This window comes from Streptomyces sp. NPDC006430 (assembly GCF_040612395.1).
GTDB lineage: Bacteria > Actinomycetota > Actinomycetes > Streptomycetales > Streptomycetaceae > Streptomyces.
This window is the reverse complement of the sequence record NZ_JBEXQA010000005.1, coordinates 281185-338855: the sequence shown is the minus strand read 5'-3', so window position 1 is coordinate 338855 and position 57671 is coordinate 281185. Positions and strand designations below refer to the sequence as shown.

General features: G+C 72.2%; 46 protein-coding genes, 1 tRNA gene and 2 pseudogenes (1 of these 49 running past the window's edge). 21 read left to right on the top strand and 28 right to left on the bottom strand.

Annotated features, from left to right (window positions below; genetic code table 11):
* Positions 1–45: 45 nt before the first annotated feature.
* A complete protein-coding gene (locus tag ABZZ20_RS11285) occupies positions 46–1338 on the bottom strand; it encodes a hypothetical protein (protein ID WP_356869114.1) in 1293 nt (430 codons plus the stop codon).
* Positions 1335–2399, bottom strand: coding sequence for a S8 family serine peptidase (locus tag ABZZ20_RS11280; RefSeq protein ID WP_356869112.1), 1065 nt, complete (start codon positions 2397–2399; stop codon positions 1335–1337). Before ABZZ20_RS11280 ends, ABZZ20_RS11285 begins: the two co-directional genes overlap by 4 nt.
* A 289-nt stretch (positions 2400–2688) precedes the next feature.
* Between ABZZ20_RS11280 and ABZZ20_RS11275 the strand changes: the two genes are divergently transcribed.
* Together ABZZ20_RS11275 and ABZZ20_RS11270 are read left to right on the top strand one after the other, a co-directional pair.
* Positions 2689–3162: a hypothetical protein gene (locus tag ABZZ20_RS11275; RefSeq protein WP_356869111.1), complete on the top strand. Its 474-nt coding sequence runs from the start codon at positions 2689–2691 to the stop codon at positions 3160–3162.
* A gap of 56 nt (positions 3163–3218) precedes the next feature.
* Positions 3219–4150: pseudogene (locus ABZZ20_RS11270) on the top strand (IS5 family transposase).
* Between the two features lie 15 nt (positions 4151–4165).
* Here ABZZ20_RS11270 and ABZZ20_RS11265 read toward each other — a convergent pair.
* The 3 genes from ABZZ20_RS11265 to ABZZ20_RS11255 all read right to left on the bottom strand — a co-directional run bounded on the left by ABZZ20_RS11265 (position 4166) and on the right by ABZZ20_RS11255 (position 6286).
* Positions 4166–4579: a GNAT family N-acetyltransferase gene (locus tag ABZZ20_RS11265; RefSeq protein WP_356869109.1), complete on the bottom strand. Its 414-nt coding sequence runs from the start codon at positions 4577–4579 to the stop codon at positions 4166–4168.
* Positions 4580–4814: 235 nt separating this feature from the next.
* On the bottom strand, positions 4815–5513 hold the full coding sequence (locus ABZZ20_RS11260) for a 4'-phosphopantetheinyl transferase superfamily protein (RefSeq protein WP_356869107.1): 699 nt from the start codon (positions 5511–5513) through the stop codon (positions 4815–4817).
* Positions 5514–5761: 248 nt separating this feature from the next.
* On the bottom strand, positions 5762–6286 hold the full coding sequence (locus ABZZ20_RS11255; protein ID WP_356869105.1) for a hypothetical protein: 525 nt from the start codon (positions 6284–6286) through the stop codon (positions 5762–5764).
* 347 nt (positions 6287–6633) lie between these two features.
* On the opposite strand from ABZZ20_RS11255, the gene ABZZ20_RS11250 reads away from it, so the two are divergent.
* The gene (locus ABZZ20_RS11250) at positions 6634–7107 is read left to right on the top strand and encodes a phospholipase (RefSeq protein ID WP_356869104.1); all 474 of its coding nucleotides are present in this window, start codon (positions 6634–6636) and stop codon (positions 7105–7107) included.
* Positions 7108–7336: 229 nt separating this feature from the next.
* Here ABZZ20_RS11250 and ABZZ20_RS11245 read toward each other — a convergent pair.
* Positions 7337–7576: pseudogene (locus ABZZ20_RS11245) on the bottom strand (SAM-dependent methyltransferase); the annotation flags it as partial.
* 83 nt (positions 7577–7659) lie between these two features.
* Between ABZZ20_RS11245 and ABZZ20_RS11240 the strand changes: the two are divergent.
* On the top strand, positions 7660–9192 hold the full coding sequence (locus ABZZ20_RS11240; protein WP_356869102.1) for an AMP-binding protein: 1533 nt from the start codon (positions 7660–7662) through the stop codon (positions 9190–9192).
* Positions 9193–9422: 230 nt separating this feature from the next.
* On the opposite strand, the gene ABZZ20_RS11235 is transcribed toward ABZZ20_RS11240, so the two are convergent.
* Positions 9423–9495 (bottom strand) — tRNA-Arg (locus ABZZ20_RS11235).
* 332 nt (positions 9496–9827) lie between these two features.
* Here ABZZ20_RS11235 and ABZZ20_RS11230 point away from each other — a divergent pair.
* The 5 genes from ABZZ20_RS11230 to ABZZ20_RS11210 all read left to right on the top strand — a co-directional run bounded on the left by ABZZ20_RS11230 (position 9828) and on the right by ABZZ20_RS11210 (position 16759).
* Positions 9828–11441 carry a dynamin family protein gene (locus ABZZ20_RS11230; protein WP_356869100.1) on the top strand — a complete coding sequence of 538 codons (1614 nt, stop codon included), beginning with the start codon at positions 9828–9830 and terminating at the stop codon, positions 11439–11441.
* A gap of 4 nt (positions 11442–11445) precedes the next feature.
* On the top strand, positions 11446–13266 hold the full coding sequence (locus tag ABZZ20_RS11225; protein ID WP_356869099.1) for a GTPase: 1821 nt from the start codon (positions 11446–11448) through the stop codon (positions 13264–13266).
* A gap of 155 nt (positions 13267–13421) precedes the next feature.
* On the top strand, positions 13422–13829 hold the full coding sequence (locus ABZZ20_RS11220; RefSeq protein WP_356869097.1) for a single-stranded DNA-binding protein: 408 nt from the start codon (positions 13422–13424) through the stop codon (positions 13827–13829).
* A 323-nt stretch (positions 13830–14152) separates the two neighbouring features.
* A complete protein-coding gene (locus ABZZ20_RS11215; RefSeq protein WP_356869095.1) occupies positions 14153–15187 on the top strand; it encodes a thioester domain-containing protein in 1035 nt (344 codons plus the stop codon).
* Between the two features lie 81 nt (positions 15188–15268).
* Positions 15269–16759, top strand: a complete 1491-nt coding sequence (locus ABZZ20_RS11210) for a phosphatase PAP2 family protein (protein ID WP_356869093.1) — start codon at positions 15269–15271, stop codon at positions 16757–16759.
* A 149-nt stretch (positions 16760–16908) separates the two neighbouring features.
* On the opposite strand, the gene ABZZ20_RS11205 is transcribed toward ABZZ20_RS11210, so the two are convergent.
* Positions 16909–17445: a hypothetical protein gene (locus ABZZ20_RS11205; RefSeq protein ID WP_356869091.1), complete on the bottom strand. Its 537-nt coding sequence runs from the start codon at positions 17443–17445 to the stop codon at positions 16909–16911.
* A gap of 233 nt (positions 17446–17678) precedes the next feature.
* On the opposite strand from ABZZ20_RS11205, the gene ettA reads away from it, so the two are divergent.
* From ettA to ABZZ20_RS11190, 3 genes are read left to right on the top strand one after another with little or no spacing between them, the layout of a single operon-like run.
* Positions 17679–19343, top strand: coding sequence for an energy-dependent translational throttle protein EttA (gene ettA / locus ABZZ20_RS11200; RefSeq protein ID WP_356869089.1), 1665 nt, complete (start codon positions 17679–17681; stop codon positions 19341–19343).
* Positions 19344–19353: 10 nt separating this feature from the next.
* Entirely contained in the window at positions 19354–19821 is a 468-nt protein-coding gene (locus tag ABZZ20_RS11195; RefSeq protein WP_356869087.1) for a thioesterase family protein, read from the top strand.
* Positions 19818–20558: a hypothetical protein gene (locus tag ABZZ20_RS11190; RefSeq protein WP_356869086.1), complete on the top strand. Its 741-nt coding sequence runs from the start codon at positions 19818–19820 to the stop codon at positions 20556–20558. Before ABZZ20_RS11195 ends, ABZZ20_RS11190 begins: the two co-directional genes overlap by 4 nt.
* A gap of 91 nt (positions 20559–20649) precedes the next feature.
* Here the strand turns inward: ABZZ20_RS11190 and ABZZ20_RS11185 are convergent, their stop codons facing one another.
* Positions 20650–21054, bottom strand: a complete 405-nt coding sequence (locus tag ABZZ20_RS11185) for a globin (protein WP_356869084.1) — start codon at positions 21052–21054, stop codon at positions 20650–20652.
* Between the two features lie 88 nt (positions 21055–21142).
* Here ABZZ20_RS11185 and ABZZ20_RS11180 point away from each other — a divergent pair, with 88 nt between their 5' ends.
* Positions 21143–22222, top strand: coding sequence for a methyltransferase domain-containing protein (locus ABZZ20_RS11180; RefSeq protein WP_356869082.1), 1080 nt, complete (start codon positions 21143–21145; stop codon positions 22220–22222).
* Here ABZZ20_RS11180 and ABZZ20_RS11175 read toward each other — a convergent pair.
* From ABZZ20_RS11175 to ABZZ20_RS11110, 14 genes are all read right to left on the bottom strand, one after another.
* Positions 22203–23156 carry an FHA domain-containing protein gene (locus tag ABZZ20_RS11175; protein ID WP_356869080.1) on the bottom strand — a complete coding sequence of 318 codons (954 nt, stop codon included), beginning with the start codon at positions 23154–23156 and terminating at the stop codon, positions 22203–22205. The genes ABZZ20_RS11180 and ABZZ20_RS11175 overlap by 20 nt on opposite strands.
* A gap of 44 nt (positions 23157–23200) precedes the next feature.
* On the bottom strand, positions 23201–24526 hold the full coding sequence (locus tag ABZZ20_RS11170; protein WP_356869078.1) for a VWA domain-containing protein: 1326 nt from the start codon (positions 24524–24526) through the stop codon (positions 23201–23203).
* Between the two features lie 47 nt (positions 24527–24573).
* Positions 24574–26154, bottom strand: coding sequence for a protein phosphatase 2C domain-containing protein (locus tag ABZZ20_RS11165; protein WP_356869076.1), 1581 nt, complete (start codon positions 26152–26154; stop codon positions 24574–24576).
* A gap of 3 nt (positions 26155–26157) precedes the next feature.
* Positions 26158–28944: a tetratricopeptide repeat protein gene (locus tag ABZZ20_RS11160; RefSeq protein ID WP_356869074.1), complete on the bottom strand. Its 2787-nt coding sequence runs from the start codon at positions 28942–28944 to the stop codon at positions 26158–26160.
* On the bottom strand, positions 28941–30206 hold the full coding sequence (locus ABZZ20_RS11155; protein ID WP_356869072.1) for a hypothetical protein: 1266 nt from the start codon (positions 30204–30206) through the stop codon (positions 28941–28943). Before ABZZ20_RS11155 ends, ABZZ20_RS11160 begins: the two co-directional genes overlap by 4 nt.
* A gap of 71 nt (positions 30207–30277) precedes the next feature.
* A complete protein-coding gene (locus ABZZ20_RS11150) occupies positions 30278–31291 on the bottom strand; it encodes a glutamate ABC transporter substrate-binding protein (RefSeq protein WP_356869154.1) in 1014 nt (337 codons plus the stop codon).
* A gap of 95 nt (positions 31292–31386) precedes the next feature.
* Positions 31387–32784: a hypothetical protein gene (locus ABZZ20_RS11145; protein ID WP_356869071.1), complete on the bottom strand. Its 1398-nt coding sequence runs from the start codon at positions 32782–32784 to the stop codon at positions 31387–31389.
* Between the two features lie 178 nt (positions 32785–32962).
* Positions 32963–33967, bottom strand: a complete 1005-nt coding sequence (locus ABZZ20_RS11140; protein ID WP_356869069.1) for a BadF/BadG/BcrA/BcrD ATPase family protein — start codon at positions 33965–33967, stop codon at positions 32963–32965.
* Entirely contained in the window at positions 33958–35229 is a 1272-nt protein-coding gene (locus ABZZ20_RS11135) for a 6-phospho-beta-glucosidase (protein WP_356869067.1), read from the bottom strand. The genes ABZZ20_RS11140 and ABZZ20_RS11135 overlap by 10 nt, the downstream gene beginning before the upstream one ends.
* A 5-nt stretch (positions 35230–35234) precedes the next feature.
* Complete coding sequence (locus ABZZ20_RS11130) at positions 35235–36104, bottom strand: carbohydrate ABC transporter permease (RefSeq protein ID WP_356869065.1); 870 nt, start codon at positions 36102–36104, stop codon at positions 35235–35237.
* A gap of 1 nt (position 36105) precedes the next feature.
* The gene (locus ABZZ20_RS11125; RefSeq protein ID WP_356869063.1) at positions 36106–37056 is read right to left on the bottom strand and encodes a sugar ABC transporter permease; all 951 of its coding nucleotides are present in this window, start codon (positions 37054–37056) and stop codon (positions 36106–36108) included.
* Positions 37057–37062: 6 nt separating this feature from the next.
* Positions 37063–38397, bottom strand: a complete 1335-nt coding sequence (locus ABZZ20_RS11120) for an ABC transporter substrate-binding protein (RefSeq protein ID WP_356869061.1) — start codon at positions 38395–38397, stop codon at positions 37063–37065.
* 176 nt (positions 38398–38573) lie between these two features.
* The gene (locus ABZZ20_RS11115; protein ID WP_356869059.1) at positions 38574–39818 is read right to left on the bottom strand and encodes an ROK family transcriptional regulator; all 1245 of its coding nucleotides are present in this window, start codon (positions 39816–39818) and stop codon (positions 38574–38576) included.
* A gap of 165 nt (positions 39819–39983) precedes the next feature.
* The gene (locus ABZZ20_RS11110) at positions 39984–41078 is read right to left on the bottom strand and encodes a mechanosensitive ion channel family protein (protein ID WP_356869057.1); all 1095 of its coding nucleotides are present in this window, start codon (positions 41076–41078) and stop codon (positions 39984–39986) included.
* A 260-nt stretch (positions 41079–41338) separates the two neighbouring features.
* On the opposite strand from ABZZ20_RS11110, the gene ABZZ20_RS11105 reads away from it, so the two are divergent.
* The gene (locus tag ABZZ20_RS11105) at positions 41339–41875 is read left to right on the top strand and encodes an HNH endonuclease (protein WP_356869055.1); all 537 of its coding nucleotides are present in this window, start codon (positions 41339–41341) and stop codon (positions 41873–41875) included.
* Between the two features lie 143 nt (positions 41876–42018).
* Here the strand turns inward: ABZZ20_RS11105 and ABZZ20_RS11100 are convergent, their stop codons facing one another.
* Positions 42019–45045: a beta-N-acetylglucosaminidase domain-containing protein gene (locus tag ABZZ20_RS11100; protein WP_356869053.1), complete on the bottom strand. Its 3027-nt coding sequence runs from the start codon at positions 45043–45045 to the stop codon at positions 42019–42021.
* Positions 45046–45371: 326 nt separating this feature from the next.
* On the opposite strand from ABZZ20_RS11100, the gene ABZZ20_RS11095 reads away from it, so the two are divergent.
* Positions 45372–47417 carry a 4-alpha-glucanotransferase gene (locus ABZZ20_RS11095; RefSeq protein WP_356869051.1) on the top strand — a complete coding sequence of 682 codons (2046 nt, stop codon included), beginning with the start codon at positions 45372–45374 and terminating at the stop codon, positions 47415–47417.
* 20 nt (positions 47418–47437) lie between these two features.
* The gene (locus tag ABZZ20_RS11090; RefSeq protein ID WP_356869050.1) at positions 47438–47677 is read left to right on the top strand and encodes a hypothetical protein; all 240 of its coding nucleotides are present in this window, start codon (positions 47438–47440) and stop codon (positions 47675–47677) included.
* 147 nt (positions 47678–47824) lie between these two features.
* On the opposite strand, the gene ABZZ20_RS11085 is transcribed toward ABZZ20_RS11090, so the two are convergent.
* Complete coding sequence (locus ABZZ20_RS11085) at positions 47825–48319, bottom strand: MarR family transcriptional regulator (RefSeq protein WP_356869048.1); 495 nt, start codon at positions 48317–48319, stop codon at positions 47825–47827.
* A 104-nt stretch (positions 48320–48423) separates the two neighbouring features.
* Here ABZZ20_RS11085 and ABZZ20_RS11080 point away from each other — a divergent pair, with 104 nt between their 5' ends.
* The 3 genes from ABZZ20_RS11080 to ABZZ20_RS11070 all read left to right on the top strand — a co-directional run bounded on the left by ABZZ20_RS11080 (position 48424) and on the right by ABZZ20_RS11070 (position 50991).
* On the top strand, positions 48424–49761 hold the full coding sequence (locus ABZZ20_RS11080) for an MFS transporter (RefSeq protein WP_356869046.1): 1338 nt from the start codon (positions 48424–48426) through the stop codon (positions 49759–49761).
* A 79-nt stretch (positions 49762–49840) separates the two neighbouring features.
* The gene (locus tag ABZZ20_RS11075) at positions 49841–50776 is read left to right on the top strand and encodes an EamA family transporter (protein ID WP_356869045.1); all 936 of its coding nucleotides are present in this window, start codon (positions 49841–49843) and stop codon (positions 50774–50776) included.
* A gap of 62 nt (positions 50777–50838) precedes the next feature.
* Positions 50839–50991 carry a hypothetical protein gene (locus ABZZ20_RS11070; protein WP_356869043.1) on the top strand — a complete coding sequence of 51 codons (153 nt, stop codon included), beginning with the start codon at positions 50839–50841 and terminating at the stop codon, positions 50989–50991.
* A 30-nt stretch (positions 50992–51021) separates the two neighbouring features.
* On the opposite strand, the gene pepN is transcribed toward ABZZ20_RS11070, so the two are convergent.
* Positions 51022–53613: an aminopeptidase N gene (pepN, locus tag ABZZ20_RS11065; protein WP_356869041.1), complete on the bottom strand. Its 2592-nt coding sequence runs from the start codon at positions 53611–53613 to the stop codon at positions 51022–51024.
* Between the two features lie 149 nt (positions 53614–53762).
* Between pepN and ABZZ20_RS11060 the strand changes: the two genes are divergently transcribed.
* Together ABZZ20_RS11060 and ABZZ20_RS11055 are read left to right on the top strand one after the other, a co-directional pair.
* A complete protein-coding gene (locus tag ABZZ20_RS11060; RefSeq protein ID WP_356869039.1) occupies positions 53763–53993 on the top strand; it encodes a ribbon-helix-helix domain-containing protein in 231 nt (76 codons plus the stop codon).
* Entirely contained in the window at positions 53980–54327 is a 348-nt protein-coding gene (locus ABZZ20_RS11055) for a type II toxin-antitoxin system PemK/MazF family toxin (protein WP_356869038.1), read from the top strand. The genes ABZZ20_RS11060 and ABZZ20_RS11055 overlap by 14 nt, the downstream gene beginning before the upstream one ends.
* Positions 54328–54382: 55 nt before the next feature.
* On the opposite strand, the gene ABZZ20_RS11050 is transcribed toward ABZZ20_RS11055, so the two are convergent.
* Both ABZZ20_RS11050 and ABZZ20_RS11045 read right to left on the bottom strand, forming a co-directional pair.
* On the bottom strand, positions 54383–55414 hold the full coding sequence (locus ABZZ20_RS11050; protein ID WP_356869036.1) for an aspartate-semialdehyde dehydrogenase: 1032 nt from the start codon (positions 55412–55414) through the stop codon (positions 54383–54385).
* 276 nt (positions 55415–55690) lie between these two features.
* Positions 55691–57671 carry the 3' portion of a S8 family serine peptidase gene (locus tag ABZZ20_RS11045; protein WP_356869034.1) on the bottom strand. The gene runs 1349 nt beyond the window's last position, so only the last 1981 of its 3330 coding nucleotides appear in the window; its start codon lies off the right edge, out of view — the gene reads right to left on this strand; its stop codon occupies positions 55691–55693.

Sequence of the window (57671 nt, the reverse complement as noted above, 5' to 3'; positions counted from 1 at the left end):
TGGACGCACCACCCCGGGGCCGCTCCGGCCGGTCGGGTTGCCGGGTCAGGCGATCGAGAAGGTGACGACCGTCTGATAGGTGTCGGCGAACATGAACGGCGGGAGCTGGATCATCCCGGCGCCGCCGACGGCGAACTCACCGCCGGTCAGTTCCTCCCCGCCGGCGGCCTGCGAGGCCACCTTCATCGGGGTCTCGGAGATCGCCCCGGGCGTGCCCGCGGTGCAGGTGCTCGGGCTGTCCGGGTTGGTCACGGTGCAGGACGGCTGGATGCCGATCTGCGCCTTCGCCATCGAGTGGCCGGTCGTCTGGTTCAGGAACGGCGTACGGGTCGCCGTCACGTCCCAGCCGAGCGTGCCGCCGCGGAAGTCCTGGACGGTCGCGGCGTTGAAGACGCCGACCACCGACTGGGCCTTGCCGTTGATGGTGACCGAGGGGAAGGCAACGGCCGGTTGGCCGTCCTTCGGACCGAGTGCCAGCGGGCCGGGGAGCACCTCGATGTCGACCGGGTTCTTCACGCCCGCCTGGTCCTCCAGGTACACGAAGGACTTGTACGGGGTGATCGACCCGTCGATCTTGAGGGCGTCGGCCTTCTTGGTGACGGTGATGTTGCAGGTGGCGGCGCCGGAGGCGTCCGCCGTGCCGGTGCCGGTGTCGCCGGTCGCCGCGCCCGCGAGGAGGGCGGAACAGGTGACGGGACCGGCCGGGAAGTTGGCGCCGGTGACGACGACGGCGGTGCCCGCCTTGCCGCTGTTGGGCGTCAACTTGGTGGTGACCGGGTCCTTGGGCAGGGCCTCTACCGCGACCGAGCCGATCGTGGCGCTCGGCCGGGGCGCCGGGGTACAGGTCGTGGTGAAGATCGAACCGCTCAGGTCCGCGTCCGTGACCGCCAGGTCGAGCTTGATGTCGACCGTGGTCCCCTCGGTGCCGTCCGGGATCTTGATGGTTCCGGAGAACGCCTTCGGGTCGAGCGGGGTGCCCGCGACGACGCTGACGGTCTCGGGCGGACTGGTGACCACCTGGGTGGTCGCCCCCACCTTGAGGGTGATCTTGGAGGTGTTCACCGTCGTGACGGAGAAGCCGGGGACCAGTGGGCTCGCACCCGGGTCGATGGTGATCGGAACGACGTCGCCGGCCTTGGCCTGGCCGGGCACGGTGATCGTGTAGTTCTGGTTGCCCGAACCGTCCGCCTGCGGTGCAGGGGCGTCGCAGTTCTCGAAGACGGGGGTGGTCACGGTCGCCGCCTGAGCGGTGCCGGTCAGGCCCACCACACCGCCCGTCAGCGCGAGGGACAGGGCGCCCACCCCGGCCAGAACTCTTCGTCGGAACGTTGTACTCACTGGGTCGCGACTCCTTCGTCAGACGAACCCTCCCCCCACCCGCTGTGGGGAGGAGGCCGAGCCGGTGCGGTGGCCGACATTGACGCGTCGCGGTGATGAGAAGTCAATGACTTGCTTTCGCCCGAAGCACACAGAAATTGATGTCCCATCAGACCGGGTCTGCGGCGGGCCGGGGCGGGTGGGATGCGTGGGGTGCCGACGTGCGACCGACCTGGTCGTCCGGTCACAGCACTAGCCGGTGGTGGCCGGGACGTGCAGCAGCAGGGCGGCGGTGTCGGCGGGGACCCCCGTGAGGCGGTCCGGTACGGCCCCCGCACCAGCGCCTCGGAGACCTCGGCCGGGGTCTTCGCCGTACCGCCCGCCGCAAGGCCCTCTGCGAGGACCAGCGCGGCGACGCCCGCCGCGGGCGGGGCCGCCATGGAGGTGCCGGAGGCGCGGGCGAGGGTGGTGGTGGAACCCTTCCAGGCCGAGATGACGGACAGGCCCGGCGCGGAGAGGTCCACACACCTGCCGTGGTTGGAGAACGACGCCCACCCGTCGGCGGAGTCCGTCGCGCCGACCGTGACGGCCACGGGGACGGCGGCAGGGGAGCCGGCACAGGCGTCCCCGGCGGCACTGTCGGCGGCGACGGTGAAGGTGATCCCGGCGGTGACCGCCCGGGTGACCGCCGCGTCCAGGGCGTAGCTGCGGGTGCCGCCCATGCTCATGTTCGCCACGGCGGGGGTGCCCGGGGACGCGGCTGCGTCCTTCACCATCCACTGACACCGCGCGGTGGTGGCGTACGCGTACGGGCCGTCCAGCGGGAGGTCGCGCCGGTCGATGGGGTCCAGCGGCCAGGGCGCGGGCTTCTGGGTGTCGCTGGTCCGGAACTCGGCGTCCGGTTCCACGGAGGTCACCCGCGGGTCGGCGGCGAGGACAGCGGCGCGGGCAGCCGTGGTGCGCACCGCGATGCCGCTGAGGACGCTGTTGTAGACGGCCCCCACCCGGTCGCCGGAGCCTGCGGCCTCGGCGGCCAGGGCGCGGGCCGGGGTGCGGGGACTGGTGTCCTTGAGGACCACCACGTAGGGGGCGGTGGGGGTTTCGGTGCGGTCCGCAGCGGCGTGTGCCGGGGGTGGCGGCAGGGCGGTGTTGTTGCCGGCGGGGCGGCTGCCGGGAGCAACGCGGTGAGTGCGGTCAAGCGGCCGATGCTCTGCGAGGCGGGGGCCGGGCGCGCGCGGAGGGTGCGCCGAGTGGGCGCACGACACGCCGCCGGACGGATTAGGACCTGTCCGGTCGATCATTGAGGCGATGGCGTTTGACGCCTGTGTATCTCGTTGTCGAAGGTCTCGTCGAGTGAGGTAGAAGGGGGGCATGGATACCGTCGTACTTGAACAGATGCTGGACGAGACCTTCGATCAGGCTGTTGTGCATCACGGATACACCAACTACATGCGCGACTACGAGGTCATCGTCTACGCGACGGCTGCTCCTCGTACCGGCATCACGCCGTCCCACCTGCGGTATCTCTTCCGGTACTGCGTTGAGGCCCGTTGTGAGACGTCGGTGTCGGCGCAGACCTGGCGGGTCTCTTTGGACGACCGGCTCATCGACCGGGAAACCGGTGTCGACCTTGATGGATACGTCTGGGGGGTGAAGTGGCATGACCTGTACCCGGGAGCCAAGCTTCTCCCTGAGTCGGAGGCGACCCGCCGCTGGTCGAAGGCCGTCGGGATCGACTTCCATGAGGTACGCATTGAGACCAACGCACACAACCTGACCTTGGTCTTCTCTGACCTTCAGGTGAGCGAGGTCCCGGTCGGATACACACCCTTCGTCACGGAGTAGGGATCAGGGTTCGTGTGATCTTGTGACCGACGTGTGGTCGGGTCGTTCCTCACGTCATGGGGCGGGGTGATCTGAGTGATGCCGAGTGGGAACGGCTGCGGCCGTTCCTACCGGTCAGCAACAGGCGTTGTGGCCGGTGGCGGGATCACCGGCAGGTGATCGATGGGATTCTGCACCGGGTGCGGACCGGCGTTCAGTGGCGTGACCTGCCCGAACGCTTCGGGCCGTGGAAGACCGTCTACGAACGGCACCGGCTGTGGTCGGCCGACGGGACGTGGGAGCGTCTGCTGCAGCAGGTCCAGGCCGCGGCGGATATGGCTGGTGAGGTCGACTGGGACATCTCGGTCGACTCCACCATCGTGCGGGCGCATCAGCACGCGGCGGGTGCCCGCACTGACCCGCCGCCGGCCCCCACCTCAAAGGGGGCCGAAGGGCCAGAACATCAGGACGAAACGCCGTGGCAGAGCCTGCACGCCCGCCTGGTGGAGGTGGTGCGGGAGGTGAGGGCCTGGGCCGCTCGCGCGGCGGGTTCACCACCAAGCTCCACCTGAGCGCGGACGGCCGCTGCCGCCCGCTGTCCCTGATCGTCACACCAGGTCAGCGGGCGGACTGTACCCAGTTCAAACCGGTTCTGGAAAAGATCCGCGTTCCGAAGCTTGGGCCAGGCAGGCCGCGCAAGAAGCCGGACAGCGTTGCGGCCGACAAGGCCTACAGCAACGGGCCGTGCCGCGACTATCTGCGGCAACGGGGCATCCGGCACACGATTCCCGAGAAGACCGACAGCCAGGCCGCCCGCCTGCGCAAAGGTTCACGCGGCGGACGTCCACCGGGCTTCGACGAAGAGCGGTACAAGAAACGCAACACCGTCGAACGGGCCATCAACCGGCTCAAGCAGCACCGGGCGGTGGCCACCCGCTACGACAAGCGCCGTTACGTCTACCTCGGCACCGCAACCGCCGCAGCCCTCACCATCTGGCTTCGCACATGATCGGCCGGACAAGTCCTAGCCGGAGAGGGGCCAGCCGCGCATGGCGAAAACGCCCTCGTCGCGGGAGCCGGCGGCGGCGTAGGTGGCGAGGGCCGCCTCGTTGTCGGTGTCGACTCCCACCCACATGCCGTAGCAGCCGCGAGCCTTGGCCTCGTCGGCGAGGGCCTCGGTCAGTGCCCGGCCGATGCCGCGGCGGCGGTAGCCCTCGTCGACGGAGAGCTCGTACAGGCACATCTCGGTGCCCTTGTCGGGGTGGCTCATCTCGACCCCGGAGACCATGCCGGCGGGGATGTCATCGACGTAGGCGACGAGCATCACGTGTCCGGGCGCAGAGAGGAAGTGCTCGGACCAGTCGGGCCGGGTGGGACCGTCGAAGAGCCCTTCCGCGGCCTGGAGTTCGGCGACGGTACGGGCGGGGCGGATGTCCATGGCGGTCACGATAGGCGCACGACGAGCGACGGCCCGGGTTCTTCACGGCGTGGCGGCCCGCGGAACGGCCGCCACGGACCTTGCCGGGGCGGGTCGTGCGTAGCTGGCCCGCTCACCCCACGATCGGGTGGGGCAGGCGTGGCCGGGTGGATCAGGCGTGGCCGCAGGGACGGATCCGGACGGACGGGTCAGCCGCGGCCGGACGGAGGCCATGGACGGAGGTCACGGTCGGAGATCAGGTGCGGACGGCGAGGGCCGCCGCGTAGGTCGGCGGAGCCGGGAGGTCCGTCAACTGCCAGCCGGGGACGGGAGCCGGGCGGGGGCCCGAGCCCACGTACGGTTCGACCACGCCCGTGGCGATCCCGGTGCCCGTGCCCTTGAGGTAGGCCTCCTTGCGCGACCACAGACGGGCTAGCGCCTCCTGCCGCTCCGCCTCGGGAAGCGCGGAGAGTTCCGCCGTCTCCGCCGGATGCAGGTTCTTGAGTATGTCCGCCACCGCTGCCGGGCTCGGAACCCCCTCCACGTCGATGCCGACCGGCACCCCCGCGAAGGCGAAGTACGCCAACCCGTCGCTGTGCGACAGCGAGAAGTGCACCGGGGCACCCTTGACCGCGGGCCGGCCGTGCGGGCCGTCGCAGCACGGGCAGTCCTCCCGGACCAGGGCGACCTCCTGCGGCGCCAGCCCCAGATAGCCACTGAGCAGTACCCGCAAGCCCACGTGCGAGGCGAGGTACCGGTGCCGGTCGCGGGGCCGCAACAGCCGCCCGGCCCGTTCGTGTTCGTCCGCGTCCAGGATCGACAGCGCCTCGTCGATCCGGTGGCCGCCGACCACGTCGAGGGTGGTGTCCAGGGACCACACGCTCACGGCAGCCCCCGCGGGGAGCTCGCCGGTCCGCGGGGTGTCCTCGCCGAGTCGGTTCAGGTTCGTACTCACCCGACGAGGGTAGACGAGGGGCTCGCGGCGGCCCGGTTATTCTCGTGCTTTCGTCGGTCAAGGGATCTTGCGGTGCAAAGTGCCGTTGTAACGAAGGAAGATGACCGGATCCGCTGGGTCGAGCTGGCCGGGGAGGAACCGCCCTCGACGCGGCCGGCGTCACCCGCGGGCACAGCATCATGCGCGACAACCCGGAGGGTTTCGGGCGGGCCACCGCTGCCGCGCTCGCCCGTGACTAGACGCCGGACCTACCCGTGGTGACGGGTGGGGGCCGCGGCTGGGGCGCCGTCCTGTGTCTTGGCCCCCGGCGAGGGCGTCCCGTCGGTCCAGGCGTAGACCCGCTTGCCGCGCACCGAGACTTGGTACTGGTGGACATCGCGGCATTCGGGCCGCTCCTCGGCCCGCGTGCCGCGCGGCCACCACGTGGCGTCCATGTGCCGCCGACCGAGTTCCTTCGGCGTGCCGGTGGTGCACTGCGGACCGTCCATCGGGGTTGCGCCGAGTGTGAAGCGGATCAGCCTGGCCCCACCGGTGGTGCGCGCGCGTATGCGTATGTCGCTGGCGTCCTTGGGTACCCAGGAAGGCAGCGCGAAGGCGGGCTGGCCGTGGGTGGGCGCATCGGCGGCGGTCGCGAAGTGCCGGCTCTTCTCCTTGAAGAGCTGGTCGTTGATGGAGTCGGTCACGGGGTTGGGCGGGAGGTTGGGCAGCGCGAAGGCGGCGGTGGCGAGGACTCCCACGGTGGCGACGGCGATGACGAGGGGACGGCGGTTCATGTGATCCAGTCTTGCCGTTGCGGTCCTCGCGCGCGTCCCTCCGCAGGACGAATCTGCCCTCTGCCCGAAGTCTGATATCAGGTCCTACCTGAGGGTGTAGGCGACTACGCCGGTCGCCCCGGCGGTGCGCCGGGCCTTCGCGAGGGGCGAGAGGGTCCTACAGGGGTCGGCCCGGGCCCAACTGACGACAAACCCGGGGCCCCGACCCGCGGACCACCCCGACACCCGTGCCGCCACAGGGCGTTATAGCAGCGTTGAGGGGTGGCGATAGGACGCCCGCCGAGGGTGGAAATCGACGCCGTACCGGGTTACCCGGGCGGGCCCCCACCGCGTTCCGGAGGAATGTCATGCGCCGTCGTCCCGTTCCCGTCCTCGCATCGGCCGCCGCGGCCGGTGCGCTCGTCCTCGCCACCCCCGCCTCGGCGGCCCCGGCCGACAAGCCCCAGGTGCTCAGCGGTTGGACCCAGACCAGCGCCGCCAGCTACAACGCCTGGGTCACGGCGCGCGGGAGCCGGGGCACGTGGGGGTCGTACGGCTTCGACTGGTCGACGGACTACTGCTCGTCCTCGCCCGACAACCCCTTCGGTTTCCCCTTCCAGATGTCCTGCGCCCGCCACGACTTCGGCTACCGCAACTACAAGGCTGCCGGCGCCTTCCCCACCTCCAAGGCCCGGCTGGACGACGCCCTGTACGCGGACCTGAAGCGGGTCTGCTCGGCATACTCGGGTGTGAGGAGGACCTCCTGCGACGGCACTGCCTGGACCTACTACCAGGCGGTCCATACCCTCGGCGTCTCCCCGGAGGACGTGCCCGTCGCCTGAGCCGTCCGCGACCGACTCCGGACCCCCGATCCCGGATCTCCGGTTCCACCCTCCGCTCACGTCAGCTCCGCCGGTCCGGTGGAGCCGAGGCCCGCCCCCGACCGGGATCCACCCGATCGGGCGATGCTCAGGTCGACCACGTAGTGCTCCTCGATCCAGCCGGCCGGGAACAGGGCCGACAGTCGGACGCGCTCGGCGGCGAGGAAGGCGTCCGTGCCGGGCTCGCCGACTCCGCGGCCATCCCCTCGCCCGACTCGACCGCGACCACCCGCGCCCCGCGCGCGTGCAGCAGAGCGGTCGCGATCCCGGTGCCCGCACCGACGTCGGCCACACGGGCACCGGACAGTGCGAAGCCGGCGAGGTCCTCCAGGGTGTCGAGGAGCGCGGGTGGGTACGAGGGGCGGTGGGCGGCGTAGCGCTCGGCCGCCGAGTCGAACGAGCGAGCACGGGCTTGGGATCCGGTCGTCATGGCACCCATGGTCGGCGCCTGAGCCCGGGCGCACCAGGTGGCCGACCACGGAGGGTCGGCCCCGTTCACGGAAGGTGGTGGGCGTGACCGCGCGCTATGTCACGGATCTGGTGGGGGCGTTGGAGCGGTACGCGGGGCGGCCTTCGCTCGGCGCCCACGGCGCCGGGCTGACCTTCTCGGAGCTGCTGGACCTGGTGTACCGGCTGGCCGGGGCGCTGGCGGAGCACGGGGTCGGGCCCGGTACAGGGCTGGCCTGCGTCTTCGGCGGCAACCGGCTGGAGGTGCTGCCGGTCCGGTTGGCCGCGCACGTGCTGGGCGCGCGGCTGACCCAGATCGTCGCGGATCCGTACGTCCACGGCCTGGAGTTCGTCCTGCGGGACTGCCTGCCCCGGCTCGTGGTGCACGATGTGCCCGTACCGGATACGGGGGCGGCCCGGCTGGCCCTGGACGAGCTGCTCAAGGAGGCGGCCGGCCGGGAGGCGACGCCACTGCCCGTACGGGCGCGGGAGGACGACGTGGCGCGGGTGACGTACACGGGCGGTACGACTGGGGTGCCCAAGGGGGTGGCCTCCACCTTCCGCGCGCTCGGGGCCCGGACGGACGGCCGCGCAGGCCGCGATGACCACGCAGGCCGCAATGACCGCGCCGGCCGGGATCGCGGTGTGGACCGGGGCCGGCTGACGTACCTCTCCGTCACCTCACTCGCCCACCGGTCCGGCGGCCGCTGCCTGGAACAGCTGCGCTGCGGGGGCAGGGTGGAAGTGCAGGACGCCTTCGACACCCGGAAGTTCGCGGCCGACTGCGCACGGCTCGGACCCGTGTCCACGTACCTGACACCGGCGATGGTGTACCGCCTGCTGGACGATCCGGACACGGCCGCTGGGATCCCCGGACTGAGCGTCGTTTCGTACGGCGCGGCTCCTATCCTGCCCGAGCGGCTGTACGAGGCCGTGACCCGCTGGGGTGGCCACTGGCAGCAGGGCTACGGCATGAACGAGGCCGCGGTGATCTGCCGCCTCACCCCCGCCGACCACGAGGCCGCCGTCGCCGGCCGGCCCGAGTTGCTCGCGTCGGTCGGCCGCCCGGTGCCGGGGGTCGAGGTCGAGGTGCGCGACGCGCACGGCCGGGCACTGCCTCCCGGGCGGACGGGCGAGGTGTGGACGCGGTCCGCGGCGATGATGACCGGCTACTGGAATCGCCCCGACCTGACGGCCGCGGCGATCAGGGACGGATGGCTGCGCACCGGCGATCTCGGGCATGCCGACGAGGACGGGTACCTCCACCTCGACGACCGGGCCGCGGACGTGGTCATGGTCGAGGGGGACAACGTCTACTGCCTCCCGGTGGAGGCGGCGTTGACCCGCCACCCCGGGGTCGCCCAGGCCGTGGTGGTGGGCCGCCACAGCCCGCTGACGGGCGAGGAGGTCTGCGCCTTCCTGGTCCCGGCGCCCGGCCGCATCCCCGACGCCGCGACGGCGGCCGAGGCCTGCGACCTGGTCCTGGCGACCCTCGCCCCGGCCCACCGTCCGACAGCCGTGTTCTGGCGGCAGGAGATCCCCCTGACCCCCCGGGGCAAGCCGGACAAGCGCCGCCTACGCGAAGAGGCCACCCCCTGATCCCCCGGCGGCCGGGGACCGAGCGAGCCCCGAAAGGGTGAGGCCGACCACCTCACCCGAAGGCGCCGGGGCAGTGCAACGCCGTGAAAACGGAATCCGGCCGGAGGCCGGCACGAGCGCGAGCCGACTCGCCTACCCGGTCCCGCGCGCCCTGCAAAGGGCGTCGCCCGCCCGCGTCGACCTACAAGAAAGCCCTCCGCGGAGGAGGGCTTGGGGTGGGACGTGAAGAGTGCCCCCGGCAGGACTCGAACCTGCGGCCAAGTGCTTAGAAGGCACCTGCTCTATCCACTGAGCTACGGGGGCCGGAAGGTGGCCGTGGCGGCCTGGAGCCCCGGGGTGGGGGTGGGACTGTCGTCCGTGCCAGGTCAAGGATAGGGCTCCGGTTGCCTTGTCCCGGTTGCTTCACCCGCGTGCCACGATGTGGAGGTTCGGTGAAGCGGTCCCGATAATCGCAGGCAGGTGCGATTCTCGCACCGCTTTTACGCCGCGGCGCCCTGGGTGTTGTGCACTCGTTATGCCTGTGTCCCACTCGTCCTCCGTGTCCAAAAGGTCCTGCTGGAGTTGCGGTCGGCGCGCAGGGGACGTATAAGCTTCAAAAATGGCCTTAAATTGGGCATTCTTCGCATGTGGTGACCTTGGATGTTCGGCCTCAGCTGCTCGATGCCCTGTCCGCCCTGCGCGACCGGGTCGCGTCCGTGCGTCTGCCGCTGCCCCTGCCCGGCGCTCCGCGCGCCCGCCAGACCAGAGTCGAGTTGCTCGCGCAGCTCGACGACTACCTCGTACCCCGGCTGAAGGCGCCCGAGGCGCCGCTGCTCGCCGTCGTCGGCGGGTCCACCGGGGCCGGTAAGTCCACCCTCGTCAATTCCCTCGTGGGGCGCCAGGTGAGTGAGGCCGGCGTACTGCGGCCCACCACCCGCATCCCCGTTCTCGTCTGCCATCCGGACGACCATCACTGGTTCGCGGGCATGCGGGTGCTCCCCGATCTGATGCGCGTCTGGGCTCCGATGGACGAGGACGACCCGCTCCCCGAACTCGACCGAGATGCCTCCCGCAGCCGCCGGAGCACCACTGCCACCCGCGAACTGCGGATCGAGACCGTGGCCGGCCTGCCGCGCGGGCTCGCTATCCTCGACGCCCCCGACGTCGACTCCCTCGTGGTCGAGAACCGGACACTTGCTGCCCAGCTCATCTGCGCCGCCGACGTCTGGGTCATGGTCACCACTGCCTCGCGGTACGCCGACGCCGTTCCCTGGCACCTGCTGCGCGCCGCCAAGCAGTACAAGTCCACCCTGGTCATCGTTCTCGACCGGGTCCCGCACCAGGTACTGGCGGAGGTCTCGCGACAGTACGGGGCGCTGCTCACTCGGGCCGGACTGGGCGACGTACCGCGGTTCACGGTGCCCGAACTTCCCGAGTCGGCCGGCGGGGGCGGGCTGTTGCCGGCCAGTGCCGTCGCCCCGCTGTTCGCGTGGCTCGCCCACCACGCGCAGGATCCGGCCGCCCGGCAGTACGCCGTCGGGCGGACCGCGCTCGGCGCGCTGGACTCCCTCGGTCGGCGGATGCCGGAGCTGGCATCCGCCGTCGCCGCCCAGCACGCCGCCGCCGTACGGCTGACCTCGGCCGTGGAAGACGCGTACAGGAGGGAGGGGAAGCGGGTCCGCAACCGGCTCGACCAGGGCGCCGTACTGGCCGGGGACGCACTGACCCGGTGGCGCGGCTACCCCCTCGACACCAGCGCCGACGAACTGCTCGACTCGCTCGCCGAGTCGCTCGCCGCGCTGCTCCAATGCGCGGTGGCCGCCGCCGACGAGCGGATCGCCGAGGCCTGGCGGCGCGAGCCGGCCGCCAGCGCGGTGCCGATGCCCGGGCCGGACCGGGAGGCGGGGGAGCGCATCGGCATGGCCGTACGGCTTTGGCGGCGCGTGCTGGAGGAACTCGCAGAGGAAGAGGTCGCGAAGCTCGACAAGCAGCCCGCGCCCGACCCCGACGGGGTCGCCGCCCTGCTGGTCGCCGCCCTACTCGGTGGCAAGCGCGCCCGGCCCGCCGGGGAGAAACTCGCCGAACGGATCGGCGTACAGGCCGCCGTGTGGCTGCGCGACCGGGGCGGCGAACTGGTCACGCAGCACCTGGAGCAGGTGCTGCGCGCCGAACGGGACCGGCGGTTGGCCCCGCTGGAGGCGCTCGACGTGACCCCCGAACCACAGGCCGAGCTGATTGCCGCACTGTCCGTACTGCAGAAGGAGAGGTGACGCGGTGAACGCCTTGACCGACCGCACCGACGACCGCTGGGACGACGGACTCATCGCACGCTCGCGCCGGGTCGGGGAGATCGACGACGAGGACCGGGACGAGGGCGACGACGCGCTGGTCCGGGCGGTCTCCGGCGCAGGGAGCGACGGAGGCAAGGCCCCCTCGCCCCCGCTGAGCCCCGAGGGGCAGGCGCTGCGCACGCGCCTGGAAGCGCTGCGTCAGCTGGTCGGACTGTCGCGGACCCGACTGGACGGCAAGACCCTTGCCGAAGCCGGCCGAGTGCTGGACGAGGCCGCCGCACGGCGCGGGCTGTCGCCGCAGCACACGGTCGTCGCGATCGCCGGAGCCACCGGAAGTGGCAAGTCCACGCTCTTCAATGCACTCGCCGGGGTGCAGATTTCCGAGACCGGCCTGCGCAGGCCGACCACTGCCGCGCCCATCGCGTGCAGCTGGTCGGACGGCGCGGCCGGACTGCTCGACCGTCTTGAGATCCCGGGCCGGCTGCGGCGCCGGCCGCGAGAGACCTCGGAAGCCGGGGCGCTGCGCGGGCTGGTCCTCGTGGACCTGCCGGACCTGGACTCCGCGGTCGGCGCCCACCGGGACCACGTGGACCGGGTGCTCGCCCTGGTCGACGCCGTGGTGTGGGTGGTGGACCCGGAGAAGTACGCCGACGCGGTGCTGCACGAGCGGTACCTGCGACCGCTGGCCGGACACGCCGAGGTGACGTTCGTCGTGCTGAACCAGGTGGACCGGCTGCCCGGCGAGTCGGTTGACCTCGTACTGGACGACCTGCGGCGACTGTTGGACGACGACGGCATCGCGCTCGGCGAGTACGACGAACCCGGCGCCACCGTCCTCGGACTGTCGGCGCTGACCGGCGAGGGCGTCGGGGAACTCCGCGAACTGCTCGCCCAGTTCACCCAGGAGAGGGGGGCCGCGACCCGGCGCATCTCCGCCGACGTCGACCGCGCCGCGGTGCGCCTGCGCCCGCTGTACGTGTCCGACGGTCACCCGGGGCCGGAGATCGGCGAGGCGGCGCGCGCCGAGTTCGAGGACCGGCTGGCGGAGGCGGTCGGGGCGTACGCGGCCGGGCTCGCCGCCGAGCGCGCCTGGCGGCGCAATGCCGGAAAGGCGTGCGGTACCCCGTGGCTGCGGCTGTGGCGGTGGTACGAGAGCAGGCGAGCCCCGCGCACACTGGCCGGGCTGGCAGCCCTGGCAGCGATCGGCGGCCGGGGAGGCCCCGCGGGCGCGCAGGCGCCGGCCGAGGAGGAGGTGACCGCGCGTCAGCGGGTGGAACAGGCCGTACGGACGGTCGCCGACGCGGCGGCGGAAGGGCTGCCCGACGCGTGGGCGCAGGCCGTGCGGGAAACAGCGGTGCGCGGCGCGGAGGAGCTCCCGGAGGCGCTGGACGAGATCGCGGTGACGCTGGGGTCGGCGGTGGCGGTGCCCAGCGTCAAGCCACCGCGGCCGAGGTGGTGGCCGGCGGCGGTACTGGTACAGGCGGCCATGACGCTGCTGCAGATCTACGGCGGGCTGTGGCTGGTCGGGCAGATCGTCGGGGTCCTGGAGCCGAGGTTGATGCCGCCGGTGCTGCTGATGGTGGCGGGCATCGTCGGCGGCCCGCTGGTGGAATGGGCCTGCTCGATCGCGGCCCGCGGCCCGGCACGGCGGTACGGGCAGGATGCGGAGCGGCGGCTGCGACAGGCGGCGGCCGGCTGCGGGCGCGCCCGGGTGCTGGAGCCGGTGGCAGCGGAGCTGCTGCGCTACCGGGAGGTGCGCGAGCAGTACGCGGCGGTGGCGAAGTTGTCCACAACCCGCCAGTAATCCACAGGCCGGAGCGAGAATCGGGCGGCTGCGCCAGCATGGTCGTACCCCGTGCGGAGGGTCCGCGCGGGGACGGATGCCAATGCGAATGCGGGTGTGGACGCGGATGTGGATGTGGACGCGGCTGCGTGAGCGTGCGGGGGAGGGCTGCCGGGATGAACGACACCTTGGTGACGCTGGTCGGTTGTGTGGCAACGCAGATCGACTACAAGGAGACGGTGAACGGGCCGTCGGCGAGGTTTCGGTTCGCCGTGACGCCGCGGTACTTCGACCGGCGCAAGGACACCTGGACCGATGGCTCCACCAGCTTCTACACGGTGTGGGCGCGGCGCGCGCTCGCCTTGAACCTTGCGGGTTCCGTCTCGGTCGGAGAACCGTTGGTGGTGCACGGGCGACTGCGGGTGCGGGACGATCCGCCCGACGGTGAGGGCAACCGGTGGTTCTCGGCGGAAATCGACGCCACTGCCATCGGCCACGACCTGAGCCGGGGGACGGCGGCGTTCCGCCGGGTCGTCAGGGTGGATCCACCGCTGATGGACACTCAGAAGGCGGCGGTGGTCTGAGTGTTCGAGACGGTTAGGATTCCCCGGTACTCACGGGCACCTGGGTCATTGGCCCGAAGGGGAAGACTGTGTCGATTGCCGTTCCCGCATCCTCCGCTCCTGATTCCGTTCCTTCTTCGCTCACTACTGCCGTCACTCCCGCCGTTCCTGTCGCTCCTGCCGTTCCCGGCACACCTGTTATGCCGGTGGCGCCGGTACGGGGATCCGCACGAAGGCCGTTGGCCGCGGCGCTGCTCGCCGCAGCCCTGGCTGCTGCGCCCGGCGCTCGGGCAGCTGCCGACTCCGGGCCGCCTGCACCCCGGACACCCGAGGGTGCGAGCGCCGTGCTGGACGGGCTGAAGACCTACGGGCAGGCGGTCCTGCACGCCACGGACGGTTCGGTCCGGCAGATCCCGGCCGGGCTGTACGAGATGCGGGTCGACGGCGGTGGAATGCTGCAGACCTACGGGGTCGGCGTGGCGGGCAACGCGCAGCCGCAGGCCCGGTTCACGGAAAGCGGCTGGGCCGGAACCCCGCTCGGCGGGAACGGGGAGGCGGGACGGATCCGCTGGGTCCTCGAACACTCCTACCCGCAGCTGAACGATCTCGCCGGACTGGCCAAGGCGGCAGGAGCCGGGGCCCTGACCGCGGAGAGCGCGGCGGCCGGGACCCAGGTGGCGATCTGGCGACTGGCGGACGGGGCACAGGTGGAAGCCACCGATCCGGCAGCGGAGAAGCTGGCCGACTACCTCCAGCGCTCGGCGGGCAAGCTCCCGGAGCCGCCGGCCTCACTCGGGCTGGACCCCGGGGACATGTCCGGGCCGGTCGGCACGCGGCTCGGCCCGGTCACGGTGCGGACCGGTGCCCAGAGCGTAACGGTCACCCCGGACTCGGCGGCCGTCGCGATGGGGGTACGGGTGGTGGACGCCGAGGGGTTGCCGCTCACCACCGCCCGGAACGGGAGCCAGCTGTACTTCGAGGTCCCCGCGGGCACCCCGGACGGGGTGGCTTCGGTGACCGTCCAGGGCGCCACGAAGGTACCCGTTGGGCGCGTCTTCACCAGCGGGGTACCGGCCCAGGCGCAGATCGTGGCGGGCTCCAGCGCCTCCGCGACCACTGCCACGGCGAGTGCGGTCTGGCCGCAGCGTGTCGTGGCCGAGGCGGGCACGACGGGCGAGGCCGCGGCGGTGACCCAGGCCTCCCCCGCAGCGTCGGCGCCGACCGCGTCCACCACGGACGAGGAGCGCCTCGCGACCAGCGGCAGCTCGGCCGCCACACCGGTCATCGCCTCGCTGGCGGTGGGCCTCGTGGTACTGGGCGGCTTGGTGGTCCTCGTACTCCGCAAGCGCCCGCTCGACGAGGAGGAGGACACGGCTTAGAGCCGACAGGGAGCGACGCCATCGGGGCCGGGCCGGTGGGGCTGCTGATTCCGGAGGTGGTGCTGCGGGTAAGCGCTGGAAATGGCAGATCACAAGATGACCTGGAAGGGCGCCGCCGCGCACTGGGACCGGGAACTGTTCGACAAGGTGGCCCGCCGGCATTGGCCCCCCGCCGATCGGGTGCTGCCGAGACTGGGGCGGGCCGCGAACCACGGGATGCTGTGGGGCGGGGCCGCCGCGGCGATCGCCCTCCTCGGCTCGGCCGGGGCCCGCAAGGCGGCTCTGAGCGGAGTGGCCTCGTTGGCGGTGGCCTCGGCGACCGTCAACACCGTCGGCAAGTGGTCCGTACGCCGGCCCCGGCCGCTGCTGGAGGGGGTGCCCGAAGGGCGGCGGCTCGGGCGGCAGCCGCAGACCACTTCGTTCCCCTCCGGGCACTCGGCGTCCGCGTTCGCGTTCACTACCGGACTGGCGCTGGAGGCGCCCGGCTGGGCAGCGGCGCTGGCGCCGGTGGCCGCGTCCGTGGCGTTCTCCCGGGTGTACACCGGGGTGCACTACCCGTCCGACGTGGTGGCGGGAGCGGCGCTGGGGGCGGCCGTGGGTCTTGTCGTACGGCGCGTGATGCGTGGCGTCGAGGACGTCTGGGTGGTGCCGGGTGACGAGCGGGCGGCCACCGAGGCACCCGCGCTGCCGGACGGAGCAGGGCTCGTCGTGGTGGTCAACACCGGGTCGGGCACGGTCGGCGCCGCGCGCATGGACCACCTGCGGGCCCGGCTACCCAAGGCCGAGGTGATCGAGTGCGGGGGGCCGGACCTGCTCGGGGAGCTGGCGAAGGCGGCAGCCCGGGCCACCGTCCTCGGGGTGTGCGGCGGTGACGGCACGATCAGTGCGGGCGCCACGGCCGCGCTGCGGGCGGGGTTGCCGCTGGCCGTGTTCCCCGGCGGCACGCTCAACCACTTCGCGCACGACCTCGGTCTCGCCGGAGTCGAGGGCACCTGTCGTGCCGTCGCCGCCGGCCAGGCGGTCCGGGTCAGCGTGGGCCGCTTCACCCCCGGTCCGGATTCCGGGGACGGCGCCCCGGAGTACTTCCTGAACACCTTCAGCATCGGGGCCTACCCGGAGCTGCTGAGGCACCGACTGCGCTGGGCACCACTGATCGGGCCGGCTCCCGCCGCACTGCTGGCGGCCTGGCAGGTGCTCCGCGCCCAGCGCCCCGTACGGCTCCGGCTGGCCGGGCAGCCCCGGAGCGCCTGGCTGCTCTTCGCGGGCAACGGCACCTACCGCGGCACCGGGCCCACTCCCCGACACCGCGACAGCCTCGGCGAAGGCCTGCTCGACATCCGTCTCGTCCACGGCGGCGGCCGCCCCGGGCCGCGCCTGCTCGCCGCCGCACTCGCGGGCCCCCTGACCCGGTCCCCCGTCCACACGGCGACCCGCCTGCGCAGCCTGCGCATCGGGGACATTCCGCCGGGCACCCCGCTCGCCTACGACGGCGAGTACGCCCCCGCCCCGCCCGCCCTGGTCCTCGACACGATCCCGGACGCCCTGACGGTCTACCGCGAGACTCGACCGTAGGGCCGGACGGCACCGTACGGCCCGTCCGGTGCCGTCCGGCGTCCCCGCCACCCGCCACCCGCTGCCCCGCCGCCCGCTGCCCGCCGCCCCGGGGCGGCGGGCGGCCCCCGTGGATCGGCAGCGGGCCGTCGGCGGTGACGACGCGGCCCTCAGGGGACCATCGAGGAGCGGGCCGCCGGTCGTGAATCGACTCCCAGGTCCGCCCGCATGGCGCCGCGCATGACCACCCACTGTTCGTTCGCCCGCAGCAGGCCGGTCCGTATCTCCTCGAACGAGCCCTCGGGTGCGGCGCTGCCATCTTCCAGCCGCATGACCCGGTCGTACATCTGCGCAAGGATCTGCGCCATCGAGTCCAGCTCCGCCAGCACCGCATCGGAAGCGACCATCTGCGCCTCGGCGAAGGAAGCGTGCATCGCGTGACGTGCGTCCTCCAGGGCTGTCCGCGCCTCCACGGTGACCTCCCCCTTGTGAACGAGCCACAGGTACTTCATGAGTTCGATGCGGTAGCGGCGGTAACCGGAGTTCGAGGTCACGTAGCAGTCACGCCGTTTGCCCAGCTCGACGAGCTGTTGCTCGCGGACCCACTGGGCACCGGTCGCGCGTTCCTGACGTTCGAAGCGCTCCGATTCGGCGCGTGCGACAAGCCGCGTACGCGCCGCCGCACTGCCAGCGCTGGGGCCCGTCACCTGCGGGAACAGGCCTGGTGGCGGCTCTTGCCGGGCCGTCCTCGGGCCGCCGGAGGGGGGCCGAGGGACGGCCAACGACGGCCGACGGTGACCGACGACGGCGTGCCGGCCAGGTGCCCATCTGGTCGGAGCCCAGGTCAGCGCCCCGGGACTGTACCGGTTCGCCCCTAGGTGTAGACGGCTGGCAGTATGGGGTGTATCTGCCCACCCATCGATCTGCCGGACGGTTTCTCTTGGCTGAGTACATCTACACCATGCGCAAGACGCGCAAGGCGCACGGCGACAAGGTGATTCTTGATGACGTCACCCTGAACTTCCTTCCCGGCGCGAAGATCGGTGTGGTTGGCCCGAACGGTGCCGGTAAGTCCACCGTTCTGAAGATCATGGCGGGTCTGGAGCAGCCGTCCAACGGCGACGCCTTCCTGGCGCCCGGTTTCACCGTCGGCATCCTCATGCAGGAGCCCAAGCTCGACGAGTCGAAGACCGTTCTGGAGAACGTCCAGGACGGCGCCGCCGACACCGTCGCGAAGCTCAACCGCTTCAACGAGGTCGCCGAGCTGATGGCGACCGACTACTCGGACGCGCTCCTCGACGAGATGGGCAAGCTCCAGGAAGACCTGGACCACTCCAACGCCTGGGACCTCGACGCCCAGCTGGAGCAGGCCATGGACGCCCTGGGCTGCCCGCCCGGAGACTGGCCGGTCACCAACCTCTCCGGTGGTGAGAAGCGCCGCGTCGCGCTCTGCAAGCTGCTGATCGAGGCCCCGGACCTGCTCCTCCTCGACGAGCCCACCAACCACCTCGACGCCGAGTCGGTGAACTGGCTGGAGCAGCACCTTTCGCAGTACAAGGGCGCCGTCGTGGCCGTCACCCACGACCGGTACTTCCTCAACAACGTCGCCGAGTGGATCCTCGAACTCGACCGCGGCCGTGCCCACCCCTACGAGGGCAACTACTCCACCTACCTGGAGAAGAAGGCCACCCGCCTCAAGGTCGAGGGCCGCAAGGACGAGAAGCGCCAGAAGCGTCTCAAGGAAGAGCTGGAGTGGGTCCGCTCCAACGCCAAGGGCCGGCAGACCAAGTCCAAGGCCCGTCTGGCCCGCTACGAGGAGATGGCGGCCGAGGCGGACAAGATGCGGAAGCTGGACTTCGAGGAGATCCAGATCCCGCCGGGCCCGCGTCTGGGCTCGATCGTGGTCGAGGTCAACAACCTCTCCAAGGCGTTCGGCGACAAGGTCCTCATCGACGGCCTGTCCTTCACGCTGCCGCGCAACGGCATCGTGGGCGTCATCGGCCCGAACGGCGCCGGCAAGACCACGCTCTTCAAGATGATCCAGGGCCTGGAGGAGCCGGACTCCGGCTCCGTCAAGATCGGCGAGACCGTCAAGATCTCGTACGTCGACCAGTCCCGAGCCAACATCGACCCCAAGAAGACCCTCTGGGCGGTCGTGTCGGACGAGCTGGACTACATCAACGTCGGCCAGGTCGAGATGCCGTCCCGCGCGTACGTCAGTGCGTTCGGCTTCAAGGGCCCGGACCAGCAGAAGCCGGCCGGCGTCCTGTCCGGTGGTGAGCGTAACCGCCTCAACCTGGCGCTGACGCTCAAGGAGGGCGGCAACCTGCTGCTCCTCGACGAGCCCACCAACGACCTCGACGTCGAGACCTTGTCCTCGCTCGAGAACGCACTGCTGGAATTCCCCGGTGCGGCCGTGGTCATCTCCCACGACCGCTGGTTCCTCGACCGGGTCGCCACGCACATCCTGGCGTACGAGGGCGATTCCAAGTGGTACTGGTTCGAGGGCAACTTCGAGTCGTACGAGAAGAACAAGATCGAGCGTCTCGGCCCGGACGCGGCTCGTCCGCACCGTGCCACCTACAAGAAGCTCACGCGAGGCTGAGGCCGAAAACATGGCCAGACACCACTACCGGTGCCCCCTGCGCTGGGCGGACATGGATGCCTTCGGGCACGTCAACAACGTGGTCTTCCTCCGTTATCTGGAGGAAGCGCGGATCGACTTCATGTTCCGCCTCGCGCCGGGTGAGGGCAGCGAGTCCTTCACGGGCGGCTCCGTCGTGGCCCGCCACGAGATCGACTACAAGCTGCCCCTCGTCCACCGACACGAGCCGGTCCTCATCGAATCCTGGGTGACCCGGATCGGCGCCGCGTCCCTGACCATCGGCTACGAGGTCAAGGACGAGGCGACCGAGGACGCGCCCGAGACGGTGTACGTGCGGGCCGAGACCGTGGTCGTGCCGTACAACCTCGCCGAGGGGCGGCCCCGCCGCATCACGGCCGAGGAGAGGCGCTTCCTCCAGGAGTACCTCGACGAGCCGAGCGGCAAGCCCAAGGGGGCCGAAGGGCGTCTGGCGGCATGACCGAGCAGCTGCACTTCGCCGACTCCGGGGAGGCGGCGGACCTCGCCGCCTTCCTGGGTCGGCTGGTGCACTACGACCGCGCCGCCGCGGTCCGCGTCCTGGGGGGACCTCCCACGCCGGAAACCGCGGAGGGCGGCGGCACCCTCGCCGTCTTCGGGCGACCGCCGTCCTTCGAGGTCCTGGCGATCCGTACGGTGCGGCTCGCCGCGCCCGTTTCCCTGCCGTTGGACGTGACCGTGTCCGCCGGCGAGCTGCTGGAGTCCGTGGACGAGGGTGCCGCCGGCGCGGCCCTGCCCGGGCCGGTCACCGGGCCGCCCTGGGCCGGGGTGCTCCCGCCCCGCGGCGGCTGGCAGCAGGTATCCGGACTGCCAGGGCCGGAGGAGATGCGGGCCGCCGTGGCCGCCTCGGTCGCCGAGTTCCGCGCCCGTGACGAGGCCCTGCCCCCGCAGCACCGCACCCGGTCCGAGCGCGACCGCATCGGTCGTGAGATCTGGTCCCGGACGCTGGGGGACACCGGGCTCCCGCTGCGTGCCGTGCACGCCGCGCAGTCCCTCGGCTTCCTGCGGCCGATCCGGTCGGTCGTGGCCCCCGGGGCCTTCGCGCCCGGCGCCCCCGACCCGGTGGCCCTGTTCGCCTCCGGCAGCTGGCTGCGGCTGCGCACCCCGTACGGCTCCATCGCCATGCGCCGTCCCGACGGCATCGGCGGCCTGGGCGCCCTCCAGGTCCGACCGGTCTAGCCCGCGGCTTCCGCCTCCGCCGTTTCCTTCACCTCCGGCGCGTCTTCCGCTTCCGCCCGGAGCCGTGCGTGCGTACGGGCTCCCGTACGCACTAGCCCGCAGTGTTGATCATCGATGCGGCGGCGTACGTCAGGTACCGCCACAGCTGTGCCTCGTGCTCCGGCGCCAGGCCCAGCTCGTCCACCGCCACCCGCATGTGCCCCAGCCAGGCGTCGTGCGCCGCCGCGTCCACCTGGAACGGGGCGTGCCGCATCCGCAGCCGCGGGTGGCCGCGGTTCTCGCTGTACGTGTTCGGGCCGCCCCAGTACTGCATGAGGAACAGGACGAAGCGCTCCTCGGCGGGGCCGAGGTCCTCCTCCGGGTACATCGGGCGCAGCAGCGGGTCCTGCGCGACCCCCTCGTAGAAGCGCCTCACCAGGCGACGGAACGTCTCCTCGCCGCCCACCTGCTCGTAGAACGTCTGCTCCTGAAGCGTGCCCCGCGGAATCTCATTCACACGACCATCGTCTCAGACGCCCGGATGGAGGACCGGAGTCTTAGGACCCTCGCTCGCCTCCCGGGCCGGGCGGCAGGACAGTGGAGCCATGGGTGCACACTCCGCACGTCCGGCCCACTCCACCGGGGCCGCCCATCCCGACCGGCCCGCGCATGCGGCGCCCGCGTACCCCGCGCCCGCCGAGGGGCGGGATCTACGGGAAGCCGCGCACGCCGCCCAGGTACGGGAGCTGACCGCCGCCGGGGTGTTGGAGGACCCCGCGTGGCGGGCGGCCTTCGCCGCGGTGCCCCGACACGTCTTCGTCCCGTACTTCTACACCGGCCGCGGGGCCGGCCACGAGCGGCTGTGGGGCGAGGACCCGGACCCCGCCCACCGGGCCCGCTGGCTGCGCGGCGTCTACACGGACGCCCCGCTCGCCACCCGTCTGCGGGACGGCGAACTGGTCTCGTCCAGCAGTCAGCCGTCCCTGATGGCGAAGATGCTGGAGGCGTTGGACGTCCGCGACGGCGACAACGTCCTGGAGATCGGAGCGGGCACCGGTTACAACGCCGCCCTGCTCTGCCACCGGCTCGGCGACGAGCGGGTCACCACGGTGGACCTGGACGAGGAGATCGCCGAGTCCGCGCGGGCACACCTGGCCCGGCTCGGCTACCGACCGACCGTGATCGCCGGGGACGGCGCGCGCGGGTGTCCCTCGCGGGCGCCGTTCGACCGGGTCCTGGTGACGTGCACGCTGCCGCTGATCCCGCACGCGTGGCTCGGTCAGTGCCGGCCGGGGGCGCGGATCCTGGCTCCGCTGTCGACCGGGTTGATCGCTCTGCGGGTCCGGGACGCCGACTTCGCGGAAGGCCGCTTCCTGCACACCGCGGCGTACTTCGTACCGCTGCGCGGCGCCACCGCCTCGCCGACCTCGCCGGGGGACTCGTACGGGCTCCCCTACGAGCTGGTGGGGAACGAGCGCTTCCAGTTCATGCTCGTGCTGACCGCGGGAGCACTGCATCCCCGCGAGGCCCTGGACCTGTGGCGGGGCGAGGGCCGCCCGGGCCGGGAGCGGTTCGGTGTGACGGTCAGCGCCGAGGGCCAGTGGTCGTGGCTCGACGACCCCCAAGGTCCATACGTATGGCCCTTGGGGGAGCCGCAGAGACCGCTTAGCCCCGGCGGATGGTGATCGTGGTCCAGGCGCCCACGTGGACCCGGTCGCCGTCGGCGAGCGGGATCGGGACGTAGGGCTGGATCGGCTCCTCGCCACCGTTGATGGTGGTGCCGTTGGTCGAGTTCTGGTCCACCACCGCCCAGCTGAGGTCGGGCTGCTGGACGAGCACCGCGTGCTGGTGCGAAACACCCGGGTCCTCCGGAGGCACCGACAGGTCGATGTCGGGGGACTCGCCCGTCGAGGCACGGCGGCGGCCGATGGTGATCTGGCCGCCGGAGAGCGGGAGGTGCTGCTCCGGGGAGTAGGCGGGCAGGTTGAGCCCGGCTGCCTCGGGGCCGCTGCGCTGCATCATCGCCATGAAGTACGAGCGGTCGGGGCCGATCGTCGCGCTCCAGACGCCGCTGTTCTGGGGCGGGAAGGGCTGCTGGTGTTGCTGGGGCTGGGGCTGGTGCGCCGGCTGGTACTCGTGTTGCTGCTGGTACTGCGGCTGCGGCTGCTCGTGAGCAGGCGGCGGCAGCAGCCAGTCGTCCTCGCGCTGCAGCGGCTCGGCCGGCCGGTTGACCCGGGACGGTCGCGAGCCCTGGTAGTCGAAGTGGTCCTGGGAGAAGACCGGCGGCGGCGGAGGGGGCGGCGGCGGGGTGACCCCGGCCCCAGCCGCGGCTCCGTTCCCGCCAGCGGCTCCCGCCTCCGCACCGAGCGGCGTGTACGAGGTCGCCGAGCGCGTCAGGAAGTTGTACCGGCACTCCTCGCAGAATGGGGCCATGGCCTCGCGCGGGGTCCGGCACTGCGGGCAGAGCTCTGCTTGGGCGGTCGGCTCACCGGTGGTGGGGGGATAGCCGTAGCCGTAGGAGGGCGCTGCGGGCGCGCCCGCAGCGGCAGCCATGCGGTGGCCGCAGACCTCGCACCAGTCGTCGGAGGCGGACTGGTGCCCGTTCGGGCAGGTCGGCATGGCGGCTCTTCCCCCTTCAGCCTGCGTCATCGCGGCAGGTCTTCTCAGGTCTTCTTCACTCGGACGGTCTGGGTCGAACGCGTTTCGAGGGTCATCTCGTCGGCGTCGGCCACCTTCGCTTTCAGCCGCACAGTACCCGCCGCCGCGTCGACGACGTCCACCACCTTCGCCAGCAGTTTGGCCGTGTCTGCGTTTCCGGAGGCACTGGCCAGCTGTACGGCGCGGCCGAGTTTGGCCGTGGCGCCGCCGACATCGCCCAGTTTGCGCGCTTCCAGCCCCTGTTGGATAGCCTGCGCGAGTTCCGCCTGACCGGTGTAGTGGGCGACCTGCGGGTTGATGGCGGTGGAGGCGGCCAGATCGTCCGTCCACACCGCCCGGACCAGTCCCTGGGCGAGCGTGGTCGGTGGCTCACCCGGCAGGCCGGGGATGAGGAGCGTGGCGCGCGCCGCCAGCATCTCCTGCCCGACGGAGGCGGCCGGGACGCGGACGCACACGTGGTACTCGCGGGACTCGTCGCCCCACGACCCGGTCGGGTAGTCGCCGGCACGCGGGCCCGCCTCGGCACGGCGGTCGGTCAGGTCCCGGACGGTGGGGGCGACCTGCTTGACGTACTGGATCTCCACCCCGACCGGGGTCCACAGGCGCAGCGCGACGTCCGCGACCTCCTTGCCCATGACGTTCTCCATCATGCGCGTGAAGTCCTCGGTGAGGTGCGCCGGGTCCGCCACGATGTCGGCCGAGCCGAGCAGGGCGCCGGCGATGCCGGTGACCTCCTTGACCTCCCAGTCGGTGCCCACCCCGCGGGCGTCGCAGGTGAAGCGCCCGGCGCAGGCGTCGAGGGTGGCGCGCAGCACCGCCGGGTCCTCGTGTTCGTTGCGGCCGTCGGTGAGCAGGATGCCGTGCCGGATGGTGGCGGAGGACTGGCGCAGCAGGCCGTCGGCGAGGCGCAGCCAGGTGCCGATCGCGGTGCCGCCACCCGCACTGAGGCCGCGCAGGGCCCCCTTGGCCTGGGCGCGGGTGGCCGGGTCGGCGACGGCGAGCCGGCCTTGGCCGGGGTAGACCTCCTTGGCCACGTGCGTGCCGGCGATGACGGCGAACGCGGTGCCGTCACGCAGGGTGTCGATCGCGGCGGCGGTGGCCTCGCGGGCACCGCGCATCTTGTCCGGCGGGTACTCCATCGACCCCGAGCAGTCCACCATGATCACGACGGCGGCCGAGCCCCGGCCGGTCGCCGCGCGGGTGGCGGTGGCGCCGCCGGTGGAGGTGACCGTGACGATGGCGTGGACGTCCCGCCCGCCCTCGGGGAGGAACTCGTTCTGGTACACCTCCACGCTGAAGCGCGGGGCGCTCGGCTTGGCGAAGTTCGCCATCGGTTGGACTCCTAGGACAGGGACGGGACGGTACGGCGACGGGTGGATCAGGCCTGACGGCGTACTTCCCCTTCCCCTTCCGCTTCCGTTTGCGATTCCGCTTGTGGCCGGTCCGGTCTTGCTGCTTCCTGCCCGGGCGGCGCGGCGAAGGGTACGACGGCCACGGTGACGTTGTCGTGGCCGCCCCCGTCGAGCGCGTGCCCCACCAACACCTGCGCGCTGTGCAGGGGTCGGGCGGCGGCGTCCGCGGGGAGGATCCGTGCCATGTCCTGGGCGGACTCGGCGTAGTTCCACAGGCCGTCGGTGCACACGACCACGACGCCCGCGTGGTCCGGTTTGAAGGTGGCGGTGTGCGGCTCCAGGTCGTACGCGTCGGCCCCGAGCCAGCCGGTGATGGCGTGGGCGCGGACATCGGCGTAGGCCTCGGCCTCGCCCATCAGGCCGGCCGCGACCATCTGGGCGGCCCAGGAGTCGTCCTCGGTGAGGCGGCGCGCCATCGCGTCGCGGTCGTCCGGAACCCAGTACGCGCGGCTGTCGCCCACCCAGCCGATGGTCAGCAGGCCGCCGCTGACGACGGCGCCGACCAGGGTGCAGGCGGGGGCGTTCTGCGCGCCGGGAACCTCCGGTGCCAGGGCGTTCACGGCGGAGGCCGCGGCCAAGATGGCTTCGTGCATGGCCTCTTGGGGGTGGGCGCCGCGAGGAAGGGCTTCGAGCAGCGCCTCGTTGGCGGCGCCGGCCGCGGCGGCCGACGCCTCGTCGGGGCGGCTGGCGGAGGAGACGCCGTCGCAGACGACGGCCACCGTCGCGGCGGAGCCGTCGGGCAGGGCAGTGGCCGAGACGGCGAACGAGTCCTCGTTGCGGTGGTGGCGCAGTCCGCGGTCGCTGACGGCGGCGACGCTCCCGAGTTCCTCCTCCAGGTGGTCCCGCTCCCGCGGCTGCGCGTGCCCGCAGTGCTCGCAGTACCCGTCGGTGTCCACCCGCCCGGCCCGGCAGGCCACGCAGGTCTTCCCGCCGTCACCGGCCCCCGGCGCGGGAGGGCCCCCGTGCGGGGTGGCGCCGTACGGGGCTTCGTGCCCCGGGCCGTGGCCGGGACCGTACGGGTCTTCGGCGGCGCTCCAGGGGACTCCCTCCGGAGGGGTCGGGGTGGCGCCGGGCCGGTCGTGGCGGATCTCGCCGCCGGACGTCGGATCGGGCGACGCGCTTGCGTACGCGGGCTCGGGCGCGCCGTACGCCTCGCTCCGCGGCGGTGCGGGCGGGGGGACGTCCCCGGCCGGCTCCACGACGGGCGCCCCGGCCGGCTCGACGGGCGCCGCTGCGGGGCGTGCGGCCGGCGCTGCGGCGGGTCGTGCCGAGCCGGTCCAGCCGGCGGTGTCCCCGACGAGCGTGGGCGCCGCGCCCGCCGCGACGCTGCCCCACCCGGGCGCGGGCTCCGCCAGGGCGTAGCCGCCGCTCGGACCGGTCCGACCGGTCGGGGCGGCCGGCAGCGGCTGGATCGGGAGGGTCGGGTTGTCCTGGGACACGGGTGGCGGCACGGTGGACACCGGGGAGCCGCACAGGCCGCAGAAACGGTCACCCTCCTCAAGGGGCTCGGCGCAGCTCGGGCAGCCAGACGGCCGATGCATCGACATCAATCACACCCACGTCCGGGGACGGAAACGGTTTGCCCGCTCCACCAGTTCGATCCTGTCCTCGCCCCGCTGTGCCAGCCGCGCGAGCACGCGGTACGAGCGCTCCAGTCCGAAGCGCAGGCCCCGCTCGTCCAGTTGACTGCCGAGCAGCGAGGTCAGGCCGGGGTCGGCACCCCGGCCACCCGACAGTACCCAGTCCAGGGCCGAGCCCAGAACCTCCGTAGACAGCCGTTCGTGGCGCACCGCGTCCAGGCCGAACCGCTCCAGCGCCTCCACCTGCGCGGCAGCCGCGGCGAGATCCGGCAACAGGGGCTCCTCGGGAGACCGATCGCGCAGGCGTGCCCGTACCGCCGCCACCCGTGCGGCGGTGTGGTGGATCGACGCCTCCGGCACGGACTCCAGGGTGCGCACCGCTCCGGCCCGGTCCCCGGCGGCCAGTTGGACGCGGGCCAACCCGAAGGCCGCGCTCACGAACCCCGGGTCGGTGATCCAGACCAGCCGGTAGTACTCGGCGGCGTTGTCCAACTGCCCCAGGATCTCCGCGCACAGACCCAGTGCCAGCTTCGGAGCCGGTTCACCCGGGAAGGCGTCGTAGATCGCGTCGAAGGACAGGGCCGCGATGTCGTCCTCGCCCGTGGCCAGCGAGGCGATCCCACGGGCCCACACCACCCGCCAGTCGTCCGAATGTCGGGCTTCCAGATCGTTCAGGGCAGCCCCGGCGGCGGCCAGTTCTCCCAGTTCCAGGCGCGCCCGCAACTCCCGCAGTCGCAGCTCCACCGAGTCGGCGGGCGCCGAGCGCAGAGTGCCCAACAGGTCGGCCGGGGCGGTGGCCAGGAGTCCGGCCAGGAATCCGGCGTTGGGGTCGCCCGCGTCCACCAGTGGTACGGGCAGCGCCAGTGCCATGCCCCGGGCGTCCAGTGTCGCCAGTGCGGTGGCGGAGACCGGCGGGGCTGCCACCGGGGCTGCCACCGGCACCCGTACGGCGCCCGGGTCCTGCCCGGCGGCCGGGACCGGGGCCCGGCGCGCAGCCGGGACGGCCGGGTTGGGCCCGCCGACCCGGTGGGTCTGCGTGGTCCCGAGCGGTGCCGCGACCGGGGCGCCCCCCACGGTCGGGCCCGTGGTGGCTGCGGGAGCCGCTGTCACCTGACCCGCCACCTGACCCGCCACCTGAGCTGTCACCGGAACCGCGGTCCTCGCCCGTGCCCGAAGGGCCATCCGCCCCGCGGACCTGCGCTCCGGTACCGCCCGCGCGCCCAGCCGCGACACCTCCGCCCCCGCCGGATCGGCGAACAGCTGGGTGTCCAGGACCCGCAGCTCCGGTCCGAAGAGCGTGGAGAGCTGCGGTCGCGGGTGGCCCGTCTGGAGGGCGACGACCTCGCGCAGCACGCCCGTCAGCTGGTCCGCCATCTCCTGCGCGGACGAGAACCGCCGATCCGGGTCCGGGTCGGTCGCCCGGACCAGCAGGCGGTAGAAGGACTCGTACCGCCCGAACACCTCGATGTGTTCCGGATCCGGCAGCGAATCCACGAACACGTTCGTGTAGCCCTGGAAGTCAAAGGTCAGGACGGCCAGCGTCCGCGCCACCGTGTACAGGTCGGAAGCGACCGAAGGGCCGAGCTCGGCCACTTCCGGAGCCTGGTAGCCCACCGTGCCGTAGATGGCCGACTCGGTGTCGTCCATCCGGCGCACGGCGCCCATGTCGATCAGCTTCAGCTGGTCCTGCTGCTGGATCGCGTTGTCCACCTTGAAGTCGCAGTACAGGAGGTTCCTGCTGTGCAGGTGTCCGAGGGCCTCCAGCGCCTCGATCCCGTACGCGCAGGCCTGCTCCACCGGCAGCGGATCACGACGGCCGTCCGGCCGCCGCCGCTCGTTCGCTATTTCCTTCAGCGACTTGCCGCCGACGTACTCCATGACGATGTACCCGTCCAGCGAACCGGTCCGCTGGTCCAGGTGCTCCACGAAGTTGTAGATCCGCACGATGTTGGAGTGCTCGATCTCCGCGAGGAAGCGCCGCTCCGAGATCGCGGCGGCCATCGCGTCCTGGTCCCCGGTGTCCAACAGGCCCTTGAGGACGACCCACCGGTCCGAGACGGCCCGGTCCACCGCCAGGTACACCCAGCCGAGGCCGCCGTGCGCCAGACAGCCCGCCACCTCGTACTGGCCGTGCACGACCTCCCCCGCGCGCAACTTGGGCACGAAGGAGTACGGGTGCCCGCACTTGGTGCAGAAGCCCTCGGTCCGGCCCGGCCGGTCCCCGCGGGCCCGGCCCACCGGAGCCCCACAGTCCGAGCGCGAGCAGAACCGCTTGCGCTCCGGCACCTCGGGGTTCGCCAGCACCGCGGCCGAAGGGTCCGGACGCGGTACCTCCGGCACGTTGACCAGCCCGGCGCCCAGCCGGCTGCGCCCCGAGGACCCGCTCGCCGAACCCGAACTGCGCACCGACACCGAGCGGGTGGACCCCACGCCCGACAAGGAGCGCGAGAGCCGGCCCGAGACCGAACGCCGCGAGGACGAGGACCGGGAGGACCGTGAAGAACGCGCCGATGCCGAGGTCGAGGACGACCCCGACCGGCCCGAGCCCTGCGACTCTCCCGCGCTCACCCCCGCGGAGTCGGCGTGCCGCGCCGCGCTCGTCATCCCCGTCGGCGGCGACACCAACTCCTCCGCACCCGCCGAGACGGCGCCGATCGGCGCCAGCCCGCAGGTGTCGCAGTACAGCCCGCCGTCTCCCATGTCCTCGTACGACCCCGGGCAGCCGGGGCGAACGCACGCGGTTCCGACCGGACTCATGCGTCCTCCTCCCCCGGCCCCGCGGGCCGGTACTGCGGCTGCGGCGGCGCCAGGGCCTCGGCCGCCGCCTGCTGGTAGCGCAGCACGGCCTGCTCGGCGACCCGCAGGTCGCAGGGCGCGCTCCACAGCATCCTGCGGGCCGCGTCGTACCGCTCGATCAGCAGCGGATCCTCCGCCATGCCGTGCCGGGCCACCTTCGCCTTGTACGCGTCCAACCGCCCGCGCAGCTCCGCCCGTACCGCCAAGGGCGCCGTCACCGCGGTCAACGATGCGCGGGCCCGACGCAGTTCCTCCTCGGCCCGCTCCTCCAACGACTCCAGCAGCGGCGAGAGCCGGTGCCACTGCGCCTGGCGCCGGTACTCGGCCGCCGCTGCCAGCTGCTCCTGAAGCGTCGTCGGCGGCCCGCTGACCGCGGGTACCTCCGACGCCGCGATCTTCGCCAACACCTCGCCGCGCGCGGTCCGCGCCTCCGCCAGGGTCCGGTCCGCCCGCGAGAGCACGTCCCGCAGGCTGATCAGCCGCTGCTCTGCGTCCTGCCGCACGGCCAGGACCGCCTCGACCTCCCGGCGCACGTCCTCCAGCGCGACCGCGGCCCGGTCGTAGCGGGTGGTGTCCGGACGGCCACCCCCCGGCGCGGAACTGCCCGCCGCCGGCTGCCAGAACGCCAGCGGGTCCGCGATCACCTGCGCCCGCAGCTCGGCCAGCTCGGCGGTGATGGCCTCCAGGTCGTCGCCCGAGGGGTGCTCGCCGGGGCGCACCCCCACCGAGTGGGCCAGCGAGCGGGTGCGGTGCAGTTCGGCTGCGAGCAGGTCGATGCGGGCGGGCAGCGCCGACCACACCGAGTCGGCGGCCACCACCACGTCCAGCGAGCCCGCGTACAGCTCGTTCATCCGGGCCACCAGCTCGGCGAGCGAGAGCCGCTCCGCCAGCGCCGCGCCCTCCGCCGCGGCCCCGGCGATCAGGACCCCGGGTCCGCGCAGTCGTTCGGTCAGCTCGATCAGTTCCTCGCGGCCGGGCCAGCGCCGCCGCTCCCGGATCTCCCGGGCAGCGTTCAGCGCGCCGCTGTAGGCGTCGAAGTACGTCCACAGCCGGGTGATGGCGGCGTCGGCGGCGGCCCACCGCTCCTTGGTGACCCCCGTCAGCCCGGCGCCTTCCAGCAGCCGGCGCCCTGCGTGGTCCTGGAGGGCGAGGAGCGAGGTCTCGACGGCCTCGTGCTCCGCGCCGAGCCGGGCCAGGGCGCGATCGACGTCGTCCCGGTCCATCACTGTCGACTGTGCCTCCACCGACCCCGCCTCCGCGTTCCTGACATCGGGCTCCGATTCCACCACCGGCCTCAGCCGTCCCGGTACTTCGGCGCGGGCGGTCCGGCCACCCCGGGCAGGACGGGCTTGAGGTGGGTCACGTAGGCCTGCATCCAGGGGCTGTTGTCACCGCCGGCACGGTAGTTCTCCAGCACCTTGTTGACCCGGCGCACCAGGTCGGAGGCGCCCTTGTTCATGGCCACCCCGTAGAACTCCTTGGTGAAGGGGGAGCCGACCAGGCGCACCGACGGGTCCTGCGCGGCCTGCCCGGCAGCGAGCGCGTTGTCCGTGATGATGCCGTCCACTTCGCCCAGCTGGAGTCGGACCAGACAGTCCAGCTGGTTGGGCACGCTGACCGGCACCGAACCGTACGACTGGCCCTTGAGCGCCGCCTCGGCCGTGGAGCCGGCCGCGGTACAGATCCGGCGGCCCTTGAGCGAGGCGTCGTACCCGGTGATCGGGGAGCCCTTGGGGGCGAGGACCTGCTGCCCGGCTTCGAAGTACGCCGTAGAGAACGCGACGTCCTCCAGCCGCTCGCAGTTGATGGTCATGGTCCGCACGACGACGTCCACCCGGCCGTCCTGGAGCGCGGGAACGCGCTGGCTGGTGGGGATGGCCCGGTAGATGACCGCGTTCTCATCGCCCAGGATGTCCTTGGCGATGGCCTTGACGAGCGCGATGTCGAACCCGTCGAGACGGCCGTCGACCGGGTTGCGGTAGCCCCACTTGAAGCTGTTCTGGTCCACGCCCGCGACGAGCTTGCCCGCCTTGCGGATCCGCTCGATGGTCGGCCCGTCCACGCCGGACGGGCGCAGGCTGGCCTCCGGGTCCTGGCAGGTGTCGGTGAGCGTCCACGGCACCTCGGGGGCTGCCGCCACGGAGGCGGGTTCGCGGACCACGGTCGGGTGTCCGCCGTCCGGGGCCGCGTGGGCCAGCGGCAGCAGGACGGCCGCGGCCGTCACGGCGCAGGCGGCGGCCATCGCGCTCACCCCGCCCCAGCCGCGCAGCCGGCCCACCGGGCGGCGCGTCCCGGGCGCCTCGGACATGCCGGGCGCCCCGGACGCGGCGTGCCGTTCGTCGCTCCGGCCGGTTCCGCCGTCGTGGCCCTCGTCGTCGGGCCTCACGCGTATCCGCATCGCTGTCACCTGTACTCCGAAAGCCGGCGCCCGATGCCGAGCAGCGCCGCCGCGGCGCCGACGACCGCCAGGGCCGCCGAACCCGTCACCAAACCGCCCAGCGCGCCGAGCCCGGCCCGGGCGGCCCGGGTGAACTCCTTCTGCTCGTGGGCCACTGCCTGCTCCAGGGAGGCGTCCACCGTGTCGAACGAGGCCCCACTGCTGTCCTTGTGGACCTTGTCCCCGATGACCTGGGGCAGTGCGTCCTGGTAGTCGCCCCGCAAGTCCGTCTCCCGGGCCGCCGCATGCCGCTGCTTCCACTGCTTGACGCCGTCGGCGGCGCGGATGACCGGCTCCCGCCCGCTGGTGTCGTCGGCGAGCCGCAGCGCCGTTGCCAGCCCCGTGTCCAACTGCTTCATGTTGCTGGTGAAGTCCACGTCGTACTTGTCGGACTTCTTGTCCGCGGCCAGTACCGCCCCCCGGGCGATCAGCGTCAGGTTCTCACTGGCACGCGCCTGGAGGGAGGCGATCCGGGCGTCGTTGAGCACCTTCAGCGACTCCTGCCCGTCCGATCTGGCCTCGCCCAGCTCCGACCGGGCGACCGCGTGCCCCACGGCCAGCCACATCAGCACCACCAGCGAGGCGGCCGTCGCTGCGACGAGGCCGTGGTTGAAGACCCGGTTCGTACGGAGGTAGTTGCGCCGCTGCGCCCACCCCAGGGCGGCGAGCGCGAGCAGACCGGTACCGAGCGAGGCCAGCGGCAGCGAGCGGGCGTCGTCGTAGTCCGTGTACAGCCGGCCCGTCTCCGCCTCGTACAGCCGCTGCGCGGCGGGCAGCAGCTGCGTGCTCATCTGCTCGTTGGCGTACCGCAGATAGGCGCCGCCGAGCGGCAGGCCCTGCTTGTTCGTGGCCCGCGCCTGCTCGATCAGGCCCGTGTAGCGGGGCAGCTGCTCGCTCAGCAGGGCGATCTGCTGGCGCGAGTCCTCGTCCGCCGCGGTGTTGGCGGCGGCGCTCACCAGCAGCTTGGAGGCGTTGGCGATGTCCTTCTCGTACCGCTGGCGGACCTCGCGCGGTTCGTCACCACCGGCCAGGAATCCGCTGGACGAGGCCGTGTCGGCGTCCGCGAGCGAGCGGTAGATGCTCGCCGCGTCCGCGCTCAGCGGCTGGCTGCGGCCCACCACGTCATCAGCGGCGCTCAGCCGGTCGGAGATCTCCCAGACGGTCACCGCGCCGAACAGCAGCACCAGGGCGGCCAGCACGGCACCGATGATCCGCAGCCGGCCGGGCTCGGTGGTCGCGGCCGCACGCAGCCGTTCCACGCCCTCGGCCCAAGCGGTGCCCGGCCGAGGAGGCCCGTCCGGCGGACCCGCGGGCGGCGCGGCGACACCGCCCCCGGGCACGGGTGCGCGTGATGTGATGGCCACCCTGACCTCCCCCTCGGTCTCTGCTCCGCAGCAGTATGGCCGCAGTGACGGTCAACCACAGCACCCGGTGCCGGATCTTCGACGATCCACCCCCCTGCGTGCGACGACGCCACCCCTGCACCGTCAATACGTCTCCAGGCCCGTCACGGTTCCAGAACCGGCGCCTCTCGGGGCAGGTTCACCCGAAATGGGCACGGAGTTTTCCGTGGGCCTCGGGCGGGGCCCCGAGCACGTCCAGCCCCAGCAGCCCGGCTCCCAGCACCGGCGGGGCGGCGACCACCGCCACCCGGGCACGGGGTGCCCGTTGCGCCAGCCCCGCCTCGATCCGCCCGTTGAGCTGCGCGTACCCGGCCGTGAGCACGCCCCCGCCGAGCAGTACCGGCACCTCCTCGTCCAGCAGGTCCAGCCGGGTCAGCGCCACCGAGGCCAGCGCCACCACCTCGTCCGCCTGCCGCTCCACGATCGCCGAGGCCACCGGATCGCCCGCCGCAGCCACCGCGAACAGCACTGGCACCAGCTCGTGCGTCCGCCCGTGCGCCACGGTCCCCAGGTGCAGCGCCTCGATCAGCTCGGGCATGGATCGGAACCCGAAATGCCCCGGCAGCGCCGCCGCCAGCTCCGTCGGCCCGCCGCGGCCGTCCTCGGCCCGCGCCGCCCACCACAGGGCTTCCGCGGCCAGGCCGATCCCGCCGCCCCAGTCCCCGGAGATCTGCCCGAGCGCAGGGAACCGGGCCGTGCGCCCGTCGGGCCGCATCCCCACGCAGTTGATGCCGGCCCCGCACACCACCGCGACCCCGCTCGGCCCCTGCGCCCCGGACAGCCCGGCCCGCAGGATCGCGAAGGTGTCGTTGAACACCTCGGTGGCCGCGCCCCAGCCGCGTGCGTCGATCGCGTCCGCGAGCTGCCGTTCCTCCACTGGGAGGTCGGCATTGGCCAGACACGCCGAGACCCGGTCGGCGTACGGTGCGCCGGCCGCCGGCAGCGCCGCCGCAGCAGCCGCCTCCGCGACCGCCCGCTCCAGTACGTCCACTGCCGCCTCGACACCGGTCCGCTGCGGCTGGAAGCCGCCGGAGCGTCCGGTGCCGAGGACCGTGCCGTCCGCGGCGATGAGGGCCGCGTCCGTCTTGCTGTTGCCCGCGTCGATGGCGAGGACCGCGGGCGGGGCGGGCTGGTTCACGCCCATGGCAGGTGCTCCTTGTTATGCGCCAGGAGCCGGTCGGTGAGCCCCTCGGCGAGGTCGTACTGGCCGACCAGCGGATGCGCCAGCAGCGCTTTGAAGACCCGGTCCCGGCCGCCTCGTACGGCCGCGTCCAACGCCAGGTCCTCGTACGCCGTGACATGCGCGACCAGTCCCGCGTACAGCGGGTCCAGGCGCGGCACGGCCAGGGGCACCGCGCCGGAGCGGTCCACCCGGGCCTGCACCTCGATGACGGCGTCGTCCGGCAGGAACGGCAGCGTCCCGTTGTTCAACGTGTTGACCACCTGCACCGCCGAGCCCGACCCGCCGTCGCCCAGCAGGGCCGCCGCCAGGTCCACGGCCGCCTCCGAGTAGAAGGCCCCGCCCCGCCTGGCCAGCAGCTCCGGCTTCTCGTCCAGCGTCGGATCGGCGTACAGGGCGAGCAGTTCCTGCTCCATCGCGGCCACCTCGGCGGCCCGCGAGGGCTTCCGGCCGAGCTCCCGCACCACCTCGTCGTGCGCGTAGAAGTACCGCAGGTAGTACGACGGCACGACGCCGAGCCGGTCCAGCACCGCGCGCGGCAGGTGCAGGTCCCCGGCGATGGCCTCCCCGTGCTCGGCGAGCAGCCGCGGCAGCAGGTTCTCGCCGCCCGGGCCGCCCTTGCGCACCCCCAGCTCCCAGGTGAGGTGGTTGAGCCCCACGTGGTCCAGGTGGATGTCGGCCGGTGTCAGGCCCAGCAGCGCCGAGAACCTCCGCTGGAACCCGATGGCCACGTTGCACAGCCCGACCACCTTGTGCCCGGCCCGCAGCAGGGCGCGGGTGACGATCCCGACCGGGTTGGTGAAGTCGATGATCCAGGCGTCCGGGTTGGCCCGCCGGACCCGCTCGGCGATGTCCAGGACCACCGGGACCGTCCGCAGCGCCTTGGCGAGACCGCCGGCGCCCGTGGTCTCCTGACCGACGCAGCCGCATTCCAGCGGCCAGGTCTCGTCCCGCAGCCGGGCCGCCTGCCCGCCGATGCGCAGCTGGACGAGCACCGCGTCGGCGCCCTCGACCCCTGCGTCGAGATCGGCGGTGGTGGTGACCCGCGCCGGGTGGCCCTGCTTGGCGAAGATCCGCCGGGCCAGCGCGCCGATCAGCTCCAGCCGCTCGGTGGCGGGGTCGATCAGCACGAGCTCGTCGATCGGCAGGGTGTCGCGCAGCCGCGCGAAGCCGTCGATCAGCTCGGGGGTGTAGGTGGAACCGCCGCCCACCACTGCGAGTTTCATGGTCACTAGCCTTTCACTCCCGTCAGGGTGACGCCCTCGACGAACGCCTTCTGGGCGAAGAAGAAGAGGAGGATCACCGGCGCCATGACCAGCACGGTTGCCGCCATGGTGAGGTTCCAATTGGTGTGGTGAGCCCCCTTGAAGGACTCCAGTCCGTAGCTGAGGGTCCAGGCGGCCGGGTTGTCCGAGGCATAGATCTGCGGCCCGAAGTAGTCGTTCCAGGCGGTGAAGAACTGGAACAGTGCGACGGCGGCGATCCCCGGCTTCGCCATCGGCAGGACGATGCGCAGCAGGGTGCGGACCTCGCCGCAGCCGTCGACCTTGGCCGCGTCCAGGTACTCGTCGGGGATGGTCAGCAGGAACTGGCGGAGCAGGAAGATGGAGAACGCGTCGCCGAACGCCATGGGGACGATCAGCGGCCACAGCGTGCCGGACAGGTCCAGCTGCTTGGCCCAGAACAGGTACATCGGGATGACCACCACCTGCGGCGGCAGCATCATCATGGCGATCACCAGCAGCAGTGAGAGCCGCCGCCCGCGGAAGCGGAACTTGGCGAGCGCGTACGCGACGGGCACCGAGGAGAGCACGGTCAGCAGCGTGCCCAGGCCCGCGTACAGCAAGGTGTTGCGCCACCAGGTCAGGAAGCCCGGGGTGTTCCAGACCGTGGCGTAGTTGCCCCACTCCCAGGTGTGGGGCACCAGGTCGCGGGTCAGGGCCTGCTGGTCGCTCATCAGCGAGGTCAGGAAGAGGAAGACGAACGGGAGGACGAAGAACAGGGCGGCTGCGACGCCGAGGGCGTGCACGGCGACCCAGTGCAGTACCGCCTTGCGGCTGCCGGGAGGGCGTCCCCCGCGCGGTGCGGTCGTTGACGTCATCTCAGTCACCAGCTCCGATCAGTCCGCCACGGCGGCGCATCAGCAGTGCGGTGAAGGCCATGGAGAGGGCGAAGAGGACGAGCGCGACGACGCAGGCGGCGCCGTAGTCGAAGCGTTGGAAGCCGGCGTTGTAGACGATCTGGGGGAGGGTCAGCGTGGACTTGTCGGGGTAGCCCGGCTCGAACTGCTGGCCCGAGCCGCCGATGACGCCCGCGGCGACCTTCCCCGCCACCAGGGGCTGGGTGTAGTACTGCATGGCCTGGATGACCCCGGTGACCACCGCGAACAGGATGATCGGCGAGATGTTCGGCAGCGTGATGTGCCTGAACCGCTGCCATGCCCCGGCCCCGTCCAGCTCGGCGGCCTCGTACTGCTCCTTCGGTACGTCGAGCAGCGCGGCCATGAAGATGACCATCAGGTCGCCGACCCCCCACAGCGCGAGGGCGGTGAGCGCGGGCTTGGACCAGTCGGCGTCGGTGAACCAGCCGGGGGCGGGCAGGCCCATCCCCTCCAGCACGGTGTTGACCGGGCCGGTTCCGGGGTTGAGGAGGAAGACGAAGGCCAGGGTCGCGGCCACCGGCGGGGCCAGGTAGGGCAGGTAGAAGAGGGTCCGGAAGATCCCCGCCCCCGTCTTGATCCTGGTGATGAGCATGCCGACGCCGAGGCCGAAGACCACCCGGCAGCTGACCATCACCACGACCAGCCACAGGGTGTTGCGCATGGCCGGCCAGAACAGCGGATAGTCCGAGAAGACGTACGTCCAGTTGTCCAGGCCGTTGAAGACGGGCGGCCGGAAGCCGTCGTACCGGGTGAAGGAGAAGTACACGGTCGAGAGGAGCGGGTAAGCGAAGAAGACCGCGAACCCGATCAGCCAGGGCGACATGAAGGCCGCGGTGCGCAGCGCCGCCCTCCGGCGTTTCGTACGCAGCGTGTGCGTGGCAGTACTGGTCATCGGGGGCTACTTCGCCTTCGCGATGTCCGTGTCGATCTGCTGGTCCGTCGTGGCGAGACCGGCCGGGACGTCCGCGACGGCGCCCTTCTCCACTCCGTACGCGAAGTCCTGGAAGGTCAGCTGGTAGGTCCCGCCGTCGGCCTGGGCCGGGGTGGTGTTCGACTTCGGGTGCCGGGCTATGTCGATGAAGGTCTTGAACTCCGGGGTGACCTGGAGGTTCGGGGACTCCAGGGCCGCCAGGGTGGAGGGCACGTTGTGGATGGCGTTGGCGAAGGCCACGACCGCCTCGGTGTCGGTGGTCATGTACTTCACGAGCTCCCAGGCCGCGTTCTGCTTCTTGCTGCCCGAGGCGATTCCCATGATCGTGCCGGAGAGGTAGCCCTTGCCGTAGTCGGCGACCTGGTCGTCCGGCACCGGCAGCGGCGCGGTGCCGATCTCGAAGGTGACCCCGGCCTCCTTCGCCATCGCGGCCCGCCACTCGCCGTCGATCTGCATGGCGACCTGGCCCTTGTGGAAGGGGTGCTCGCTGCTCCACTCGTCACCGAAGGTGTTGCGGAACTTCTCCAGCTTCTCGTAGCCGCCGAGCTTGTCCACCAGGTCCTTCTGCGCGGTCAGCATGCTCGCGAACGCCGGGTCCTTGGCCAGGTTGGACTTGCCGTCGGCGGCGAAGTACTTCGGGCTCCACTGCGCGGCCAGCCGCATGGGGGTGGTCTCGTAGCCGTGGTAGGTCGGCATGATGCCGAGCTGGTCGTACGAGTCCCCGTTCGTCTTGGTCAACTTCTGCGCCGCCTCGGCGAACTGGCTCCAGGTCTTGGGCGGTTCGGTGATGCCCGCCGCCTTGAAGGCGTCCTTGTTGTAGACGAGGCCGTACGCGTCGTGCAGCAGAGGCAGGGTGCACTGGTTGCCCTTGAACTGGGTGTACTCCAGCAGGGTCTTGGGGAAGACCTTCGTCTTGTCGACCCCCGACTTCTGCAGGAAGGGGTTCAGGTCGGTGAAGGCGCCGGAGTTGCAGAACTTGCCGACGCTGTCGGTGGTGAAGGAGGAGACCACGTCGGGGGCCTTGTCTCCGCCCGCGCGCAGCGCCTGGTTGATCTTGTCGTCGGTCATGTTGCCCGTGACCTTGACCTTGATGTTCGGGTGCGCCTTCTCGAACCGGGCGATGTTCTCCTCGATCGCCTTGGCCTCGCTCGGCGCGGACCAGCCGTGCCAGAAGTTGAGCGTGACCTCCTTGTTCGGGTCGTCGGTGGCCGTGTTGCTGCTCTGGCCCGTACAAGCGGTGGCGAGGACGGACAGGGCGGCGACGGCGGTGGCCACGGCGGTCAGACGGCGGTTTCTGGGCATGGCGGTGCTCGCTCTCTGCGGGAGGAACTTCCGGGAGGGGTGCCAGGGTTCGACGGCGAGTTCGGTGACACGGGTGGAGGTCGGCGGGGCGTCGGCGAGGGGACGCCGATGGCGTGCTGGCGGGGCCGGGCGCCGGTGCGGTGGCCCTCGGTGCGGTGCGGTGCGGTGCGGTGCGGTCAGCGGCGCGAGGTGTCGAAGACCTCGTCGCGGGTGGCGGCGAGGGCGCTCTCCAGCGCGCCCCGCAGTACGGGCCGCTCGCGCACGGTGCCGGACACCAGGCGGGGCCGGGAGGGGGCGAGGTCGGCGAGTTCGGCCTCGACGAGCTCGCGCAGGACGTCCCCGCCGGCGGCGGTCACCGCGCCGGAGAGGACCACGATCTCCGGATCCAGGACGGCCACCAGCGAGGCGAGACCGGTGGCCAGCGCGGTGGCGTACTGCTCCAGGAGCCGCAGGTTCGCCCCCTCGGGGTGTTCGGCGGCGTGCCCGAGCAGCGAGACCGCGGCGGAGACCAGCGCCCCCGATTCGGCTCCGTGTACGGCTCCGTGCACCGCCCCCGCCGCGACCTGAGAGGGAGCCTCGATGCCCAGCTCGGCCGCCATCGCGGGCACCACCTGTACGCCGGCCAGTTCCTGGTAGCCCCCGGAGTTGACCCGGGTGACCTGCCGGACCAGCGGGTGGCCCGGTACGGGCAGGAACCCGACCTCGCCCGCACCTCCGGTCCAACCGCGGTGCAGTCGGCCGCCGAGCACCAGAGCGGCACCGAGGCCCTCCTCGTTCCACAGCAGGACGAAGTCCTCGTGGCCGCGGGCCGCGCCGAGCCGCTGCTCGGCTACCGCGGCGAGGTTCACGTCGTTCTCGTACTCGACCGGCATCGGCAGGGCCGCGGCCAATTCCTCCAGGAGGGTGGGGGAGTGCCAGCCGGGGAGGTGGTCGGCGTAGCGCAGCGCCCCGGTGCGCGGGTCGAAGGACCCCGGGGTGGCGATGACGACGCGGTGGATGTCGGAGCGCTGCAACCCGGCGTCCTTGACGGCTTCGCCGAGGGCCCGGGTGACGCGGTCGACGGTGCCGGTGCCCTCGACGTAGGGGAGTTCGTGGGTGCCCACCACCTCGCCGGTGAGATCGGCGACGGCCGCGAGGATGCGGCCGGGGGTGACGTCGAGCCCGGCGACGTGGGCGGCGCGCGGGTTGACCGCGTACAGCTGGGCGCTGGGGCCGGGGCGACCCCCTGCGGTACCGGTGGCCACGACGAGTCCGGCGGCTTCGAGGCGGGCCAGCAGCTGGGAGGCGGTGGGCTTGGAGAGCCCGGTGAGACGACCGATCCGGGTACGGGACAGGGCGCCGTGCTCCAGCAGCAGGTCCAGCGCCGCGCGGTCGTTCATGACGCGCAACAGGCTGGGGGTTCCGGGGGTGGTGCCGGTCATGAGCGCTCTCTCCGTCATCGGCGCACGCCGTGGTCAGGAACTGTTAGGTAAGTTTCCTATCGGTGTTTGAGCTGTGTCAATGCCGCTGCCCCGCAGAAATGCCGCCGCCCCCGCAGCACGGAAGCGGCGGGGGCGGCGGCCGGGGCGTTGGGGGAGGGGCCGGTACTACTTGGTGATCCGGGCGGTGCCGGGAGTCACCGGCGGCGGGATCGGGGCGGTGGCCAGGGACTGCGGGGAGGCCGGGTTCGCCAGCGCCGAAGGCGGTGCCACCGCGGCCGACGGGTCGGCCGCGGCCTCGTCCTCGTCGCCGGCCGCGGCCGGCAGGCCGCCGATGATCCCGATGCCCGCCGCGTCGAAGGCCTCCTTGATCCGCCAGCGCAGCTCCCGCTCCACGGCGAACTGCTGGCCCGGCATCGTCCTCGCCGAAACCTTCACCGTCATGGAGGCCAGCAGCACCTCGTCCAGGCCCAGCACCTCCACCGGCCCCCACAGGCGCTCGTCCCACGGGGACTCCTTGACCATGCCGTCCGCGACGTCCTTGACCACCTCGCGGATGCGGGCGAGGTTCTCCGACGGCTTGACCTGGACGGCCACGCCCGCGGTCGCCCACCCCTGGCTGAGGTTGCCGATCCGCTTGATCTCACCGTTGCGGACGTACCAGATCTCGCCGTTGTCCCCGCGCAGCTTGGTGACGCGCAGGCCGACCTCCACGACCTCGCCGGAGGCGACCCCCGCATCGATCTTGTCGCCGACGCCGTACTGGTCTTCGAGGATCATGAACACGCCGGAAAGGAAGTCCGTCACCAGGTTCCGCGCACCGAAACCGATCGCCACACCGGCCACACCGGCACTCGCGAGCAGCGGGCCCAGGTTGATGCCCAGGGCGCCGAGCACCATCAGCCCGGCCGTGCCGAGGATCAGGAACGAGGCCACCGAACGCAGGACCGATCCGATCGCTTCGGAGCGCTGCCGGCGCCTCTCGGCGTTGACCAGCAGTCCACCGATCGCCATGCCCTCGACGGCCTCGGCGCCCCGGTTCATCCGGGTTATCAGCTTGGTCAGCGACTTGCGCACCAGAGAGCGGAACGCTGCCGCGATCACCAGGATCAGCAGGATCTTCAGGCCCAGGTACAGCCATCCGGCCCAGTTCTCCTCGATGAAACTGGCGGCGTTCGTGACGCTCTCGTGGGCCTCCTTGACCGAAGCGGCCGGGTCCGGGGTGTCGGCTGCCAGGGGCAGCAGGGCGGCAGGCCAGGGCACGACGGGAACCTCCAGGTGTAGCGGTCTGCCCGCGGAACGGTGTGCGGGGCAGGCCAACCACACTATCGGGGCATTCCCGTGACCCTCTTGCCGTGTTCGAGGGAGAGACCGGGCTCACCCGGGGATGAACCCGGTGTGGTTGAAAACACCTCGGACCCGTTACGGGCGAGTGGTGGCGCTTCGACCAGCCGTAAGGAGAGACTGGAGAGCAGATCGTCCCGGCGCGAGCCACGCGCCGCCGGCGTACAAGGAGGCAGTCCGTGCCGCACGTCCTGGTCCTCAATGCGTCGTACGAGCCCCTCGGCGTCGTACCGCTCCGCCGCGCGCTCGTCCTCGTCCTGGAGAACAAAGCGGTCTCCCTGGAGGAATCCGGCGCCTTTCTGCACAGCGCGACGAGAGCCGTCCCCGCGCCCAGCGTGGTCCGGCTCAAGCGCTTCGTGCGGGTCCCCTACCGGGGGCCCGTTCCACTCACCCGCCGTGCACTGTTCGCCCGCGACGGCGGTCGCTGCATGTACTGCGGCGGGGTCGCCACGAGCGTCGACCACGTGATCCCGCGCAGCCGGGGCGGGCAGCACGCGTGGGACAACGTGGTCGCCGCGTGCCGGCGCTGCAACCACGTCAAGGCCGACCGGCACCTGCTGGAACTCGGCTGGCGCCTACGCCACCAGCCGGCTCCCCCGTCGGGGCTGGCCTGGCGGATCATCGGGACGGGACACCGGGATCCGCGGTGGATGCCGTACTTGCAGCCGTACGGGGCGGAGGACGCCCTGGACCGCATCGGCGCGGCGGCCTCGTAGCCTGAGCCCGGCCGCTGCCGGCTCCGGTGCTCCGGCCGCTACCGAGCACGGTGGCCGGGGCTCCGAGGCCCGGCCTGTGCAGCGGACCCCCGGCCACCGGGCTACGGGACCGTACTAGGGCCGCTGGGCACGGGACCACCGGGCTACGGGGCCACGGCGTAGGCCTCCGCCGAGAACAGGCTGCAACCGAACCGCGTCGCGCGCTTGTCGCACGTGATGCGCACAAAGCGGCTGTCCGGGGCCGCCGTGTCCAGGCGGACCGATTCCAGCCCGCCCCGCGACCCCGTGACGGTGGCCGCCGGGCGCCACGTCAGGCCGTCCGGGGAGGTCTCCACCCGGTACGCCGAGGGGTACGCGTCCTGCCAGTGCAGGACCAGCCGGCCGATCCTGGCCGGGCTGCGGAGTTCCGCCTGCCACCACGCACCGTCCACCGGCGGGGAAGACCAGCGGGTGGTCGCGGAGCCGTCCACCGCGGCGGAGGCCGGGAACGCCGGGGTCTCGTCCGCCGAGGACGAGGCCCGCGCCGAACGGAAGAGGTCGGGCCCGCCGGTCCGCGCGACCGCCCGGACGGTCAGCGTCCGGGTCTGCCCCGCGAACGTGATCGGTACCCGGTAGCTGCCCACCGGAGTGGACGCCGGGACCGACACCGTCACCGGGACCATGACCCGGGTACCCCTGGGAGCCGTGACCTCGGCCGGGAGCTTCACCTCGACGCCCGCCGGCGCCGCCGCCGACAGCGGGCCCCGCACCTCGCCGGGTCGGAGCGCGGACAGCTCCGCCGAGACCACCTGCGCGGTCCCGCCGACCTCCACGTCCACGGCCTCCGCCAGCTCGAACCTGGCCTCCGGCCCGTCGGCCAGCCATGGCACCACCTGGTGCACCGCCGGCGCCGGCCCCGCCCACGACAGGCGCACCGCGTCCGCCCCGAGACCGCCGACGTCCGCCTGCGTCCAGCCCGATGCGGCGGCTTCGGCGACCTTGCGCCACCCCTCGCCCGGCACGTGCGCCTCCACCGCCGCGCCGCGGACCCCCGGCGGCAGCGGGTCCGTCATGACGGTCACCACCGACACCGGGCGCACCGTGTCCAGCTTGACGGTGAAGGAGTCCGCCTCCCGGGACACCGTGCCCGTCTGGCGGGCCGCTCCCGTCCACGCGTCCGCTTCCGCCACCGCCTTCGCGAGGAACGGGTCCAGTACGGCCTTGTCCACCCGGGCGCTGCTCGGTTCGGCCAGCGCCTTGCGGGCCGCCGCCAGATCCTGCGCGGCCTTCCAGGCCGCCGCCCCGTCCCCGCGGGACTGGGCCCGCAACAGGTCCACCGCCAGCTCGCCCGCCGTTCCGTACGCCGACAGCCGCGCCAGCCACGGCCCGGCCTCCTCGGACAGCGCGGGCAGCCGCGAAGGAGCTTCCCGCAGGGCCGAGAACGCGGCCCGCAGTCGGTCGCCCGGCGCCGGATCGCCCGTGCCGCGACTCCGCCAGAACGCGTCCACCAGCGGGCGCAGGTACGCCGACTCCGGCTGCCCCAGACCCGAGGAGGCCGTGTTCCCGGCCAGCGCGGCCAGGGACTGACGGGCCTTGGGGTCCGGGCCGGCCAGGTCGGCGACCGCCGCGGCCCAGGAGTCGCCCGCCCGGTAGCCGTTCGGGTTCCACGCGAAGTCCGCCGCCGTGAACAGCGGGATGCGGGACAGGGTGCCCTGCGGCATCGCGTTGGCCAGCAGGGCCGCTGAACCGCCCGCCACGGCCGGCTCCCGACCCGTGTACGGGCCGAGGAAGATCCGGCCCGGGTCCCAGTCGTTGACCGGGTAGTTGTCCATGGTGACGAGCGGGTGCTGACCGAAAGCACCGCGGGCCCCGGCCAGTTCCTTCCCGGTAATGGTGCGCGGTACCACGCCCACGCCCGTCCAGGCCACCTCCACCCGCCCGTCCAGCCGTCCCGCCAGGGCGGTCCGGTACGTGGTCGCGCCCTTCTGGTGGTACTCCGTCGGCACGAGCGACAGCGGTGCCGCTCCCGGATGCCGCTCGGCCAGGTGCGCCGCCAGCTCGCCCGCGACCTCCGCATGCGCCTTCGCAGCCGCCGCCGGGCCCTTTCCGTACCGGACCCGGTCCGCCCGGCAACCCCATTCGGTGTAGCTGATGTCCTGGAACTGCACCTGGAACGCGCGGAAGCCCAGGTCCCACATCGCGTCCAGCTTGCGCGCCAGCGCTGCCCGGTCGGCCGCCGAGGCCAGGCACATCGACTGCCCCGGGGCCACGGCCCAGCCCAACACCACCCGGTTGACGCGGGCCCGCTCGGCCAGGGCGCGGAACTCCGCCTGCTGTGCTTGCGGGTACTCCTGGCGCCAACCGGTCGTGCGGTACGGGTCGTCGCCGGGCGCGATCAGTAGCCGGTTCTGTTTGGTCCGGCCCATGAAGTCCAGCTGCGCGAGCCGTTGCTCCTGCGTCCACGGTTGCCCGTAGAACCCCTCGGTGGTCCCGCGTACGGGCGCGGTCGGCCAGTCCCGCACCAGCACCCCGGGCACCTTCCCGCCGCCCGGGGCACCCGGGGCGCCCGGCGTCAGCAGTTGGCGCAGCGTCTGGGCCGCGTGGAACAGGCCGTCCTCGCCCACACCGGCCAGGGCGATCGTGTCCCGGCCCGCGGCCCTGCCGACGGCGAGCCGGTAGCCCCCCTTCGGCAGGTCCCCGGCCTCGGCAGCGCCCAACGCCCGCAGTGCCTCCTGCGCGTCGGGGCCCTGGAGCCGTACGACGGTGCCCTGCTCGGGCAGCGGCGCCCCGGGGGCCGGCTCGTGCACGGTCCGTACGCCCGCCTCGCGCAGGGCGGTACGGACCAGCCCTACCGCGTACGGGTCCGCGTCGGGGGCCGCCACCAACACCGCCTCGGCACCCAGCGGGACCTCCCGCGCCTTGTCGGCGGTCATCGACTGCGGCCGGGGCCACACGGCCGGACCCTCGGCGGCCGTGCGCGGCGCGACGGAGCCCGGGTCGAGAACGGGCCCGGCCGCGGCGCCCGCCGCGGGATCGGAGCCCGGACCTGCGGCGGGGTCCGGCACCGGGAGGGTCGGCGCGCTCGGCGCCGCGAACGCCCCGGGCGGCCCGACGTACATCCCACCGCCCAGCAGCGTCCCGATGACCGCCACGGCCGCGGCCGTCGTCCGCTTCCTGCCCCTGAGCTGCACGAAGCCTCCCCGTCCCGAGTCGTCCTCAGCCCGTACGAATAACCCCGAGCCCACCACCCGTTCGGCCGGAGTGTCAATGCGGGCGGGTGTTCTGACCTGGATACGCCAGGAATGCGGCGCGGCGCACGGGGTATGGCTGCGGTGTTCCCCGGCGGTGTCGCACGGTTCCTGATCCTCCCTCACACCTCTTGCGGACGTAGGAGCGACCGCCCGTGCACACCGCACGCCTGAACACCGCACGCCGCACCCGACCCATCCCCGCCGCCCCGCGGCGGCACGCCCCGGCAGCCGCCGGGGCGACTCGACACAGGGACACAGGGACTTACATGGACGACCTCGACCGGCTCGCGGCCCTGCACGGCGTCGCCACCACCTACCAGCCCGCCGAGGGTGTCACCGTCCGGGTCTCGGACGCCACCGTCGCCGCCGTACTGCGGCAGCTGGGGGTGGACACCGATACCCCGGAGGCGGTCCGGGGGCACGTGGAGGCGGCCGAACGCGAAGCGGCGCACCGGCTGTTGCCGCCCGTGCTGGTGTGGTGGGCCGGGTCGCAGCCGCCCGCCGAGCTGGCCGCGCTGCCGCCCGGGACGCGTACCCGACTGGAGGGGGACGAGGCCGGCGACGGGGCCGGTGACGATGCCGGCTACGGGCCCGGCTACGGGGCCGTTGACCGGCGGCCGGGGCACGGCGGGGTGCCGCCGCTCGGAGTGCACCGGATCCATGCCGAGACCCCCGACGGCCGCACCGGGTCCGCCACCCTGATCGTGGCCCCGGAGCGGGCCCCGGTCGCACCCGAGCGGTGCCACGGGCTGCTCGTCCAGCTGTACTCCCTGCTCTCCGAGCGCTCCTGGGGCATGGGCGACCTCGGCGACCTGGCCGCGCTCGCCCGCTGGGCCGGCCGCACCCACGGAGTCGGCTTCATCCAGGTCAACCCACTGCACGCGGCCGTGCCCGGGACCCCGACCGACCCCTCCCCGTACCGGCCGTCCTCGCGCCGTTTCCCCGACCCGGTGCACCTGAGGATCGAGGACGTGCCCGAGTACGCCGACTGCCCGGACCGGGACGCCCTCGCCGTGCTCGCCGCCCGGGGCGGGGAACTGCGCCGCGAGGTGCTGGAGAAGGGGGCGCTGATCGACCGGGACGCCGTCTGGGCCCTCAAACGCGCCGCCCTGGAACTGTTGTACGCCGTCCCGCGCACACCCGAACGGGAGGCCTCCTACCAGGCGTTCTGCGCGGAACAGGGCGAGCCCCTGGATCGGCACGCCGCCTGGTGCGCCGGGCGCGCCGGGGGCGACCCCAAGGGCGGGGCCGACTTCCACCGCTGGTTGGTCTGGTTGACGGACGCCCAGCTCGCCGCCGCCCAGCGGGCCGCCGAGGAGGCCGGGATGGCCGTCGGCATCGTGCACGACCTGGCCGTCGGGGTGCACCCGGAGGGCTCGGACGTCTCCGGCCCGCCCCTCTACGCGACCGGCGCCTCGGTCGGCGCCCCGCCCGACGCCTTCAACGCGCGCGGCCAGGACTGGGCGCTGCCGCCGTGGCGGCCCGACCGGCTCGCCGCCACCGGCTACGCGCCGTTCCGGGCCCTGTTGCGCGGAGTCTTCCGCTGTGCCGGCGCGCTGCGCATCGACCACGTCATGGGTCTATTCCGACTCTGGTGGATTCCGGAGGGCGCCCCTCCCGCCGAGGGCGCGTACGTCGCGTACGACGGCGAGGCGATGCTCGCGATCCTCGTACTGGAGGCCCACCGGGCCGGGGCCCCGGTCATCGGCGAGGACCTCGGGACCGTGGAGCCGCGGGTCCGCCGGGCGCTTGCCCGGCGCGGGGTGCTCGGCACCTCCGTGCTGTGGTTCGAACGGGACTGGGCGGGTGACGGGCGCCCACTGGCACCCGAGGCCTGGCGGGCCGACTGCCTGGCCACCGCCACCACCCACGATCTGCCGCCGACGGCCGCGAAACTGGCGGGCGCCCATGTGGAACTCCGCGACCGCCTCGGACTGCTGACCCGCCCGGTGGAGCAGGAGCGGGAGGATGACGCCGCCGACACCGCACAGTGGCTGGACGTACTGGAGGGGCTGGGGCTGGACACCAAGGGCGAGGAGGCCGCCGTGCGGGCCTTGTACGGCTTCCTGCTGCGCACGCCCGCGCGGCTGGTCGGCGTGTGGCTGCCGGACGCGGTGGGGGACAGGAGGCCGCAGAACCTGCCGGGGACCTGGGACCAGTACCCCAATTGGCGCCTTCCGGTCGCGGACTCGGCGGGACGGCCGCTGACCCTGGAGGCGCTGGCCGTCTCCCCTCGGGCGAACGCCCTGTTGGGCGCGGTGCGGGAGGGGGTGCGTGCCCGTACGGCACCCCCGGGCGCGCGGTCCGTTTAGGTGTTCGCTACGTTTGCACCGTGGACAAGAAGAACGCTCTGCGCGCCGGCGCCGTCACGGCCGGAACGACGCTGATGATGCTGCTGATGACGTCTCCCGCCCTCGCGCTCACCCGCGACGACGGCGACGACCCGGGCCAGGGCCTGAGCATCGCCCAGACCCTCGGCCTGTACGTGGCTCTGCCGATCGTGCTGTTCCTGGTCATCGCGGGTCTCGTGATGGTCGGCGACAAGTCCGACAGGAAGCAGACGCAGGGCTGACCCGACCGGGCAGTACCCATTCAGACTTCCGGGGCGCCGGAGGTCCGCAGGCCGATCCATCGGTCTCGGTGCGGACCTCCGGCGCCCCGTTGTGCGTTCTCGTGCTGTGACCGGAAGGTTCACCGGCGAACCCGTCCGGCCACGGCGCTAGACGTCGGCCATCAGCCTGCGGAGCAGGCCGGTCAGGACGGCGACCTCCTCGTCGCTCAGCCCGGTGAGCGCGGCGCGCTGCACCTCCAGACCGGCGGCGACGGCCTCGTCGACGAGGGCGAGCCCGCGGTCGGTGATCGTCACCTGTAGTCCGCGCCGGTCGTGCGGATCGGGAGTGCGGGTGAGCAGACCGGCCTTCTCCAACTTGTCCAGGCGCCCGGTCATGCCGCCCGTCGTGAGCATGAGCGTGGCCGACAGTTGGCGCGGCGAGAGGGTGTACGGGGCGCCCGAGCGGCGCAGCGTTCCGACGACGTCGAACTCGCCGCGCGAGATGCCGAAACGGGCGTACGTCCGTTCCGTCGCGTCTCCCATGGCCCGGGAGATCCGGTAGATGCGGCCGAAGACGGCCATGGGGGCGGTTTCCAGGTCCGGTCGCACCACGCGCCACTGGTCGATGATCGCGTCGACGGCGTCCTTGTTGGCATCGGTCATGCGCGCAGTATCCGGCTTCCTTTCGATCGTTCGCAAGAAAGTTGCTTGATGGAAAGTAGCTTAGAAGTAAGCTACTTTCTAGCAACCTACTTGGGGGAGGAACGATGGCACGCTCCACAGGGGCGCGGTCCGTAGGAGCGCAGGTCGAGGGAAAGCAGGAAGAGGGGGAACGGGTCGGGGGAGAGCGGTCCCTCCTCGTCGGCGTCGGTGTCAGCGCGGTCGGGATCGGCATGTACGTCCCGTTCACACTCGTCTTCTTCCACCACGTCACCGGCCTCTCCTTCGCCCTCGTGGGCCTGGTGATGACCGCGACCGGCCTCGCCGGGCTGGCGTTCATGCCGCTGGCCGGTTCGGCGGTCGACCGGTTCGGTGCCAAGCGGGTCAACCTCGCGCTCTACGCGGTACGGGCCTTCGGCTTCGCGCTCTACCCCTTCGCCGGCTCGCTGCCCGCCTTCGCCGCCGTCTCGCTCGTCACCGCCCTGGCCGACCGGTCCTTCTCCGTCGTCCAACAGTCGCTGATCGGGGAGGTGGCGCGCGGCGCCGCCCGGGACCGGCTCCAAGCCTCCCTCCGGGCGTTGCAGAACGCCGGGATGGGGGCGGGCGCCCTGATCGTCTCCGGAGTGCTGGCGCTATGGGGAACCACGGCCTTCACCTACACGGCCTGGGCCAACGCGCTGGCCTTCGCCCTCGCCGGACTGCTCGTCGGCCGGGTACGCCCGGTGCGCGACCCGCAGCCGGGCCGCGACGAGCGCCAGCCCGCCGGGTACCGGACGGTCCTGCGCGACCGGCCCTTCCTCGCGCTGACCGCCGCCAACTTCCTCACCGCGCTGGGCTACGCGGCCCTGTCCGTACTCTTCCCCCTCTACATCGCCACCTGGCTGCACGGCCCTGACTCCCTCACCGGAGCCGCCTTCACCCTCAACACCGCCCTGTGCGCCGGGATCGGCGTGCTCGTCGCCGGCCGGGTGCGCCGCTCCGGAGCCCGCCGCACCCGCTCCGCCGCCCTCGGCGCGCTGCTCTTCGCCGCCGCCTTCGCCGGGCAGATCGTGCTCGGTACCCTGCACCCCGGGCAGACCGTGACCCTGGTCGCCCTCCTGGCCATCGTCGTCGTCTACACGCTCGGCGAGCTGGTGCACAGCCCGTCCGGCGGGGCCCTGTCGGTCTCCGCCGCCCCGGAAGCCGTGCGTGGCCGCTACCTGGCCACCTACCAGCTGTCCTACTCGCTGGCCACCGCACTCGCCCCCTCCCTCTTCACCGCCCTGCTCTCCGTCGACGGCCGCCTGCCCTGGGCCGTCCTCACCGTGGCCGCGGTGGGCGCCGCCCTGGCGCTCGTCAGGCTGGAGCGGTGGCTGCCGGTCGAGGCCGTGTACGCGGTGCCACCGGCCGTACCGGCCGCCGCGGGGGCACGGACCCCGGTGCGGGCGCAGGCCCCGGTCGCCTGAGGCCCCTTCTCGCGGCCCGCTCGATCCCGCTCGGTACCACCCCGCCCGCGTTCCCCGCCCGCCCGAGGAGTCCCCTGCCGTGAAACGTCTCACCACCGTCGCCCTGACCGCCCTCGCCCCGATCTCCTGGGGTTCGACCTACGCCGTGGCCACCGAACTGCTCCCGCCCGACCGGCCGCTGTTCACCGGGGTCATGCGGGCCCTGCCCGCCGGACTGCTGCTCACCGCCGTGTCCCGCAGACTGCCCACAGGGCGGTGGTGGTGGAGGTCCGCCGTCCTCGGCACGCTCAACATCGGCGCCTTCTTCCCGCTGCTGTTCCTCTCCGCCTACCGACTGCCCGGCGGTGTGGCAGCCGTGCTCGGCTCCGCAGGCCCGCTGTTCGTCGTCGGACTCGCCGCCCTCGTCCTCGGGGAGCGGGCGCGGCTGCGGACCGTCCTCGCCGCCGTCGTCGCGGCGTTCGGCGTCAGCATGGTGGTCCTCACCGCCGAGGCCCGGTTGGACCTCGTCGGCGTCGTCGCCGGTGTGGTCTCCTCCGCCTCCATGGCCGCGGGCACGGTCATGATCAAGCGCTGGGGACGCCCGCAGGGGGTCGGCTCGCTGGCCTTGGCCGGCTGGCAGCTCACTGCGGGCGGTCTGCTGATCGTCCCGGTCGCGGCCCTCGTCGAGGGGGCGCCGCCCGCACTCGACGGCAAGGCGTTCCTCGGCTACGGCTACATGATGCTGATCAACACCGGTATCGCGTACTGGCTCTGGTTCCGCGGCATCGGCCGGCTCACCGCCACCTCGGTCACCCTGCTCGGCCCGCTCTCCCCGCTCACCGCGGCCGTCATCGGTTGGGCGGCCCTCGGGCAGGGGCTCTCCCCCGTCCAGCTGGCGGGCATGGCGATCGCCTTCGGCGCCACGATCGCCGGCCAGTTGTTCACCGCTCGGACTCCCGCCCAATCGTTCGGTTCTTCTGAAAAGAATGATCGAAACATTTCGATGGAACCGATGGATGGCCCGCTGCGACGGTGATTCCGGCGCCGGACGGGCGACCAGAACCCGAAGGAGAGACACACCGACACACCGTGGCCGTCATGCACCGGGTCCGTACCGTTGCACAGCACGATCCCGCCAGCCCGGTGGCGACGGGGGCCGTCGGGCTCGGCCTGCTCCTCGCTCTGGTCGCGGCGGTCATCTGGTCCGGCAGCTTCGTGGCCACCCGGGGGACCACCGGTGCCGGCCCGTAGTGGGCGGGCCGGCCCCGGTCGGGGGGAACGTCAGCCCCGGACGGCAGTGGCAGCTGCGTCGGCAGCCTGCGCCTTCAGCGCGCGCTCGACGCCCGCGCGGGACTCCGAGACCAGCCGGCGCAGTGCCGCGTTCGGCTCCGCGGAGGCCAGCCAGGCGTCCGTGGCCTCCAGGGTCTGCGGGGAGACCTGGAGGGACGGGTAGAGGCCCACCGCGATCTGCTGGGCGATCTCGTGGCTCCGGCTCTCCCAGATCCCCTTGATCATCGAGAAGAACTTCTCGGTGTACGGGGCCAGCAGCTCGCGCTGGTCGCTCTGGACGAAGCCGCCGATCACCGCCTCCTGCACCGCGTTGGGCAGGTCCGCGGACTCCACCACCGAGGCCCACGCCTCGGCCTTGGCCTCCGCCGTCGGGCGCGCGGCCCGCGCCGTGGCCGCGTGACGCTCGCCCGCAGCCGTACGGTCGCGCTCCAGCTCCGCCGCGATGGCCGGCTCGTCCGCGATGCCCGTCGCGGCGAGCCGCTCCAGGAACGCCCAGCGCAGCTCGGTGTCGACGACCAGGCCCTCGATCTCCGCGGCACCGTCCAGCAGCGCCGACAGGTACGTGAGCTGCCCCTCGGTGCGGGCGGTGGCCGCGAAGGCACGGGCCCACGCCAGCTGGTGGTCGCTGCCCGGTTCGGCGCCGCGCAGGTGCTCCAGCGTGGCCTCGGTCCAGGTCGCCAGGCCCTGCTCCCGCCACGCCGGGTCGGCGTACAGCTCGATGGCCAGTTTGACCTGCCGGTGCAGCGACTGGACGACGCCGATGTCCGACTCCTTGCCGATGCCCGACAGGACGAGGGCGAGGTAGTCGCGCGTGGCCAGTTCGCCGTCGCGGGTCATGTCCCACGCCGAGGCCCAGCACAGCGCCCGCGGCAGTGACTCGGTGAAGTCTCCGAGGTGTGCGGTGACGTTCGCCAGCGAGACCTCGTCGAGGCGGACCTTGGCGTAGGAGAGGTCGTCGTCGTTCAGCAGCACGACGGCCGGGCGGGTGCGGCCGATCAGCTGCGGCACCTCCGTCAGCTCACCGTCGATGTCCAGCTCGATCCGGTCGGTGCGGACCAGCTTGCCGCCGTCCAGGTCGTACAGGCCGATGGCGATCCGGTGCGGGCGCAGCGTCGGCTCGCCCTTCGCGCCGGCGGGCAGCGCCGGGGCTTCCTGTCGGACCGCGAAGGCGGTGATCGAGCCGTCCTGCGCCGTCTCGATCCGCGGGCGCAGGATGTTGATGCCGGCCGTCTCCAGCCATGCCTTCGACCAGGCGGTCAGGTCGCGGCCCGAGGTCTCCTCAAGGGCGCCCAGCAGGTCCGACAGGCGCGTGTTGCCGAACGCGTGCGCCTTGAAGTACGCCTGCACGCCCTTGAAGAAGGCGTCCGTGCCCACGTAGGCGACGAGCTGCTTGAGCACCGAGGCGCCCTTGGCGTACGTGATGCCGTCGAAGTTGACCAGGACGTCGTCCAGGTCACGGATGTCCGCCATGATCGGGTGCGTGGACGGCAGCTGGTCCTGCCGGTACGCCCAGGTCTTCATCGAGTTGGCGAAGGTCGTCCACGCGTGCGGCCACTTCGAGCCCTCGGCGTACGCCTGGCAGGCGATCGAGGTGTACGTCGCGAACGACTCGTTCAGCCACAGGTCGTTCCACCACTCCATGGTGACCAGGTCGCCGAACCACATGTGCGCGAGCTCGTGGAGGATCGTCTCCGCACGCACCTCGTACGCCGCATCCGTCACCTTCGAGCGGAAGACGTACTGGTCGCGGATGGTGACGGCGCCCGCGTTCTCCATCGCGCCCGCGTTGAACTCCGGGACGAAGAGCTGGTCGTACTTGGCGAACGGGTAGTCGTACGCGAACTTCTCCTGGAACCAGTCGAAGCCCTGCCGGGTCACATCGAAGATCGCGTCGGCGTCCAGGAACTCGGCCAGCGACGGCCGGCAGTAGATCCCGAGCGGGACCGACTGGCCGTTCGGGCCCTCGTACGAGCTGTGCACCGCCTGGTACGGGCCGACGATCAGGGCCGTGACGTACGTCGAGATGCGCGGCGTCGGCTCGAAGCGCCAGACGTTGTCCTTGACGTCCGCGGCGTCGGGCGTCGGGGAGTTCGAGATGACCGTCCAGCCCTCGGGGGCCGTCACGGTGAACCGGAACGTCGCCTTCAGGTCCGGCTGCTCGAAGTTGGCGAAGACGCGCCGCGCGTCCGGCACCTCGAACTGGGTGTACAGGTAAGCCTGCTGGTCGACCGGGTCGACGAAGCGGTGCAGGCCCTCGCCCGTGTTGGTGTACGCGCAGTCCGCGACGACCCTCAGCTCGTTCGTCCCGGCCTTCAGGTGCTCCAGCGCGATGCGCGAGTCTCGGAACACGGCGGCCACGTCCAGGGACGTGCCGTTGAGGACGACCTCGTGCACGGCCGGAGCGACCAGGTCGATGAAGGTCTCCGCGTCCGCCTCGGCGGACTGGAAGCGCACGGTGGTCACGGAGGGGTACGTGCCACCCTCCTGCGCCCCGCTCAGGTCGAGGTCGATCTCGTACGAGTCGACGCTGAGCAGCTTCGCCCGCTGCTGAGCCTCTTCACGGGTCAGATTCGTGCCAGGCACGCGTTCATCTCCTTCGATGGTGACGTTGCCCGGCCATCCTTCCATGGGGGGCGGGCCACCGCGCAGGAGTAATCCGCGGGCGAACATGAGGGAGCGGAAGTCTTGACACCCGGGTGGCGCAGCTTGTCCTACTTCAGTAGCATCGAGTGATGAAGATTAGTGTGAGCCTGCCGCAGGAGGATGTCGAGTTCGTCGATAAGTACGCTGCCGCAACCGCAGCGGACTCCAGATCTGCCGTGATACAGGCTGCGATCGAGATGCTGCGGGCTTCGCAGTTGGAGGCTGACTACGAGGCTGCCTTCGCAGAGTGGGACGCGAGCGAGGACGCTGCGTTCTGGGACCAGTTCTCAGGGGACGGGTTGGCTGATGAAGCGCGGTGACATCTACCTCGTCGACTACGAGCCGGTTCATGGAAGCGAGGCGAACAAGGCGCGCCCTTCGGTCATCGTGTCGAACGACGGAGCCAACGTGGCCGTCACACGGATGCGCCGTGGTGTCATCACCGTCGTGCCGCTCACATCGAACACCTCCCGGGTCTATCCGTTCCAGGTGCTGCTGCCCGCTGCCGAGTGTGGCCTTGCGAAGGATTCCAAGGTGCAATGCGAGCAGGTCAGGGCAGTGGCGTCCGAGCGTTTCATTCAGCGTGTCGGCGCGGTCCCCCGCCAGCGCATGGCGGAGATCGACGCGGCTCTGCGGCGCCACCTGGCGCTCTAGACACGCATGAGGGGCGGCACCGTGACGGTGCCGCCCCTCATGCGTGTATCCGGGCTCAGTTGCCGCGCAGCTCCTCGGCGACGAGCTCGGCGATCTGGACCGCGTTCAGGGCCGCGCCCTTGCGTAGGTTGTCGTTCGACAGGAACAGCGCGAGGCCGTTGTCCACGGTCTCGTCCACGCGGATGCGACCCACGTACGAGGCGTCCTTGCCGGCCGCCTGGAGGGGGGTCGGGATTTCCGAGAGCTCGACGCCCGGGGCGTCCTTCAGGAGCTCGTAGGCGCGCTCCACGCTGATCGGACGCGCGAAGCGGGCGTTGACCTGGAGGGAGTGGCCGGAGAAGACCGGCACGCGCACGCAGGTGCCGGAGACCTTGAGCTCCGGGATCTCCAGGATCTTGCGGGACTCGTTGCGGAGCTTCTGCTCCTCGTCGGTCTCGAAGGTGCCGTCGTCCACGATCGAGCCCGCGAGCGGGACGACGTTGAAGGCGATGGGCCGCTTGTAGACGGCGGGCTCGGGGAAGTCCACCGCGCCGCCGTCGAAGGTCAGCTGGTCGGCGGCCTCGGAGACGGCGCAGGCCTGGGTGCGCAGCTCGGCGACACCGGCCAGGCCCGAGCCGGACACGGCCTGGTAGGTGGTGGCGACCAGCGCGGTCAGACCGGCCTCGTCGTGCAGCGGGCGCAGCACCGGCATCGCGGCCATGGTGGTGCAGTTCGGGTTCGCGATGATGCCCTTGGGGCGGTTCTTGATCGCGTGCGGGTTGACCTCGGAGACGACGAGGGGGACGTCGGGGTCGCGGCGCCAGGCGGAGGAGTTGTCGATCACGACGGCGCCCTGGGAGGCGACCTTCTCCGCGAGGGCCTTGGAGGTGGCCCCGCCCGCGGAGAAGAGCACGATGTCCAGGCCGGAGTAGTCGGCCGTGGAGGCGTCCTCGATGGTGATCTCCCGGCCCTCCCACTCCAGGGTCGAGCCCGCGGAACGGGCCGAGGCGAAAAGCCGCAGCTCGTCCACCGGGAACTTCCGCTCGGCGAGGATGCCGCGCATGACTCCGCCGACCTGACCGGTGGCTCCGACGATTCCGACCCTCACGGTGACTCCTTCTGCTCCGTACGACGCGGGCGCGCGTGGAGCCATCATGCGTTCGACCCCACGAGCCTTGTCCAATCCATTGTCCGAGGAACGGACGGTGTCCGGAATGCGAACCTGTGTGAGGCGCCCGTAGCGAGCGTGCAGTGGCACCCCCGAGTCATCGTTTCCGCAGGCCACGGCCGGTGGGTGGGGTCCGCCCCGGTCGGTGGGCCGTGACGGAAAACGCACGGAGGGGCAGTGCTCGTCAGAGCACTGCCCCTCCGGTGTCCTACCGGGTTACGGGAGGACCTTCTCGATCTGCACGCTGCCGGTGCCGGCGGCGGTGCCGCGACCGTTGAGCAGCTTGACCTCGCCGAAGAACTGACGGCCCTCGGGGGCCGGGGCGGAGGCCAGGACGTTCGCCGAGACGGACACGGAGGCGCCGTTGGCGAGGTTCACCGCGGCGGCCTCGTCGACCTGGACGGAGCCCAGGGCGGACGAGAAGTACACGTCGCGGTAGTTGTAGCTGGTGGAGCCGGACGGAACCGCGTAGCCGGCCACCTCGATGGTGTACGTACCGGCGGCCGGGTTGAGGAGGGTCACGGCCTCTTCGGAGTCGCCGTCGGCGGAGGAGCCGACCTTCACGCCGTCCTTGAGGACGGTGAGGTCGAGGTCGGCGCCGGTGTCGGAGACACCGCCGATGGCCACGTCCAGGCGGGAGACGCCCTCACCGATGGTGACGGTGCTCGTCTGGGTCTCGCCGTTGGCGATGGTCGGCTTGGCGACCTTCGCGGAGCCGAGCGGACCGCCCTGGAGCTTGCCGCCGGTGATGGCCGCGGCCTCGTTCTTGACGGTCCACTGGACCGGGGCGGGCGTACCCTGCTTCACCTCGGGCAGGACCTTGACGGCCGGGTCGAAGGCCGCACCGAGGACGCTGACGTCCAGCTTGAACGGGTTGTCGAGCAGCGGCGACGTACGGCGCGACTCGACCTCGATCTCCCAGACGCCCGGCTGCGGGTTCTCGTACGAGCGCAGGTCGGGGCGGCACTTGTTGGCCGGGTTGTCGTAGTTCGGGTAGCACTGGGTGGTCGCGCTGTCCTCGACGCCCACACCGTACGGGTGGATCGAGATGAAGCGCGTCTGGCTGCCCGCCGCGAGACCGCCGAGGGCGACCTCAAGGGACTTCGCGCCCTGCGGCACGGTGACGAAGTACGACTTGTGGCTGTTGCGCTGGACGGACGAGGTGTCCGACAGCGTGAACGACGGCTTCGCCAGCGGGGTGGAGGCGACGACCGTGGTCAGGATCTGCTTGTCGATGCCCTCGGTGGTCTCGTCGTCCAGCTGCAGGATGCCGCTGTGGACGCCGGCCGTCTTGGGCTTCGCCTCGACCTTGATGGTGACGGGCTTGTTCAGCGGCAGCGTGACGTAGTCGTAGCCGCCGACGATCTTGAACGTGCCGTCGTTGTTGCGCCAGCTCAGGTTGTGTCGGGTGCCGTACTTGACCCCCGTGGTGCGGGTGACGACGACGTCGTAGACCTTCTTCTGGCCGACCTTGAGGCCGCCCTCGCGGTCGTAGAGGCCGGTACCGAAGCCCGGGGTCTTCAGGAACTGGTCGATCGCGGTGTCGACCGGCGCCTTGACGGCGAACTCGTTGGCCTTGGCGCCGCGCTGGATGGACTCCCAGGCTCCGTTGATGTCGATCAGGCCCGCGCCCTGGGCGTGCGCCGGGACGTCGTCGATCTTCTTCGCGGTGCTGGTGAGCGCGACGCGCAGGCTCGCCGGGGTGAGGGCGATGTGCTGCTGCTTCGCGGCCGAAATCAGCAGGGCGCTGGCGCCCGCCGCCTGCGGCGAGGACATCGAGGTGCCCTGGAGCATCGAGTAGCCGGCCGGCAGGTCGTAACCGGCCTCCTTCACCGGTCCGCCGGGCAGCCAGGTCTGGGTGGTGTTGATGGCCGCACCGGGAGCGGTGATGGTCGGCGTGAAGCCGCCGTCCTCACGCGGACCGCGCGAGGAGAACGGGAACATGTTGTACTTCTTGGTCACGCCGGAGCCGTAGTTGGCGGCCCAGGTCTCCTTGGAGACCGCGGCACCCACGGAGATGACCTTGTCCGCGAGGCCGGGGTCGCCGATCGTGTTGACGCCGGGGCCCTCGTTGCCCGCCGAGATGACGAGCTGGACACCGTAGGTGTCGATGAGGTTCCGGTAGAGCTCGGCGCGCGCGTTGTTGCCGTCGTTCAGCGCCGGCAGACCGCCGATGGACATGTTGACGATGTCCACG

Coding starts and splice junctions, on each gene's coding strand:
- ABZZ20_RS11080 (WP_356869046.1), top strand. CDS start 48,424: ATGGCACGCTCCACAGGGGCGCGGTCCGTAGGAGCGCAGGTCGAGGGA.
- ABZZ20_RS11170 (WP_356869078.1), bottom strand. CDS start 24,526: ATGGCGAACTTCGCCAAGCCGAGCGCCCCGCGCTTCAGCGTGGAGGTG.
- ABZZ20_RS11180 (WP_356869082.1), top strand. CDS start 21,143: ATGGGTGCACACTCCGCACGTCCGGCCCACTCCACCGGGGCCGCCCAT.
- ABZZ20_RS11095 (WP_356869051.1), top strand. CDS start 45,372: ATGGACGACCTCGACCGGCTCGCGGCCCTGCACGGCGTCGCCACCACC.
- ABZZ20_RS11140 (WP_356869069.1), bottom strand. CDS start 33,967: ATGGGCGTGAACCAGCCCGCCCCGCCCGCGGTCCTCGCCATCGACGCG.
- ABZZ20_RS11130 (WP_356869065.1), bottom strand. CDS start 36,104: ATGACGTCAACGACCGCACCGCGCGGGGGACGCCCTCCCGGCAGCCGC.
- ABZZ20_RS11265 (WP_356869109.1), bottom strand. CDS start 4,579: ATGGACATCCGCCCCGCCCGTACCGTCGCCGAACTCCAGGCCGCGGAA.
- ABZZ20_RS11115 (WP_356869059.1), bottom strand. CDS start 39,818: ATGACCGGCACCACCCCCGGAACCCCCAGCCTGTTGCGCGTCATGAAC.
- ABZZ20_RS11085 (WP_356869048.1), bottom strand. CDS start 48,319: ATGACCGATGCCAACAAGGACGCCGTCGACGCGATCATCGACCAGTGG.
- ABZZ20_RS11255 (WP_356869105.1), bottom strand. CDS start 6,286: ATGAACCGCCGTCCCCTCGTCATCGCCGTCGCCACCGTGGGAGTCCTC.
- ABZZ20_RS11120 (WP_356869061.1), bottom strand. CDS start 38,397: ATGCCCAGAAACCGCCGTCTGACCGCCGTGGCCACCGCCGTCGCCGCC.
- ABZZ20_RS11155 (WP_356869072.1), bottom strand. CDS start 30,206: ATGGACCGGGACGACGTCGATCGCGCCCTGGCCCGGCTCGGCGCGGAG.
- ABZZ20_RS11275 (WP_356869111.1), top strand. CDS start 2,689: ATGGATACCGTCGTACTTGAACAGATGCTGGACGAGACCTTCGATCAG.
- ABZZ20_RS11150 (WP_356869154.1), bottom strand. CDS start 31,291: ATGTCCGAGGCGCCCGGGACGCGCCGCCCGGTGGGCCGGCTGCGCGGC.
- ABZZ20_RS11210 (WP_356869093.1), top strand. CDS start 15,269: ATGGCAGATCACAAGATGACCTGGAAGGGCGCCGCCGCGCACTGGGAC.
- ABZZ20_RS11195 (WP_356869087.1), top strand. CDS start 19,354: ATGGCCAGACACCACTACCGGTGCCCCCTGCGCTGGGCGGACATGGAT.
- ABZZ20_RS11165 (WP_356869076.1), bottom strand. CDS start 26,154: ATGTCGATGCATCGGCCGTCTGGCTGCCCGAGCTGCGCCGAGCCCCTT.
- ABZZ20_RS11060 (WP_356869039.1), top strand. CDS start 53,763: ATGAAGATTAGTGTGAGCCTGCCGCAGGAGGATGTCGAGTTCGTCGAT.
- ABZZ20_RS11160 (WP_356869074.1), bottom strand. CDS start 28,944: ATGAGTCCGGTCGGAACCGCGTGCGTTCGCCCCGGCTGCCCGGGGTCG.
- ABZZ20_RS11070 (WP_356869043.1), top strand. CDS start 50,839: ATGCACCGGGTCCGTACCGTTGCACAGCACGATCCCGCCAGCCCGGTG.
- ABZZ20_RS11250 (WP_356869104.1), top strand. CDS start 6,634: ATGCGCCGTCGTCCCGTTCCCGTCCTCGCATCGGCCGCCGCGGCCGGT.
- ABZZ20_RS11190 (WP_356869086.1), top strand. CDS start 19,818: ATGACCGAGCAGCTGCACTTCGCCGACTCCGGGGAGGCGGCGGACCTC.
- ABZZ20_RS11220 (WP_356869097.1), top strand. CDS start 13,422: ATGAACGACACCTTGGTGACGCTGGTCGGTTGTGTGGCAACGCAGATC.
- ABZZ20_RS11055 (WP_356869038.1), top strand. CDS start 53,980: ATGAAGCGCGGTGACATCTACCTCGTCGACTACGAGCCGGTTCATGGA.
- ABZZ20_RS11175 (WP_356869080.1), bottom strand. CDS start 23,156: ATGCCGACCTGCCCGAACGGGCACCAGTCCGCCTCCGACGACTGGTGC.
- ABZZ20_RS11125 (WP_356869063.1), bottom strand. CDS start 37,056: ATGACCAGTACTGCCACGCACACGCTGCGTACGAAACGCCGGAGGGCG.
- ABZZ20_RS11135 (WP_356869067.1), bottom strand. CDS start 35,229: ATGAAACTCGCAGTGGTGGGCGGCGGTTCCACCTACACCCCCGAGCTG.